Origin of the sequence: Myxococcus qinghaiensis, from assembly GCF_024198215.1 — a bacterium.
GTDB lineage: Bacteria > Myxococcota > Myxococcia > Myxococcales > Myxococcaceae > Myxococcus > Myxococcus qinghaiensis.
This window is the reverse complement of the sequence record NZ_JAKCFA010000045.1, coordinates 1-51,320: the sequence shown is the minus strand read 5'-3', so window position 1 is coordinate 51,320 and position 51,320 is coordinate 1. Positions and strand designations below refer to the sequence as shown.

41 protein-coding genes are annotated in these 51,320 nt (G+C 69.8%); 21 read left to right on the top strand and 20 right to left on the bottom strand.

Annotated features, from left to right (window positions below; genetic code table 11):
• Window positions 1-128 precede the first annotated feature (128 nt).
• Window positions 129-1,217 (bottom strand): alkene reductase, encoded by a 1,089-nt coding sequence (locus LZ199_RS44710; RefSeq protein WP_253999961.1) that lies wholly within the window; start codon window positions 1,215-1,217, stop codon window positions 129-131.
• A 64-nt stretch (window positions 1,218-1,281) separates the two neighbouring features.
• On the opposite strand from LZ199_RS44710, the gene LZ199_RS44705 reads away from it, so the two are divergent.
• On the top strand, window positions 1,282-2,187 hold the full coding sequence (locus LZ199_RS44705) for a LysR family transcriptional regulator (protein ID WP_253999960.1): 906 nt from the start codon (window positions 1,282-1,284) through the stop codon (window positions 2,185-2,187).
• A 116-nt stretch (window positions 2,188-2,303) separates the two neighbouring features.
• Here LZ199_RS44705 and LZ199_RS46880 read toward each other — a convergent pair whose 3' ends face one another.
• Together LZ199_RS46880 and LZ199_RS44695 are read right to left on the bottom strand one after the other, a co-directional pair.
• Window positions 2,304-2,480, bottom strand: a complete 177-nt coding sequence (locus tag LZ199_RS46880) for a TraR/DksA family transcriptional regulator (protein ID WP_253999959.1) — start codon at window positions 2,478-2,480, stop codon at window positions 2,304-2,306.
• Between the two features lie 296 nt (window positions 2,481-2,776).
• On the bottom strand, window positions 2,777-3,874 hold the full coding sequence (locus LZ199_RS44695) for an HAD family hydrolase (protein WP_253999958.1): 1,098 nt from the start codon (window positions 3,872-3,874) through the stop codon (window positions 2,777-2,779).
• A gap of 350 nt (window positions 3,875-4,224) precedes the next feature.
• On the opposite strand from LZ199_RS44695, the gene LZ199_RS44690 reads away from it, so the two are divergent.
• Both LZ199_RS44690 and LZ199_RS44685 read left to right on the top strand, forming a co-directional pair.
• Window positions 4,225-5,814, top strand: coding sequence for a DUF6923 family protein (locus LZ199_RS44690; protein ID WP_253999957.1), 1,590 nt, complete (start codon window positions 4,225-4,227; stop codon window positions 5,812-5,814).
• Window positions 5,811-6,332 carry a hypothetical protein gene (locus LZ199_RS44685; RefSeq protein ID WP_253999956.1) on the top strand — a complete coding sequence of 174 codons (522 nt, stop codon included), beginning with the start codon at window positions 5,811-5,813 and terminating at the stop codon, window positions 6,330-6,332. The genes LZ199_RS44690 and LZ199_RS44685 overlap by 4 nt, the downstream gene beginning before the upstream one ends.
• A gap of 4 nt (window positions 6,333-6,336) precedes the next feature.
• Here LZ199_RS44685 and LZ199_RS44680 read toward each other — a convergent pair whose 3' ends face one another.
• Both LZ199_RS44680 and LZ199_RS44675 read right to left on the bottom strand, forming a co-directional pair.
• Window positions 6,337-6,582 carry a hypothetical protein gene (locus LZ199_RS44680; protein WP_253999955.1) on the bottom strand — a complete coding sequence of 82 codons (246 nt, stop codon included), beginning with the start codon at window positions 6,580-6,582 and terminating at the stop codon, window positions 6,337-6,339.
• Window positions 6,583-6,616: 34 nt separating this feature from the next.
• Window positions 6,617-7,240, bottom strand: a complete 624-nt coding sequence (locus LZ199_RS44675; protein WP_253999954.1) for a hypothetical protein — start codon at window positions 7,238-7,240, stop codon at window positions 6,617-6,619.
• Between the two features lie 220 nt (window positions 7,241-7,460).
• On the opposite strand from LZ199_RS44675, the gene LZ199_RS44670 reads away from it, so the two are divergent.
• The 3 genes from LZ199_RS44670 to LZ199_RS44660 all read left to right on the top strand — a co-directional run bounded on the left by LZ199_RS44670 (window position 7,461) and on the right by LZ199_RS44660 (window position 10,096).
• Window positions 7,461-8,963 carry an HAD-IG family 5'-nucleotidase gene (locus LZ199_RS44670; RefSeq protein ID WP_253999953.1) on the top strand — a complete coding sequence of 501 codons (1,503 nt, stop codon included), beginning with the start codon at window positions 7,461-7,463 and terminating at the stop codon, window positions 8,961-8,963.
• Between the two features lie 157 nt (window positions 8,964-9,120).
• On the top strand, window positions 9,121-9,582 hold the full coding sequence (locus LZ199_RS44665; RefSeq protein ID WP_253999952.1) for a hypothetical protein: 462 nt from the start codon (window positions 9,121-9,123) through the stop codon (window positions 9,580-9,582).
• Between the two features lie 211 nt (window positions 9,583-9,793).
• The gene (locus LZ199_RS44660) at window positions 9,794-10,096 is read left to right on the top strand and encodes a hypothetical protein (RefSeq protein ID WP_253999951.1); all 303 of its coding nucleotides are present in this window, start codon (window positions 9,794-9,796) and stop codon (window positions 10,094-10,096) included.
• An 83-nt stretch (window positions 10,097-10,179) separates the two neighbouring features.
• Here the strand turns inward: LZ199_RS44660 and LZ199_RS44655 are convergent, their stop codons facing one another.
• The 4 genes from LZ199_RS44655 to LZ199_RS44640 form a co-directional block, all read right to left on the bottom strand.
• Window positions 10,180-10,860 (bottom strand): DUF1361 domain-containing protein, encoded by a 681-nt coding sequence (locus tag LZ199_RS44655; protein ID WP_253999950.1) that lies wholly within the window; start codon window positions 10,858-10,860, stop codon window positions 10,180-10,182.
• A 172-nt stretch (window positions 10,861-11,032) separates the two neighbouring features.
• Window positions 11,033-11,641, bottom strand: a complete 609-nt coding sequence (locus LZ199_RS44650; protein ID WP_253999949.1) for a hypothetical protein — start codon at window positions 11,639-11,641, stop codon at window positions 11,033-11,035.
• 403 nt (window positions 11,642-12,044) lie between these two features.
• Window positions 12,045-13,178, bottom strand: coding sequence for a DNA gyrase subunit B (locus LZ199_RS44645; RefSeq protein ID WP_253999948.1), 1,134 nt, complete (start codon window positions 13,176-13,178; stop codon window positions 12,045-12,047).
• 39 nt (window positions 13,179-13,217) lie between these two features.
• Entirely contained in the window at window positions 13,218-14,465 is a 1,248-nt protein-coding gene (locus tag LZ199_RS44640; protein ID WP_253999947.1) for a S1 family peptidase, read from the bottom strand.
• Window positions 14,466-14,741: 276 nt separating this feature from the next.
• On the opposite strand from LZ199_RS44640, the gene LZ199_RS44635 reads away from it, so the two are divergent.
• Window positions 14,742-15,248 carry a GNAT family N-acetyltransferase gene (locus tag LZ199_RS44635; protein WP_253999946.1) on the top strand — a complete coding sequence of 169 codons (507 nt, stop codon included), beginning with the start codon at window positions 14,742-14,744 and terminating at the stop codon, window positions 15,246-15,248.
• 10 nt (window positions 15,249-15,258) lie between these two features.
• Here LZ199_RS44635 and LZ199_RS44630 read toward each other — a convergent pair whose 3' ends face one another.
• The 4 genes from LZ199_RS44630 to LZ199_RS44615 all read right to left on the bottom strand — a co-directional run bounded on the left by LZ199_RS44630 (window position 15,259) and on the right by LZ199_RS44615 (window position 18,083).
• Window positions 15,259-15,822, bottom strand: coding sequence for a hypothetical protein (locus LZ199_RS44630; RefSeq protein ID WP_253999945.1), 564 nt, complete (start codon window positions 15,820-15,822; stop codon window positions 15,259-15,261).
• A gap of 12 nt (window positions 15,823-15,834) precedes the next feature.
• Entirely contained in the window at window positions 15,835-16,215 is a 381-nt protein-coding gene (locus LZ199_RS44625; protein ID WP_253999944.1) for a hypothetical protein, read from the bottom strand.
• Between the two features lie 3 nt (window positions 16,216-16,218).
• Window positions 16,219-17,109 (bottom strand): hypothetical protein, encoded by an 891-nt coding sequence (locus LZ199_RS44620; RefSeq protein ID WP_253999943.1) that lies wholly within the window; start codon window positions 17,107-17,109, stop codon window positions 16,219-16,221.
• 164 nt (window positions 17,110-17,273) lie between these two features.
• A complete protein-coding gene (locus tag LZ199_RS44615; protein ID WP_253999942.1) occupies window positions 17,274-18,083 on the bottom strand; it encodes a CheR family methyltransferase in 810 nt (269 codons plus the stop codon).
• 163 nt (window positions 18,084-18,246) lie between these two features.
• On the opposite strand from LZ199_RS44615, the gene LZ199_RS44610 reads away from it, so the two are divergent.
• Window positions 18,247-20,337 (top strand): M3 family metallopeptidase, encoded by a 2,091-nt coding sequence (locus tag LZ199_RS44610; protein WP_253999941.1) that lies wholly within the window; start codon window positions 18,247-18,249, stop codon window positions 20,335-20,337.
• 31 nt (window positions 20,338-20,368) lie between these two features.
• Here LZ199_RS44610 and LZ199_RS44605 read toward each other — a convergent pair whose 3' ends face one another.
• Window positions 20,369-22,162 carry a R3H domain-containing nucleic acid-binding protein gene (locus LZ199_RS44605; protein ID WP_267145183.1) on the bottom strand — a complete coding sequence of 598 codons (1,794 nt, stop codon included), beginning with the start codon at window positions 22,160-22,162 and terminating at the stop codon, window positions 20,369-20,371.
• Window positions 22,163-22,453: 291 nt separating this feature from the next.
• On the opposite strand from LZ199_RS44605, the gene LZ199_RS44600 reads away from it, so the two are divergent.
• The 4 genes from LZ199_RS44600 (at window position 22,454) to LZ199_RS44585 (ending at window position 26,940) form a co-directional block, all read left to right on the top strand.
• On the top strand, window positions 22,454-24,103 hold the full coding sequence (locus LZ199_RS44600; RefSeq protein WP_253999940.1) for a DUF1592 domain-containing protein: 1,650 nt from the start codon (window positions 22,454-22,456) through the stop codon (window positions 24,101-24,103).
• Entirely contained in the window at window positions 24,100-25,440 is a 1,341-nt protein-coding gene (locus LZ199_RS44595) for a DUF1552 domain-containing protein (protein WP_253999939.1), read from the top strand. Before LZ199_RS44600 ends, LZ199_RS44595 begins: the two co-directional genes overlap by 4 nt.
• Before the next feature lie 47 nt (window positions 25,441-25,487).
• The gene (locus LZ199_RS44590) at window positions 25,488-26,138 is read left to right on the top strand and encodes a CAP domain-containing protein (RefSeq protein ID WP_253999938.1); all 651 of its coding nucleotides are present in this window, start codon (window positions 25,488-25,490) and stop codon (window positions 26,136-26,138) included.
• 70 nt (window positions 26,139-26,208) lie between these two features.
• Entirely contained in the window at window positions 26,209-26,940 is a 732-nt protein-coding gene (locus tag LZ199_RS44585; protein ID WP_253999937.1) for a CAP domain-containing protein, read from the top strand.
• A 15-nt stretch (window positions 26,941-26,955) separates the two neighbouring features.
• Here LZ199_RS44585 and LZ199_RS44580 read toward each other — a convergent pair whose 3' ends face one another.
• The 4 genes from LZ199_RS44580 to LZ199_RS44565 form a co-directional block, all read right to left on the bottom strand.
• Entirely contained in the window at window positions 26,956-28,251 is a 1,296-nt protein-coding gene (locus tag LZ199_RS44580) for an alpha/beta hydrolase (protein WP_253999936.1), read from the bottom strand.
• A 125-nt stretch (window positions 28,252-28,376) separates the two neighbouring features.
• Window positions 28,377-29,210, bottom strand: coding sequence for a dienelactone hydrolase family protein (locus tag LZ199_RS44575; protein WP_253999935.1), 834 nt, complete (start codon window positions 29,208-29,210; stop codon window positions 28,377-28,379).
• Between the two features lie 107 nt (window positions 29,211-29,317).
• Window positions 29,318-30,106, bottom strand: a complete 789-nt coding sequence (locus LZ199_RS44570; protein ID WP_253999934.1) for an FKBP-type peptidyl-prolyl cis-trans isomerase — start codon at window positions 30,104-30,106, stop codon at window positions 29,318-29,320.
• A gap of 182 nt (window positions 30,107-30,288) precedes the next feature.
• On the bottom strand, window positions 30,289-31,239 hold the full coding sequence (locus tag LZ199_RS44565; RefSeq protein WP_253999933.1) for a heme-dependent oxidative N-demethylase family protein: 951 nt from the start codon (window positions 31,237-31,239) through the stop codon (window positions 30,289-30,291).
• A 211-nt stretch (window positions 31,240-31,450) separates the two neighbouring features.
• Between LZ199_RS44565 and LZ199_RS44560 the strand changes: the two genes are divergently transcribed.
• From LZ199_RS44560 to LZ199_RS44535, 6 genes are all read left to right on the top strand, one after another.
• On the top strand, window positions 31,451-32,989 hold the full coding sequence (locus LZ199_RS44560; protein ID WP_253999932.1) for a parallel beta-helix domain-containing protein: 1,539 nt from the start codon (window positions 31,451-31,453) through the stop codon (window positions 32,987-32,989).
• Window positions 32,990-33,014: 25 nt separating this feature from the next.
• Window positions 33,015-34,289: an SO2930 family diheme c-type cytochrome gene (locus tag LZ199_RS44555; RefSeq protein ID WP_253999931.1), complete on the top strand. Its 1,275-nt coding sequence runs from the start codon at window positions 33,015-33,017 to the stop codon at window positions 34,287-34,289.
• 104 nt (window positions 34,290-34,393) lie between these two features.
• Entirely contained in the window at window positions 34,394-35,440 is a 1,047-nt protein-coding gene (locus LZ199_RS44550) for an ABC transporter substrate-binding protein (protein WP_253999930.1), read from the top strand.
• Window positions 35,437-37,098, top strand: a complete 1,662-nt coding sequence (locus tag LZ199_RS44545) for an ABC transporter permease (RefSeq protein ID WP_253999929.1) — start codon at window positions 35,437-35,439, stop codon at window positions 37,096-37,098. Before LZ199_RS44550 ends, LZ199_RS44545 begins: the two co-directional genes overlap by 4 nt.
• On the top strand, window positions 37,098-38,132 hold the full coding sequence (locus tag LZ199_RS44540) for an ABC transporter ATP-binding protein (RefSeq protein ID WP_253999928.1): 1,035 nt from the start codon (window positions 37,098-37,100) through the stop codon (window positions 38,130-38,132). The genes LZ199_RS44545 and LZ199_RS44540 overlap by 1 nt, the downstream gene beginning before the upstream one ends.
• A gap of 105 nt (window positions 38,133-38,237) precedes the next feature.
• Window positions 38,238-38,651: a hypothetical protein gene (locus LZ199_RS44535; protein WP_253999927.1), complete on the top strand. Its 414-nt coding sequence runs from the start codon at window positions 38,238-38,240 to the stop codon at window positions 38,649-38,651.
• A gap of 41 nt (window positions 38,652-38,692) precedes the next feature.
• Here the strand turns inward: LZ199_RS44535 and LZ199_RS44530 are convergent, their stop codons facing one another.
• Entirely contained in the window at window positions 38,693-40,114 is a 1,422-nt protein-coding gene (locus LZ199_RS44530) for an MATE family efflux transporter (RefSeq protein WP_253999926.1), read from the bottom strand.
• A gap of 283 nt (window positions 40,115-40,397) precedes the next feature.
• Here LZ199_RS44530 and LZ199_RS44525 point away from each other — a divergent pair, with 283 nt between their 5' ends.
• Window positions 40,398-41,471 carry a gamma carbonic anhydrase family protein gene (locus tag LZ199_RS44525; protein ID WP_253999925.1) on the top strand — a complete coding sequence of 358 codons (1,074 nt, stop codon included), beginning with the start codon at window positions 40,398-40,400 and terminating at the stop codon, window positions 41,469-41,471.
• A gap of 77 nt (window positions 41,472-41,548) precedes the next feature.
• Entirely contained in the window at window positions 41,549-47,344 is a 5,796-nt protein-coding gene (locus LZ199_RS44520) for an AAA family ATPase (RefSeq protein WP_253999924.1), read from the top strand.
• A 96-nt stretch (window positions 47,345-47,440) separates the two neighbouring features.
• On the opposite strand, the gene LZ199_RS44515 is transcribed toward LZ199_RS44520, so the two are convergent.
• Complete coding sequence (locus LZ199_RS44515; RefSeq protein ID WP_253999923.1) at window positions 47,441-49,678, bottom strand: M4 family metallopeptidase; 2,238 nt, start codon at window positions 49,676-49,678, stop codon at window positions 47,441-47,443.
• A 394-nt stretch (window positions 49,679-50,072) separates the two neighbouring features.
• Here LZ199_RS44515 and LZ199_RS44510 point away from each other — a divergent pair, with 394 nt between their 5' ends.
• Window positions 50,073-51,107 carry a DUF2169 family type VI secretion system accessory protein gene (locus LZ199_RS44510; protein ID WP_253999922.1) on the top strand — a complete coding sequence of 345 codons (1,035 nt, stop codon included), beginning with the start codon at window positions 50,073-50,075 and terminating at the stop codon, window positions 51,105-51,107.
• The last annotated feature ends 213 nt before the right edge of the window (window positions 51,108-51,320 follow it).

The window sequence follows — 51,320 nt, the reverse complement described above, 5'->3', positions numbered from 1 at the left end:
ACCTGGGACTGCTTCTACTCCCGGAACGAAGGAGCGAGAGGCGCTACCCACGAGTCGTAAAGATAAAAATGAGCAACTACGACAAGAAGTGGGTGAAACGCCCCCGCCCTAACTGACCGGCATTGCGACTAGCCAGGCACCTCGCGTCGCGCGGGCTCCCCACGCGTCGCGCGTGGGTAGTCCGTATACCCCTCTGCTCCAGGCCCGTGGAGCAGCTCCATCCGCGTCTGAGCCAACGGCAGTCCCTCGCGCGCACGTGTGACGAAGTCGGGATTCGCGATGAACGGCGAGCCGAAGGCCACCAGCTCCGCCTGTCCTGCGGCGAGGACGGACTGGGCGCTCTCCGGCGTGAAGCCTCTGTTGGTGATGAGCGTCCCCTCGAAGGCACCGCGAATCCTCGCGGCCGTTCCCGTCCACGCCTCGTGCGAGTTGCCCACGAGGTGGACGTAGACCAGGCCACGCAGCTGGCCAGCGACGTGCGCATACAGCTCCGGGATGTCGTCATGGAGCGGCATGTCGACGTGGGTGTTGCAAGGCGACAGCCGCACGCCCACCCGGTCCGCGCCAATCGCTTCGGCGCAGTCGCGCGCCACCTCGACGATGAGGCGTGCGCGGTGCTCCAGGCCGCCGCCATATCCATCGGTGCGACGATTGACGTGCGGGTTGAAGAACTGCTCGAACAAGAAGCCGTTGGCACCATGCAGCTCGATGCCGTCGAAGCCGGCGTCGATGGCGTTCCTCGCGGCCTGGATGAACTCGCGCCTCACCTGGGCCACGTCACTCGCCGTCATCTCCTCGGGCGTCGAGATGGGCTGTTTGCCTTGGGCGTCGGTGAACATCTCCCCCTTCGCGGGCACCGCGCTCGGCCCCAGGAGCCGTGCGCCGGGTGGCAGGTTGAGCACGTGGCCGACGCGACCGCAGTGCATCACCTGGACGAAGATGTGGCCGCCCGCTTCGTGCACGGCGTCGGTCACCTGGCGCCAGCCGTCCACCTGCTCACGGCTGTAGATTCCGGCCTCCCGTGGGAAGCCCAGGCCGTTTGGTGAGGGGCTCGTTCCTTCGGTGATGATCAACCCCGCCTCTGCCCGCTGTTGATAGTAGTCGCGCATCAGCGCGTTGGGCGTGCCACCCCTGGCGCGACTGCGCGACATGGGCGCCATGACGATGCGGTTCGCGAGGGTGATGCGACCCAGTTTGTAGGATGAGAACAGAGTCATGCGCGAAACATGCGCGGCTGGAACCCGTTGGACAATTGAACGATTTTGGATGCACTGTCCGGTGATGCGGACAGTCGAACCGAACGGAATCATCGCGTTCCTGGAGGTGGTCGAGCGCGGCAGCTTTCGAGGTGCCGCACGTGCGTTGGCCATCCCCAAGTCCACGCTCAGCCAGCGCGTGGCCACGCTCGAGGAGCAGCTCGGCGTTCAGTTGCTCTCGCGCACCACGCGCAACGTCGCGCTCACCGACATCGGCGCCAGCTACCAACGCGAAGTCGCGCCGGCTGTCGCCGCGCTGCGTGACGCCGAGGCGCTGGTGAACAGGCTGCAGGCCCACCCGAGCGGTCGGCTGCGCCTCAGCGCGCCGTTCGAGCTCGGCCAGCGGTTGATGGGCGGGGTGCTCGCGACCTTCGCGGAGCGATATCCACAGGTGAAGCTCGAGCTCGAGTTGACCGACAGGGCCGTGAACATGGTCGAGGAGGGCTTCGACTTGTGCGTGTGCGTTGGCCCTCTCAGCGACTCACAGATGATTGCTCGCAAAATCGGCGCGCCCTCACAGGTGGGCATCTTTGGCAGCGCCGCCTACTTCAAGAGGGCCGGTGTGCCCAAGCATCCCCGCGAGCTGCAAGCGCACCGTTGCCTGAGCATGGGCAGCACCCTCTCCCCCGCCACCTGGGCCTTCAGCGGTGCCAGGCCCGTGAGCATCCGGCCGGTCATCGCGGTGAACAGCTTCCAGGTGTTGTGCGCGCTGGCTGGCGCGGGGACTGGACTGGCGCGCCTGCCGCGCTCGCAGGCCAACACGAGTGGCCTGGTGGAGGTGCTCAAGCCGTTCGCGCCGACCCCGTACCAGGCGTTCGCGGTCTATCCGGCCGCGCGCCACCCGAGCGCGTCCCTGCGTGCGATGCTCGCGGTGATGAGTGAGACGTTCGGCTCATGCGAGGCACCCGTGCGCGTTGGCAGGGAGTCGTAGAGGGCGTCACGGCGCGAGGGCTTGCCGGGCTGCCCGGGTACATCGCGTCGAGCTTCTGGAGGTCCAGCTTGCTCAGGCCCTGTCGGCTCGCGCGTGGAGGGCCGGCCCTCGCGCCTTCAGCGTCCCAGCGTCGCGCACGTCATGCAGTAGCGCGCCTCGGGAATCGCGCGCAGGCGATGTCTCCCCATCGCCCCACCACACCGCTCGCAGCGACCGAAATACCCTCCAGCGATTCGCTGGAGCGCCGCGTCGATGTCGAGCAACTCCTGCCGCTCCGCATCGGAGAGCGACACATCAGGTTCCAGAAAACTCGGCGGGGTCCGGGTCCGTGACCTCAGGCGTTCGCCGCGCTGCAACAGGGCGTCTCGCGCCTCACGAGCCAGACTGTCCATGCTTCGCTCCCGCCACCCCACGCCGGGCGCATCCGTCGCTTCCATCGCGACCTTCCTTCCCAGAGGGAGAGTGAGGGCCGGGCACTTCAGAAAACATGCCACGTCACGCCAGGGCCGCCCGCCACCCGCCACCCGCAAGGCTTGCGCGAGCCCCCGAGCACCTCCGCAGCCCTTGCGGAAGCGCGGGCCTCCTGCCGCTACTGCTCGAAGGGATAGATGACCTTCCAGTCCTTCTTCATGTCCACGAGGAACCAGCCGCGCCGAGGCGCCTCATCCAGTCCGCGCGAGAGCTTTCCGATGTGAGCGTTCCGGTCATACGCCCACTCCCGCTCCGCGTCGGTGTGGTGGACGAAGAGCCCGAAGCGCGGCCCCGTGCCCGAGGTCGTCCACTCGAGCATCTCGAAGTCCCCATCCGAGTTGCCGAAGGCCGCGAGCGGTCGTCGTCCAATCACCTGTTGGATGCCCACCGGCTTGCCCGCCTTGTCGTCGAGCAAGTCCAGCTCCGGCAGCAGCAGGAGTGACGCCGTGCCGTCCCGGACCTCGTAGCGCAGCTTCGCGCGACTGCCGATGACCTGCTCGGTCGGAATGCCATACACGCGCTGCGCCCACGCGCGCAGGAAGCCCACGTCGCCACCCGATACGATGAACGTCTTGAACCCCCGGGCCCGCAGCAGCGCGAGCAGCTCCAGCATCGGCTGGTAGACGAGCTCGGTGTAGGGCCGGTTGAACCTCGGATGCTTCGCCGTGGCCATCCACTCCTTCACCGTGACGTCGAAGGCCTCCGTGGTGACGCCCGCGTGCGTGGCGGCGACCAGCTCCATCAGCCCGCGCTCACCGCTCGCCGCCACGGCCTTCAAGTCCCCTTCGAGCACGCCCTGGAACGGCTGCTGGTGCTTCCACTCGGGATGCTCGGGTGCGAGCGCCTTCACGCGGTCGATGACGAAGGCCAGCTCCACCGCGACCGGTTGCTCCGTCCACAGCGTGCCGTCGTTGTCGAACGTGGCGATGCGCGCATCGACGGGTACGAAGTCGGGCCCGCCCTCGCGGGTGACGCGCTCCACGAAGTCGAGCAGCGCCGCCTTCGTCGGTCCATCGCTCCACGAGGGCAGCGGGTCTCCTTGGCCTGCGAGCCCCGAGCCGCCCTGGGCAAGGCTCGAAGGTTCCGGAGAGACGTGTTGCGTGGACCTGCAACCCGCCGTGACGAAGAGGGCACACAACGTCACCACCAGCAGCGAGCGGGCGAAGGCCCCTCCATACCCGCGGCCCGACATTCCCCGCAGCGAAGCTCCGGCCATTTGCATCCCCCCCGAGAGGCCGTGCCTGACGCGCGGCCTCGCGTCCCAACCTGCGCATCCCCTCGTGGGTTTCCATCGTCTCGTCGCGGGCCGGACATCCACGGTGCCTCACGGGGCGGACCCGGGCGCCCGCCGCCACGCGTCTTCCGTCGTAGGGCCCGAGTGGTCGACACCGTGGAGAATCACTTTCCAGCCAGGTGTCTACCCATGGCGCGTTTCATGGACGCGAGGACGAGGCGCGCCTGGCTGGCCCGTCCTCCAGGCGGGGGCATCCCTACCGCCTCATCCTCCTGGACAAGCGTCGGGTCCGGTTCCGCACTGGGCACGTGGCTTGAACGGAGCCGCGCCCCATGCGACTGAAAAGACAGTGGTTGTTGTTATCACTTCTGGTTCCGTCACTCGCCGCCGCGCATGACCTCGAATGCGAGGTCAGCATCAACGAGCAATCCACCCTCGTCGTCCGCGAGTACCCCGCCACGCTGACATTCCGGCAGGTGGTGAGGAACATCCACCCCACGCTCCCGTCCACGCTCCAGGAGGCGACGGACCCGCTGCTGGAGCCGCTGGGCTGGTCCTTCACCCCTCCTCCGCCGGTGGCGATTCCCGTCAATGACTCCCGGACTTACGAGTTCAGCGTCACCGTGGAGAGCCTGGAGGACTGCGCGCGCATCGGGCAGGTGCCTCCGTCGGAGTCGGTGGAGTTCACGGACACCCTCCAGATTGGCTGGGACCAGGGCATGGCGACCTGCTCCGCGCGAGTCCAGTGCGTGCCGGCCGACACCTTCGTCTGTGATGACACCCTCTACGTGTCCTCCAGCGCGGGGACGAGCACGGAGCTGATGCCCCTGGACCCGACCACCCTCGCGACGACCCCGGTCTCCAGCTCCACCGGGTTCGGCTACGACGCCATGGGGCTCAGCCACATCGATGGCTATCTGTATGCCATCAGCAATCGCAACCTGTCCGGCGACCCCATTCCCCACGTGGTTCGCGTGGACCGCGTGGGGAACATCGAGGACCTGGGGAGCCTGCCGGAGCTGGCGGGCCAGGAGTGGATTGTCGGCACCATCATGGAGGATGGCAGCTATGTCATTGGCTCGTTCCTCGGGAGCCAGTGGCTGCGCCTGAATCCCGTCACGCTCGAAGTCCTGGGCCAGGGGACCCTGCCCACCACGACGCCCACGGCCTGGGCCGCCAACCCGCTGGACAACAAAATCTACGGCTACCAGAGCTACCTGGCCCGGATGAGCGTGTTCGACCCCTATACCGGCGACTTCACCGTCTTCGGTCCGGTCCTGGGCAACGTGGGGATTCAGCCCTGCTCCTGCGCCTTCCAGCAGGATGGGACGTTCCTGCTCTACTGCTACACGTCGGACCCCACGGTGGACGCCCTGTTCGAGGTGGACCTGGTCAACGGCGTCGCGACGCTCCTGGGCAGCACCCCGTCGCTGGCCGCCGGAGACATGGCGTCCTGCGCCTTCCCACCCGCCCAGGGCGCGACGCCCGCTGTCCGCCCCTCGGGCTACTACATGATTCACGAGGCCGCGCTGGAGCGCTGTCTGGCCTCGGGCCCCGTGAAGCTGGGGCTCCTCCCGGCCGTCGTGACGAAGGAGGACGCGCTGCGGCTGCTCTGGTCGTCCCCCGCCTTCACGCTGGGAGGTGAGCACCGCTCCGAGGAGCAGGCCGCCCGGCACGCCCTGGCCAGACAGACGCTCACGGGGGTCTGCAACCAACGGCTGTTCGGCGGCACACCGGAGCTCCAGCGCCTGCTGCTCGACACCACCACCACGCTCGGTCGCACCCGCGCCATGTCACGCCTCGAACGACACCTCGGCGAAGCCAATGGCCGGGGGCTCGATGTCGCGTTGCCCTTCTCCCTTCGGGGCCGTGCGACGCCATCCCATGCGCTGGAGCAGCTCCAGCCCAGGAGTTCGCCATGAAGAAGCAGACGTGTTCCAGAATCCTTCCACTCGTCGCGCTGCTGTGGGGTGTCGGCCTCTGCGCCTGCGGAGACAGCGCCCCGGAGCTTCAGCGCTACGAGCTGCGGCTCCAGGGAACCACGAGCCGCTTCTCCACCACCTACCTGAGCGCGACCGCCGTGCAGGTGACCCTGGGAGGAGCGCCGCTGCGCACGGAGCTGCTCCCCTCCTCACAGCGGATGAACGTGGCCAACGCCACCCATGCGCACCTGGTGGCTCACTTCTGGCTCCGGCCCGAGCAGGTGCGTGAGGGCGCGCTCGAGGCCACCGTGGTGCTGGATGACTTCGGCGCCTTCGAGGGCACCGACGGCTCCGCGGGCTTCGTCGATGCCCGCGAAGCCCCGCTGCGCCTGAAGCTCCAAGGCGACGCGCTGGAGCGCAACGGCCGGGCCGTCATCCACATCGACCTGGACAGGTCCATCGGCGCCGAGCGGCAGGGGAGTCGTCCCCTGCTCCCTCATCTGCGGCTGGTGTACTGAGGCCTCACCCCGTCGGAGGGTCATAGGACCGGCCCCCGAAAGGGGGCCAGGCCATGATGTCCTTCGCGAGCCGGTCGCTGAAGGCGCTGCCCTCGCGGGTGAACGCCTCCGCTTCGGCCTCGGTGAGCCGCACGCGCACCGCGGACATCGCGATACCGCCCACGACGACCTCGATGACCAGCGCCCCGTCCTCCTCGCGCAGCACGCGGTAGAGGAGCGGACTCTGATGGACCACCTGCTCGCGGCTCATGGAACCTCCGCCTCGTGCACGAGGGGAAGAAGCGTCACGGAATCTCGGTCACCACGGCCTGGGCCACCGGCGCGTTGATGACCATGACCTCCGGCACGCCGCCGGACGTGTAGCCGCCGAACTTGAAGCAGTCCGTGTCCTGCTCCGTCTGGCACTTCCACACGCCCGGGTCCGCGTCCACCGGCAGGCGCACGCACGAGCCCGACTCGCGCAGGTTCAGCGTCATCATCCGCAGCGGCCCCTCGAAGTTCTTCGCCGGCAGCCCCAGCGCCTGCCCCAGCACCGCGGGGTCATGCGTGGCGCCTGTCATGGACTTCTTCACCGCCTCCTGGATGACGGACGAGGGCGCCGCGAACAGGTAACAGCCGCTGTCGTCGCAGCGACCAAAGTTCTTCGCGCCCGACTGCACCACGAAGGTCTGGTACGGGCCTTCCTTCATCAGCCACGACACCGAGCCCTCCGGGAAGTTCTTCGCCAGGTGCTGCTCGATGCTCCACGGCGCGGCGCGCTGGTCCGCCTCCTTGGAGATCTCCTGCTGCTTCGCATCACACGTCTCCGCGACGGGCGTCGTCGGCTCCGGCGTGACGGAGGGCGCCGCGTGCTTGCATCCCACCAGGAGCAGGGCGCTGACCAGCAGACCACGAATCATCCAGGACATGAGGGACCTCGTTTCAAGGGTTGACGGGGCGCGCACACTAGTCCAGTAAAACCTGTCTTTGACCATTCAATGCGGGAGAGTGACCAATGCGGCACGAAGCGGCCCCGACTCACCCGTCACCGCGCGGGACGGGGCGGCCGCGGACCTTGTGCGAGGCAGGCGACGAGGCCGAAGACAGGCATCGACTTTTGGCGCGGGACGGGGCAAGCCAGGGAGTCCTATGCGCTCGCAAACTCCCGGTCCCCCGCCCGAGCGGGGCTTGTTCTGCAACCGCACCCTCAACCTGCGCGCCATCAAGGCCGTGGGCTACGACATGGACTACACGCTCATCCACTACCGCGTGGAAGCGTGGGAACGCCGCGCCTACGAGCACATCCGAGACAGGCTCGTCGCGCAGGGCTGGCCCGTGGGTGACCTCCAGTTCGACCCGGCGCTCGCCATCCGCGGGCTCATCATCGACACGGAGAAGGGCAACCTGCTCAAGGCCAACCGCTTCGGCTTCGTGAAGAAGGCCCTGCACGGCACGCGCTCCATGGACTTCATCACCCAGCGCGACGAGTACTCCCACACCGTCATCGACCTGCACGAGCGCCGCTGGGTGTTCCTCAACACGCTCTTCTCGCTGTCGGAGGCGTGTCTGTACTCGCAGCTGGTGGACCGGCTGGACGCGGGCCAGCTGCCCGGGCCCATGGGCTACGCGGACCTCTACGAGCACGTGCGCAAGAACCTGGACGCCACGCACATGCAGGGTCAGCTGAAGGCGGAGATCATCGCCGACCCGGAGCGCTACGTGCTGGACGACCCGGAGACGCCGCTGGCGCTCCTGGACCAGAAGAACGCGGGCAAGAAGCTGCTCCTCATCACCAACAGCGAGTGGGCCTACACCGAGCCCATGATGCACTTCGCCTTCGACAAGCACCTGCCCGAGGGCATGACGTGGCGGCAGTTGTTCGACGTGGTGATTGTGTCCGCGCGCAAGCCGGAGTTCTTCACCACCCGCTCCGCGCTCTTTGAAGTCGTGGAGACCCAGGGCGAGGCGCTCTTGCGTCCGCACTCCGCCGGTCCCTTCAAGGTCGGCACGCCGTACTTCGGCGGCAGCGCGCTGGAGCTGGAGCGCCACCTGGGCATGAGCGGCGACGAGATTCTCTACGTCGGCGACCACATGTTCGGCGACGTGCACGTGTCCAAGAGCGCGCTGCGCTGGCGCACGGCGCTCATCTTGCGCGAGCTGGAGGACGAGGTGCGCGCCATCGCCGCCTTCCGCCCCACCGAGGCGCGGCTGGCCGAGCGCATGGTGCTCAAGGAGAAGCTGGAGTGGGAGAGCTGTCAGCTGCGGCTGGAGCTGCAGCGGCGCCGCGCGAACTACGGGCCCCGGACGGATGTGCTCACGGAGTCGGAGCTGGTGGCCCGGCTGGGCGAGCTGCGCGAGTCCCTGGAGGGCCTGGACACGGAGCTGGGCCCCATGGCCCGCGCCGCCACGGAGCTGTCCAATCCCATCTGGGGCCTGCTCACCCGCGCCGGCAATGACAAGAGCCACCTGGCCCGCCAGGTGGAGCGCTACGCGGACATCTACACGTCGCGCGTGTCCAACTTCCTGTTCGCCACGCCCTTCGTCTACCTGCGCAGCCCGCGCGGCAGCCTGCCGCACGACCCCAGCCTCCCCGGCGGCACCCCCGTCTTCCCCGCCACCGACACCGGCGGCGGCATGGCGGAAGCCGAGTAACCGGCCTCGCGGGCGGGCCCAGGCCTGCCTGCCTGCCCTGGGGAAACTACCCAGGTGCGCGGAATCACTGGATTTTCGTTCAGTACCCCATCAGAGGGGCAAGCAGGCATTTCCCCTCTGAAAGGACGTGTCAGACCCCCCGGCTAAGAGTTGTCGGGTGAGCCAATCGAACCCGAACAGCTCTTCAACGCGCGTGCTCGAGCAGCGGAACCTGCTCGGAGGGATGGACCTCAAGCCCGTGCTCGGCCGTGGAGGGCGCAAGCGCGCCCGCAGCTTCCATGTCGCCACGGAGAAACGGGTGGGCTTCGCCGCGGCGCTGGCGCTGGTGGTGGAGCATGGCCGCGAGAAGGCCCGGGAGACGGGCGTCACGTCCCAGAGCCGCTGCCCGCGCTGCAACCACGTGGGCCTGACGGAGCAGGACTTCGGCTACCGCATCATCCGCGGCGAGCGCCGTCCCCAGTCCTGGTGCCGGGGCTGCCGCGGGCAGCACCTGGAGGCCGAGACCCACGAGTCCACGCAGACGGCCAGCGTCTCGCACAGCGAGGAAGGCTGGCTGTTCCCGCCCGAGACGACGACGAGCACCCGCCCGCCCCGGCGCGGCAAGCGCTCGTCGACGTGAAGCGGGTGGCGTGAAGAACCCTTCCGCCGAGGGCCTTGGGGCTCCAGGCTCCGGGTCGACCCCGTGGCCGGGCCCTCTCCCTCGGAGGAGGACGACAAAGCGGCCGGGCGGTCCTCGGGCACGGAGCACGGAGCTCAGCCCCTGCTCCTGTCCCTGGAGGGGGTTGGAAAAGCCGTGGCGCCGTCCTTACCTCACCAGGGAAGGAGGCATCATGGCCGTTCGGACCAAAATGGCGGGAGTGAAGAACAGGCGACGGGTGGCCTCGGCGGACGAAGCCCAGCCCAACGTCCAGGCCAGCAACGGGCGCAAGACGCTGCCCCGGGATGAGGCGGCCGCGCTGCGCCGCACGAAGAACCTGTCGCGAGTGACGCTCGGGCCCGCGTCGGAGACGCATGAGCCCAAGAGCAACACCCGGCGCCGCACGTCGCTGAACGGGCGCAAGAAGGCGCCCAGCGAGATGGCCATCAAGCATCGGGGCGGACCGCGCAACCGCGCGCGCCTCCACGGCGGCTGACGACTCCAGCCAGGGCCCCTTTCCACAGCCACGCCGCCCCGTCCGGAAATCCCGGGCGTGGGCGGTGTCGCCGCTTCAGGGGCTCAGCCCGTGGCGCGCTGACGGCACAAGCGGGTGACGAAGGCCTCGAAGGCGACGTAGGACAGGGGCAGCAGCAGGGCGAAGGTGACGGTGAGGCTCGTCAGGTAGGGGAAGGACAGGGGCTCGCGCAGGTGGGCGCCGATGGACGTGAAGAGGCTCCCCGGGTGCGTGAGCACGTGCCAGCTGTTCCAGCGCTCCACGCGGCCCAGGTAGATGCCGTAGCCGCACAGGAGCGAGGTGACGCCGACGAAGGCCCAGGCGCTGCGCCGGCCCCAGCGCTCCTCCAGCCACTGCTTCCAGATCTCCAGGGAGAGCAGGCCCAGCATCCACCCGGTGGCGGCGAACAGCGCGAGCAGGGCCGCGTCGAACCACAGCGGGACGACGGGGCGCTGGTGCAGATGGATGAAGTCGGTGAGCAGGTAGGGCGCGTTGGGGAACAGCGCGAGCCAGCCGGCGGCGAGCGGCGCCAGCACCCAGCCGCGTCCATGGCCCCGCACCATGAGGACCCGCGCGAGCAGGGCGAGGGTGTAGGGCGCCCAGGCGAGGAACAGGTTCCACGGGAGGAAGGCGAAGCTGGCGCGCTCGCTCCAGTCGAGGCGGATGGCCAGCAGGCACGCCGCGAGGACGGTGCACAGCACCGCGGGCAGCAGGCCATGGCGACGCGACACGGACAGCAAGGACATGGGAGGGGACATGGCGTGCGGTGGCAAAGCCGCGCACCGTGGCCCGGTGGCCACGGTGGACGGCGCGAAGTGTGGATGTTGCTTCGGGTGCCTGACATCGGAAAGCCCGTGCATGGAGCATTGAGCAAGGCGCGGGCCAGGGTAGACGTGAGTCCCGACACCCGCGCGGCGCTCATGGGCCCGGGGGCCAGAGCGCGCTGACGCTCGGGTCTTCCGCCAGATAGACGACCCAGATGTGCTCTCCGGGGCGACGCTGGACGTCCAGGACGTGCGGCGACGGCATGGCTCCTTGCAGCAGCTCTCCGTGCACGGTGAAGACGTACTCGAGTCGCACCACGCTGCCCGCCTTCACGCCCGGGACGAAGTCCCGCTCCACGCGGGTGAGCTCCGCCGCGGCGGGCAGGCCCCAGCGCAGCGCGCGCAATCGCTGGCGTTGCTCGCGCCGGAGCGCCGGGGGCCAGGCCGTGCGCCGCAGCAACAGCCCGAGCCCGCCGAGGATGGCGGCCGGCACACCCAAAGGCCGCAGGTAGGCCACCGCCACCGGCATCATCAACACGCCCACGGTGAGCAGGAACGTGCCCAAGGCGTGCCGCGAGCTGCTCGCCGGACGCCACACGGCCTGACGCTGCGCCCGCGTGAGCGCGCGCGGTGGCAGGGGCGGCGGCGCGCCTCGGGCCGCGCGCAGGACCTCCGACAGCGAGCCTCCGCAAACCGAGCAGCGCTCGTCAGGCCCTACCAGGACGACGTGCGCGCAAGCGGGGCAGACCCAACGCGAATCCACGGACTCTCGCGTCGGCTGGCCAGGTCGTTGCACGGCGGCTCATGGGAGCACCACCCCGTGCTCCCGCGCAACCAGGCCAGGGGATGAACAGTCCGCCGAACTCGCGTCACGCGAGGCACTGGACAAGGTGCGCCGTCAGGAACCGCGGCGCAGGGTCGTCACTTTGAACTGAGCGCGCCCGGCCGAAAAAGTCCTACACGCTCATCCATGACGGTTCGAGTCCGTCCACCTCCACTTGCTTATGGGGGTGACGCCGCGGGTGCGGCACCTGACTCTTAATCAGACCCCAATGGCTTGTTCACTCGGGCGCGCTCAAGCCTCCCCTTCCTGGTGTCACCTCATCCCACGGACGACCCACCGCTTTGGTGCGGGCTCGGGCGTCGCCGAGGACTCGAGCCGTGACTCAGCTCAGGGGCACTCCCGACAACTGCAGCACCCGCGACTCCAGGTCTGGATGACTCGCGAGCGCCTGCTCCACCCAGGCCGAGACGAGCTGCGAGACGTCTGCCTTCGCCTCCGGATTCGCGAGCTGCTCCTGCGTGGGCCCGTACCACACGGTGTCGGGCACGACGAGCTCCACCACGGCCGTGAGATGTCGCAGCAACGAGGCATCCGTGAAGGACAACACCTCCTGCTCGGTCCCACGGGCCTTCATCCTGGCGCGCAGGGCCTTGCGCAAGCCGAGCACGAGCCCATCATGGTGCGTGCCATCGAGCGTGCACTCGCGCAGGTTCGCCCACGACTTCACCCCGTGGCCGTGAGCTTCGCCCCACTGCAGCGCGAGCCGCACCTGCGTCGTGCCCGCCTGCCCCTCGAAGCTCCAGGGGGCGTGGATGGGTTGGGAGGAATCGGAGAGCTCGACACAATAGTCCGGGAGTCCCCGCCTGCGCTGGTAGCGCGCCTCCAACCCTGACACTTCGTCACGAAGCCGCCAGCTGATGCCCGCGTGAAAGGCGGAGAACGACGCGAGCCTTTCCTTCAACCACTTCACGGAGAATCGACTGTACGGGTCGAAGATGGTGGCATCCGGGGTGAAGGTGATGTGGAGGCCGGTCTCCGAGGCGGACGGCTCCGCTCCGGGCGCGACGGCATGAAGTTCGCCCTGGGGAAGCCCTTCCCGGAAGCGCTGACGCCAGCGCTGCCCTCCCGTCCAGGCAGTGACTTCGAGCGCCGAGGCGAGCGCGTTGACGAGCCCCAGGTCCACGTAGGGAACCGGGAAGATGACACCTCGGGGCATTCCAGGCCGCGGCTCCGCATCCCTGTCGAAGTTCACGAACGTGAGCCACCGCCCGACATCCGCGATGGGCGACGTGCCGGAAGGCAGGGGCCACGGCCAGCCATCAAAGGAGACCCCGCAGGAGCCATTCTCGCCCAGGGACAGGGAGATCTCCCGCACCCGCCCTTCCCTGCCCGCGATGACTCCCACCAAGAGCAGGGACTCAGCAAGCCGGGTCAGGCCGTATCCATACGTGTCCCCGATGTACATCCCCGGCCGCCGGCGGATGGCCTGACGCAATTCCTCTCCATTGGTACGCATGCCCGGACAATACCAGACACGGGTCCTGTACTCAGGTGTTCATCGCTCGTGGAGCGCGATTTTCGAAGGCCGAAATCGACGCCGCCGCTTGACTCCTACCAGCGCCAACACCCCGAAAATCACGAGCCCGGGAGCACTGGAACAGCCTCCCTCCGAGGCCTCGTCCGGTGCCTCGGGCTCGGGATCTGGAGGCGGTGGGGTGCAGGGCGTGAAGCAACGACAGGCGTCTTCTCCCTGCGACTCCAGACGGGCACAGATTCCTCCCGCTCCGCACGCGGAATCCTCGGTGCAGGTCGCGCCGAAAGCCCCCTCTCGAAGCGCGGGCAGCAGGCACCGACCTGGGGCTCCCTCCGTCGTGACACAGGTGAGGCCAGAGGGGCATTGGGCGTCCTCTTCGCAGGCTTCACGGCACAGCGCCTCGGGCGCGAGTGTGGACACTGGAGCCGGTGGAGTGCTCGCGAGGAACGGATGGATGAAGTCCTCCAGCAGCGCGTCCACTCGAACGTTCACGGCCTCGGCACGACAGGCCACGTCACCGCTCACGGTGAGCCCGACGAGGACTCCATCGCCCGCGAGCACGGGGCCTCCGCTGTCGCCCACGCAGCTCATCCCCGGTGCCGGGCCTGCTCGAAAAGCGGCGGGCTCCACGCTCGTCAGCTGGAGCATTCCCTGGCGCCGACGGCCCGACGGTGCGTTCACGTCCTTCGTGTCGCCGTAGCCCACGGCTCGCACGCGTGCGCCCTGGGACAAGGCTGCACCGGTTTCCGGAAGAGCTACAGGCGAGACCTCGACTGGAGCCGCGAGCCGCAGCAGCGCCGCGTCGTAGGCATGGGTGCTCGGCACATAGCGCGGATGGAGGACTGCCTCAGAAACCCGGACGAAGAGGCCCGAGCCATCCGGCGTCGGAGACACCGTCGTTCCGAAGAACACCTCGTGCGCGCCCTCCACGCCGAACAGGTCCAGACAGTGCGCCGCCGTCAGCACCACGTCCGCCGCGATGAGCACTCCGGAGCAGAGCAGCAACGGTGACTCTCCGCTGCACCGGGTCCGGCGAGCGACCAGTGCCACCGTGGCGACATCATCCGGCGCGTCCGTGCCCTGGACGATGGGATGTGACGTCTGTCCTGGTGTGTCGACGGGTTCTCCGCGCTCCTCCGCGACGGGCGCACAGGCTGTCAGCCACATCAGCACCCCGAACCCGAGACATCGCGCGACGCGAAGTGCAGCCCCTGCACCGGGCGTCCTCCACAGGAGGTCGCGAACGCGCAGGCCATGGACAGCGGTCATGACACGCTCCAAGGGGGTCTTTCTCCAGGGGTCGTCCGGTGCGCATGCCCACCGAGCGACAGGCGGTGCACAGGGGGGCTGCCCCTGGGCGTCAGGACGTGCACGGCGACCTCGCCGGTGCGAGACAGTCCTTCATCCAGCAGGTCCTCGGTGGTTTGCTCACGTGCTGAGGCTCCTGCTCCGTCCGGCATCATGAGTGAAAGCCTCTGGCACATGGCGACGGGCCCTTCGCCGCTGACGGGCCACTCCACCGAAGCACGGCCGCGAGGAACACCGATGCCCTTGTCGATTCGACCCGAGACTCCCGCCGACAGCGCCGCCATCGAACGGCTCACCACCGCCGCTTTCCTGGACGCACCCCACACGAGCCACACCGAGCAGTTCATCGTCAACGCGCTCCGACGGGCGGGCGTGCTGTCCGTGTCCCTGGTCGCGGAGGACGACGGGGTCATCGTCGGCCATGTCGCGCTCTCGCCCGTCAGCCTCTCGTCCGGAGAGACAGGCTGGTACGGCCTGGGCCCCATCTCCGTGCTGCCGGAGCGCCAGGGCCAGGGCATCGGCGCCCGGCTCATGACGTCGGCGCTGGGCGAACTGCGCGCCCTCGGCGCCTCGGGCTGCGTGCTGCTCGGCGACCCGGCCTTCTACCAGCGCTTCGGCTTCCTGCCTCGACCGGAGCTGGTGCTGCCCGACGTGCCCGCCGAGTACTTCCAGGCGGTCTCCTTCACCGGACACTGGCCCGTCGCGCAGGTGACCTACCACGACGCGTTCAACGCGACGGAGTAAGCAGGACACCTCACGGCGCCGGACGGCCTTCACGAGCGGCCTCCTCCGCCGCCGCTTCGGTCAGCGTGCGAACCTCCTCGCGCAGCTTCACCAACCGGCTCCGGTGACGCTGGAGGAGCGTCTCCACCTGGCGCACGCGCTCCGGGTCACCCCGCGCCTCCACGCTGTCCCGCTCGCGCTCCAGCCGCTCCACCTCGCGCCCCAGCAGCGTGGTGATGTGCGTCGTCTTCTCCAGCTTCCACTGCGCCGTCTGGGGCAGCTCCGGCTGAAGCTCGTCATTCACTTGCGGCGGCGGATTCGCCACCTCCGGCTCCGGCGCCACATCCCCGGGCCGCAGGGCCACCACGGTGGCGTCACGGGGAGCCGCCTCGGAGTCTGGCGGGGACTCGGGAACAGGCGCCACCGCCGCCACGGAGCGAGCGGGCGGAGGCGCTGACGGCGGCGCGGAGGCCGCCTCCCTCACCTCGGGGACACCGGGAGCCTCCGACGGGGACGCGGGCCACAGCAGACCCAGCGCCACGGCCACGACGAGCGCCACTCCCGCCGCCAGCATCAGTCGGTTTCGATTCTTCATCGCTCGCCCTCGTCAGAAGCGGACGCGCCAGCCACCAGCGTGACGCTCCACGCGCAACAACCACGGCTCCTTGGCGACCTCGCCGTCACGCGCGATTCGCGCCCGCACCAGCACCGCGTCCGCATCCCTGCCATCCAACTTGGACTCGACGATACCGACAAGCGACAGGCCGTGCTCGTGCATCTCTCGCACGGCCTCCTCGCACGGACGCATGCTCCCTCCGGTGGCCAGCAGCGGTCCCAGAACCGCGCAGTCCTCCGAAGGGAGCGCCTCGAAGAAGCGCCGCACCGTCTCTTCCGCGGCCTCCGTCTTCGAGGCCGTGGACGAACACGCGAGCAGGGCCCACACGGCCCCGCTCACCCACACGCCCCAGCTTCCACGACGAATGCGCATGTCTCAGTAGCAGTTGGAGGCGAACAGCTCGTCGTCCGTGGCGGACACGAACTGGTCATCACAATAGGCGCTCGCCAGAGCGTGGCCATTGCGCACGCAGCCGTCGTGGTTCGTGGCATCCAGCGTGTACTGGGTGTCACCACCGCACCCGCCGCCGCAGCGGCCGAAGCAGTTGCCCATCACCTTGGGGCGCGACCAGTGGTCCGGCTCGCCGCACAGCCAGGTGCTCCCGCTCATGTAGAACTCGTCGCCGCCGCACGACGTGTGGTCGCCGAGCTGGGCGATCTGCTGGTTGCCCGCGAAGCTGAAGCCGCCCTTGTTGCAGTCGTGCTTCGCATACGAGTACCAGTTGTAGACGCCCCCGCAGCTCCCGGTGTTCTTGCCGTTGCAGCGCGCATAGCTGCACAGCATGGTGTAGCCACGGCCCTGCTCGCCCATCACCGTGCGCTGGAGCTCCACGGTGGACGGGTGCTGCGCCCACAGGCCCACCGCGCGACGCAGATACATCGCCTCCGGAGCCGCCGCGTCACCCGTGGGCAACTCGGCGCTCAGCGCGTCGTAGAACGCCGACAGCAGCTCCCGGTCCGCGTCCGTCAATTGCGTGTCGGCCGCGCCCTCGTCCGCGAAGCCATCCATCGTGGACACACCACTGGCCGGATCCAACAGACCGGCGAGCGTCATCCCGCGCAGCCGCACCTCCAGGCTGTACACACCGGGCTCCACCTCGCGCGCGGAGAACGAAACCTCGCCTCCGTCCCGAGCGAAGGTGCCACGCGTGTCGCCAGTCTCGGCGGACAGCGACAGCCCCTCCTGCTTGGGCTGAGAAGGCTCACCGCCCGAACCACCACAGGCCCACAGCATCAACGTCGCGACCGCACAGAGCACCTTGCGCATATCGTTGCATTTCCTCCGGCCAGGGGACTTGGCCCCGAAAGACAAGCGGTGGTACCGGGCGCCCTGCTCCCACTCAAGGCCGGGTGCGTCACATGCCCGTGACTCACACCTCCTGTGTGAAACATGAACCATGTCTCACGGGTGCGCGGAGACCCGGTCCGACTTCAACGCGTACCCGGGACACGGAAGATGGGCAGCGTGCCTGCGACCCGCTCCAGCTCCGCGCCTCCGTCCGGCAGTGACTCCCTCGTACCGACGACGAGCAATCCCCCGGGCGCGAGCCGGGACACGAGCCCCGCCAGCACCTCGCGCTGGAGCGACGGCGCGAAGTACGTGAAGGCGACATTGCGACACAGGATGAGGTGGAACGGCCCCGGCGGCATGCGGGCTCGCAAGTCTTCGTGAAGGAAAATGAGACCCTCACGGTACTCGGGGGTGAGACAGGGCTCGACGGCGGAGCCGGTGAAGACGCGGGGCCGCCAGTCCGGTGGCAGCTCGCGCAGGGTCCCCTGGGGGTAGCAGCCGCGTCGGGCGCGGGCGAGCAGGGCCGCGTCCGCCTCCGTGGCGAGCAGCTCCAGCCGGGCCTGGGGAAAGCGCGGCAGCAGGCCCAGGCGGAAGAGGATGCTCACCGTGTAGGGCTCCTCGCCGGACGCACAGCCCGCGCTCCAGACGCGGAGCACGGGGGAGGACTCGAGCAGCGCGGGGAGCAGCTCGTCCCGCAGCGCATCGAAGACTCGCGCGTCGCGGTAGAAGCGGGAGATGGTGACGCGACAGAGCGCGTCCAGCACGGCCCACTCCTCCGGGTCCGACTCCAGCCGGTCGCGATACGCGGCGAGGTGCGCGAGCCCCAGTTCCTGGAGCCTCCGTCCCAGGCGCTTGCAGACCTGGCCGCGCACCCGGTGGAAACCCTCCAGGCGCAATCGCAGCCGGGGCGCGGCCCACCGCAACAGCTCCGTGCAGTCGTCGACATTCAACGCGCGCTCCTGCCCGGCTCCTTCACCATGTTCGCGTGCCTCCTGCCCGCGCTGGCGAGCCCACCGGGAGAATGTCAGGCGCACCGGGGGACGGGCGAGCGAAGCAGGCCGGGATGTGGCATGACGCTCGGACGTTTGCGATGGAACCCGGAGGAATCTGCCCTTGAAGAGACTGACTGCGCTCACCCTGACGGCGGCCCTGGCGGCGGCCGGCTGTACGCATGGCTCCGCGGCCACCGAGCCCACCCCGCCTCCCGAGCAGGCCACCGCGCCCGCCACACCCGCGCCGGAGGCCACGGCTCCCGCCGCCCAGCCGATTCCCCCGCCCCGCACGGCCGACGTGCTCTCCGGCACCGCGGAGGCCTTCACCGCCGCGTGCACCGCCGACATCGAGCGGGCCCAGGGTCAGGTCATCGCGCTGAAGAAGCTGGACGCGCGCAAGGACGGCAAGGCCGTGCTCGCGGCGTATGACGAGGCGACGGGCTCGCTCATCGCAGCGGCCAACCGCGCGAGCCTCGCCCGCGAGGTCCATCCGCTGCCGGCCTTCCGCGACTCCGCCCGCGAGTGCGAGCAGCGCGTGGACACCACCAACGTGGAGATTTCGCAGGACCGCGGCGTCTATGACGCCCTGTCCGCCGTGGACCTGTCGCAGGCGGACGGGCCGACGAAGTACTGGATGCAGCGCACGCTGCTCGACTTCCGCCGCGCCGGCGTGGACCGCGATGACGCCGTGCGCGCGAAGGTGAAGTCGCTCAACGAGGAGCTGCTCAAGCTGGGCCAGCAGTTCGGCAAGAACATCGCCGAGGGCGTGCGTCAGGTGTCCCTCACGCCGAAGGAGCTGGACGGGCTGCCCGCCGACTACGTGAAGACGCACCCGGTGGGGAAGGACGGCAAGGTGGTCATCACGACCAACTACCCGGACTACTTCCCCTTCATGACGTACGCGAAGGACGGCAAGGCGCGCGAGAAGCTGTGGCGCACCTACCGCCAGCGCGCGTTCCCCGCCAACCAAGCGGTGCTGTCGCAGCTCATCGCCAAGCGCTACGAGCTGGCCACGCTGCTGGGCTATCCGAGCTGGGCCGCGTACACCACCGAGACGAAGATGACGCGCACGCAGCAGGCGGCGTCGGAGTTCATCGACCGGCTGGCGGCGGCCACCCAGGCTCGCGCGAAGCAGGAGTTCGCGGACCTGCTGGCGCGCAAGAAGAAGGACGTCCCGAGCGCCAAGACGCTGGAGCCGTGGGACCAGGACTACTACGAGGACCGGCTGCGCGCGGAGCGCTTCGGGTTCGACTCGCAGGAGGTGCGGCCCTATCTGGAGTACGGCCGGGTGAAGGCGGGGGTGATGGACATCACCTCGCGCATCTGGGGGATTGAGTACCGCCGCGCCGACGACGCGAAGGTGTGGCACCCGGAAGTCGAGGCCTATGACGTGCTCGACGGCGGCACGCTGCTGGGCCGCATCTACCTGGACATGCACCCGCGCGACGACAAGTACAAGCACGCGGCGCAGTTCGACCTGGCGTCGGGTCAGGCCGGCAAGCGGCTGCCGGAGGGCACCCTGGTGTGCAACTTCGCGCGCCCCGGCGAGCTGATGACGCATGACGAGGTGGAGACCTTCTTCCACGAGTTCGGCCACCTGCTGCACGCGGTGTTCTCCGGCAAGCAGCAGTGGAGCGGAATCACCGGCATCCGCACGGAGTGGGACTTCGTGGAGACGCCGTCGATGCTGCTTCAGCAGTGGGCGGGCAACCCCGAGGTGCTCAAGGAGTTCGCCAAGCACCACGAGACGGGCGCGGCGATTCCGGCGGAGATGGTGCAGAAGCTCAACGCGTCGAAGGAGTTCGGCAAGGGCCTGTGGGCGCGGCGGCAGCTGTTCCTGTCCGCGGTGAGCCTGGACTACTACTCGCGCAAGCCGGGCTTCGACACGACGACGGCGCTGGTGGAGCAGCAGACGAAGCTCAGCCCGTTCAAGCACGAGCACCGCCCGGGTACGCACTTCGAGTTGGCCTTCGGGCACCTGGATGGGTACTCGGCCGCGTACTACACGTACCTGTGGTCCTCGGTCATCGCGAAGGACCTGGAGACGGAGTTCCAGAAGAAGGGCTACCTGGACCGTGAGACGGCGATGAAGTACCGCCGCACCGTGCTGGAGCCGGGTGGCTCCAAGCCCGCCGCGGAGCTGGTGAAGGACTTCCTCGGTCGCGACTACGGCTTCGACGCGTACCGCGCCTACGTGGACGCGGCGAAGTAGTCGCGAGTGTTGCTCCTGGGGAGCCCGTGAGTCACGGGCTCCCCTCGTCGTCTTCCTTCGCGAGCGCGGCGTCGAGCTCCGCGCCCAGCGGGTAGATGACCAGGTGCCGTGAGGGCTCGCTGCCGTGGCTCACGGCCTCCAGCGGGTAGCGGCTCACCAGGCGGTGCTGGAGCTTGCGCACCCGGGACTGACGCGGCGCCAGGGCCACGGAGACCCCTTCGCTCAAGGCCCGCTGCACCGCGTGCTCGGCTTCCGTGACGGCATCGCGGACCTCGTCCTCGTCCACGCCCTCCAGCACGTTGAAGAACGCCTTCAGCGTCCGGCGCAGCTCCGTGGAGCTGGCGCGCTTCACCGCTTCCACGCGCGCGCCTGTCTTCGCCACCACCCGCCGCATCCTCGGGTCATTCGCGCGAGAGCGCAGCGTCACCACCAGGTCCGCGGACTCCAGCCGGCTCACGAGCCGGACCTCCACGGGCAGCTCGCGCAGCACCCGGAGCAGCAAGTCGCGGTTCACTCCGTGCGGATAGAGGCGCGTGAGCCCCTTGGTCTCCTCGGCGGGCCAGGCTTCGGCGGACTCGTCGACGCGTCGTGCGGAGAAGCGCGTCGACTGTGTCGCAGGAGGCGCCGATGGGTGGGTCGTGCTCGGAGATTCAGGTGAGTCGATGAGCGCGGGATTCGATGCAGGCTCAGGGATGACAGTCGGCGGTGGGGGCGGTGCATCCACGCCCCTCAGGGGGATGGGCGACGTTACTTGCCCCACCGGACGTCTCACCATCGGGCCGCGTCCCAGCTCCACCGGTGGCAGCGCCTTCGCCGGCTCCACCTCCACCCGTCCCGTCACCGCGTCCTGCCTTCGCCGCTCGCCGCCCACGTCCTTGCCCGCCAGCAGCCGGTCCACCGCCTCCGCCGTGTCGGCGTGCACGCGCACCTCGTCGCGGCTCACCATCTCCACCACGATGTCGAACGTGGGCGGCGCCTTGCGCTCGCTCACCGTCTTCTGGGTGCGCCGACGCCGGGCCTCATCGTCGCTCAGCGTCACCGTGTGCACCCCGCCCACGAGGTCCGACAACGTGGGGTTCAGCACCAGGTTCTCCAACGTGTTGCCGTGCGCCGTTGCCACCAACTGCACACCGCGCTCCGCAATCGTCCGCGCCGCCGACGCCTCCGCCGATGTCCCAATCTCATCCACGATGATGGCCTCGGGCATGTGGTTCTCCACCGCCTCGATCATCACGTCGTGCTGCCGGTCCGGCCTGGACACCTGCATCCGCCGCGCGCCCCCAATCCCCGGATGCGGCACGTCCCCGTCCCCGCCAATCTCGTTCGACGTGTCCACCACCATCACCCGCTTGCCCAGATCATCGGCGAGCACCCGTGCCACCTCGCGCAGCTTCGTCGTCTTCCCCACCCCGGGCCGCCCCAACAGCAACAGGTTGCGCCCCGAGCCGATGAGGTCCTTCAGCATGTCGATGGTGCCGTAGACCGCGCGCCCCACCCGCAACGTCAGCCCCACCACCCGCCCTCGCCGATTCCGGATGGCCGAGACGCGATGCAACGTCCGCTCGATGCCCGCCCGGTTGTCCTCCCCCGGCGCCCCCACCCGCTCCAACACCTGCTGCAGATCCTCCAGCCCCACCGGCGCCTCGCGCAGCCGCACCACCTGGTCCACCAGCCGCGCCTCCGGCGCACGCCCCAAATCCAACACCACCTCCAGCACCTGCGTGGAAGCAAGCGCTCGCACCACCTCTCGCAACCCCTCCGGCAGGACGTCCACCAGCAACAGGAAGTCGTCAGCGACGGCGGTATCGGCACGCGATGAAGTCATGGCCCTTCTCCTCTACCGGAGCCCCGACGCCGCTTCCACGTCATCTCCCGCTTCCTCCTTCGCCCCACCCCAGGCCCCACGCGGGGCAACCCGCTTCACCTCCGCATCCCCCCACACCCCACGCAAGGCCACACCCCTCCCGTCCACCCCTCCCCCCAGGGCGCCCGTCCGTCCACCGTCCAGCGCATCTTCCTGGTGAGCGTCTTGCTTTGCCCCGACCCGGCTCCGCCAGGCGCGGCGCGGTGAAAGGGGGAAGAGGACGTGACACCCAGGCTTCACGAACGAAGGCGCATGCACTGGCTCGCGAGCGCGGGCTGCATCCTGCTGCTCGCCGGCTGCAAGGGTGACTCCCTGCCCAAGGCCCGCGTCCTCCCGGGTGAGGACAATCCCCATGCCCAGAACGACGAGTGCAAGGACGCCTCGAAGGACCCGGGCCGCGTCACCCTGCACCGCCTCAACCGCGCCGAGTACGACGCCACCGTGAGGGATTTGCTGGGCGACACCACCCGCCCCGCGCGCGACTTCCCGACGGATGACCACGGCTACGGCTTCGACAACAACGCGGACGTGCTCAGCATGTCGCCCCTGCTGCTGGAGAAGTACGCCACGGCGGCGGAGAAGCTGGTGGAGACCGCCTGGAGCAACGGCCACCTGCGCACCTGCGTGCTGGACGCAGCCAATCCCGAGCCCTGCGCTCGCGACATCCTCTCCCGCTTCGCACGCCGCGCCTGGCGCCGCCCCGTGGCACCCGAGGAGGTGGACCGGTTGCTGCGCGCCCTCACCCTCGCCCGGCAGCAGGGAGACCCGCCCGAGGTGGGGGTGAAGCTCGCCCTGCGCTCGGTGCTCGTGTCGCCCCACTTCCTCTTCCGCGTGGAGAAGGACCCGGAGCCAGGGGCCACCACGCCGCGCCGGCTCGACGACTTCGAGGTGGCCAGCCGCCTCTCGTATTTCCTGTGGAGCAGCATGCCCGACGAGGTGCTCCTCCAGGCCGCCGAGCAGGGCAAGCTGCGCACGCCCGAGGAGCTGGAGGCCCAGGTGCGCCGCATGCTCGCGGACCCCAAGGCCCAGGCCCTGGTGAGCAACTTCGCCGGACAGTGGCTCTTCACGCGCGCGCTCGAATCGGCGGAGCCGGACCCCACGCTCTACGGCGCCTTCAACGAGCCGCTGCGCAAGGCCATGCGCCAGGAGACCGAGCGGGTATTCCAGGAGTTCATCACCGGAGACCACAAGCTGAGGGACTTGATGGATGTGCCCTTCACCTATGTGAATGACGTGCTCGCCACCCACTACGGCCTGCCCCCGCCCGGCAGCGCCACACCGAAGCGCGTGGACCTGTCTGGCCATCCGGAGCGTCAGGGCATCTTCGGCCACGGCTCGCTGCTCACCGTCACCTCCAACCCGGACCGCACCTCGCCCGTGCAGCGCGGCGTCTGGGTGCTGGAGCAGCTGCTGTGCTCCGCGCCACCGCCGCCGCCGCCTAACGTCGAGGGACTGCCGCCGCCGGTGAACCCTCACATGACGATGAAGGAGCGCATGGCGCTGCACCGCAGCCTGCCCCAGTGCCAGGGCTGTCACCGGATGATGGACCCGCTGGGACTCGCGCTGGAGAACTATGACCCCATCGGCCGCTGGCGGCTGCACGAGGTCAGCGGCGCGCCGGTGGATGCCACGGGAGACCTGCCCGACGGCACCGTCCTCAACGGCGGCGCGGACATGCGGCGCTTCGTCAAGGATGACCCGAAGCTCCCCGCGTGCCTCACCGAGCACCTGCTCACCTATGCGCTCGGCCGAGGCATGGCGGAAGAAGACCTCTGCGCCGTGAAGGAGATGGCGGCGACGGCGGAGGCCAGCGGCGGACGACTCAGCGACTACATCCTCGCCATCGTCCTCAGCGACCACTTCACCTCCCGACGGGGAGACCCGGAGGCCCAGTCACCATGAACAAGAAGCTCTCCCGTCGGACCCTGCTGCGTGGCGCGGGGGCGCTGATGGCGCTCCCCCTCCTGGAGCGGATGGTGCCCGGCACCGCGCGCGCCGCCGAGGCCCTGCCCACCGCGAAGCGCCTGGCGGTCTTCTATGTGCCCAATGGCATCCACATGGCGAAGTGGACGCCGTCCGGCACCGGCCCCACCTGGGAGCTGACGCCCACGCTCTCTCCCCTGGCACCGGTGAAGAGCGACGTGCTCGTCATCAGCGGGCTCGCCAACGACGCGGGCAGGCCGGATGGAGACGGACACCACGCCGCGGGCACCGCCGCGCTGCTGTCCTGCACCAAGGCCTTCAAGACGGAGGGCACCGACTTCCACGCGGGCATCTCCATGGACCAGGTCATCGCCAACCACCTGGCCCGGCAGAAGGCCACGCGCTATCCCTCGCTGGAGCTGGGCAACGACGCGGGCCGAGGCATCGGCAACTGCGACTCCGGCTACGCGTGCCCCTACGCCAACAACATCTCCTGGGCAGGCCCCCGCACGCCCATGGCCAAGGAGGCGCGCCCCAAGGCCGTCTTCGACCGGCTGTTCGCGGGCGTCGACCCCGGGACGACGCAGGCCCAGGTGGCGAAGCGCCGCGCCTATGGCCTGAGCATCATCGACTTCGTGCGCGAGGACGCCACCGCGCTCCAGAAGCAGCTCGGCGCGACGGACCAGCGCAAGCTCGACGAGTACTTCACCAGCGTCCGCGACCTGGAGAAGCAGGTGGACGCCCTGGGCCAGCAGGGGCCCGCCTGCGGCGTCCAGGTCGCGCCTGGCGAAGACGAGGACCCGCGCACCAAGACGAAGGCGATGATGGACCTCATCGTCCTCGCCTTCCAATGCGACCTCACCCGCGTGGCGACGTTCATGATGGCCAATGCCCGCAGCAACAAGGTGTATGGCTTCCTGGGGCTCAGCGGCGGACACCACGCCTACTCCCATCACCAGTTCGTCCAGTCCAACTTCGACGCCCTGGCGCGCATCGACCGGTGGGAGGTGGAGCAGTACGCCTACCTCGTGCGGCGACTGAAGGAGCTGAAAGACGCGACGGGGGCCTCGCTGCTCGACAGCTCGCTCGTGTACTTCACCAGTGAAATCGAGGACGGCAACGCGCACATCCACCGGAACCTGCCGGTGCTCCTCGCCGGCAAGGGCGGGGGCGCCGTCGCCACGGACCGACACCTGCGCGCACCGGGCGTGCCCATCGCGACCCTCTACATCTCCATGATGCGGGCCATGGGCGTCCCCAACGTCACGAGCTTCGGCGCGGACGGCACGGGGGAGCTCGCGGGGTTCGGGGGGTAGGCACAGACCTCATGCACCCGGGGACATCCTGACGCATCATTCAGGTCATGCGTCCGTCTTCCGCCGCGCTCCGCTGGCCTCTGCTCGTCCTGCTCGTTCTTCCGCTCAGCTGCATCCCGGCCTCGAAGCCGGGTCAGCGCAAGTCCTCGACGGCCCAGCGCGCCGCCGCCACCGCGTCCCGGGGACAGCAGGCCCCCGCGCGTGGCACGCCGCAGGAGCCGCGCCCCTCGCCAGCTCCCGCGAACACCTTCGCGCGGGACATGGTGGAGGCGCACAACGCGGCGCGCGCCGAGGCCCGGCCCGCTCCGAAGCCCGCGCTTCCGCCGCTCGTCTGGTCCGATGAGGCCGCGCGACAGGCCGCCTCCTGGGCGAAGGCGTGCAAGTTCGAGCACAACCCGGACCGGGGTGAGTTCGGCGAGAACCTGGCCGCCGCCACTCCCGATGCGTGGGGGACGCGACAGGTGGTGAAGAGCTGGGCGGACGAAGTCACCGACTACGACCACGCACGCAACACCTGCAAGCAGGGCAAGGTGTGTGGCCACTACACGCAGGTGGTGTGGCGCAAGACCGCCGCCGTCGGCTGCGCCACGGTGCTGTGCAAGAAGAACTCACCCTTCGGTGAGGCGTTCCCCACGTGGCAGCTCTGGGTGTGCAACTACACGCCGCCCGGAAACTTCGTCGGACAGCGGCCCTACTGAGTCGCGCCGTCACGGGTACTCCGCTCGCGCACCCTTTCAGTCGCGCCGGACGCGGCGGATAATCCGCGCCATGAACCGCTCCCTCGTCCGACCCCTGCTGACCTGCGGTCTCCTCGCGGCCTGGCTCGCCACCGGCGCCGGGTGCGGCTCGGATGAGCCCTCCGATGACAACCCCTCCAACGGAGACTCCGGCACGCCTGACTCGGGCTCAGGCACCCCGGACTCCGGCTCGGGGGCTCCAGACTCCGGCTCGGGGGCTCCAGACTCCGGCTCGGGGGCTCCAGACTCCGGCTCGGGGGCTCCAGACTCCGGCTCGGGCACGCCTGACTCCGGCTCGGGCACACTGTCCCAGTTCGCCCAGGACATGCTCGCGGGACACAACGCCACCCGCGCTTCGGCGCAGCCCACGCCGAGCCCCGCGCTGGCGCCGCTCACCTGGGACACGGCCGCGGAGACCGTCGCGAAGAACTACGCGGCGAAGTGCAAGTTCGAGCACAACGCGGGGCGCGGCAACTACGGTGAGAACCTCACCGCCGCCACGCCGAACTCCCTGTCTACCCGGGACGTGGTGGAGGGCTGGAGCGACGAGGCCAAGGACTACAACCTCGCCAACAACTCGTGCACGAGCGGCAAGCAGTGCGGCCACTACACGCAGGTGGTGTGGCGCAACACGCAGCGCGTCGGCTGCGCCACGCAGGTGTGCACGACGAACTCTCCGTGGGGCAGCCAGTTCCCCACGTGGCAGCTCTGGGTCTGCAACTACGCGCCCCCGGGCAACTACTCGGGTCAGCGGCCCTACTGAGCCGCGCCCGAGCGTTCAGCGCTCCAACGCGCGCAGCCACGCGGAGAGGGTGTCGAGCGCATCTCTCGTCACCACCTCCACCCCGGGCTGGTCCTCCCGCGCCGGCTCCGCGAGCCAGTGGTCCGCGCGCGGAATCACCTTCACCAGCGCGCGGCCTGGCGCTCCAGGCCGCAGCTTCAGCCCGCGATTGAGCGCCCGCGCCGTGAGCGCCGCGGGCGTCGTCTCGTCGCGCTCACCCAAGAGCGCGAGCACCGGCCCTCGCACGCGGCCCAGGTCCTCCGCCGAGTCGTACGACAGCACGTTGCGCCACACCTTGCGCTGCACCTCCAGGAAGCGCTCCACCGGCAGGCCCTTGAAGGGCGGCAGCGCCGTCACCGCGTACCAGCGCTTGCGCTTGGCCCGCTGGAGCTGGAAGTCGAGCGTCTTCAGCGCGCGTGTCTGCCCTTCGTCCGTGTACAGGCGCGCGTCGTAGAACACGTCGAGGAACTCCGTCAGGTCCACCAGCTCCGGCCCGGTGAGCCCTCGACGACGGCCCTCGTTGCGCATGCGGTGCTGCTCCTGCTTCCACACCGCCCCGCCCCCTCCGGACACCAGCACCAGGAAGCCCACGTCCTCCGGCGCGAGCGCCGCCGCGCGCACCGCCGTCCACGCGCCCTGGCCAAAGCCCATCAATCCCACCGCGCCGCCGACGGCCACCCGCTCGCGCAGCGCCCGTGCCGCCACCAACCCGTCCTCCGCCAGCTCCCGCACCCCGGACACCCACGGCTGACTGTCCCCCGTGGAGCGCCCCGTGCCGCGCGCGTCGAACGTGAGCACCGCGAGCCCCTGCTCGACGAGGAACGCCGGATAGGGCTCCAGCGACTCGCGCGTGCCCTGCCCCGCCTCGTGCAACAGCACCACCGCGTGGCGAGGCGCTTCTCCCGCCGGCAGCCACAGCGTGGCGGACAAGCTGACGTCGCCCGCCGCGCGCAGCGTGAGCTCCTCCGTGCGCACCGGCACCGGCTCCAGCACGAGCGCGCCAGGCGCCACCCCGCTCAACGTCAGCGTGGGGGCGCGCCATTGGGCCAGCGCCGCGGGCCGACTGCCCTCCAGCGACCACAGTCCTTCACTCCGAGGCTCCAGCCGCCAGCGTCGCCGCGAGCTGAAGTCCATCAGGAAGGCCGACGACGCATCCCGCCCTACCCGTACCAGCCCCCCGTCGGGCCGACGCCACACTCCCGCGAAGGGCGGCGGTACGTCGTCCACGACGGGTGCCCCCGCCAGGGCCACGCTTCCGGCGAGCAACAGGCCCAGAGACACCGCGACACTCACGCCAATCCTCGACAACCGCACCTCCCGAAGCCGTGCCTCGCGTTCAAGCCGACCTGGAGCCCGGGAGCAACCCCGCGTCACGCTCACGCGCGCACGTGTGGACCGCCGGACATCCGCTCACCCGCTCAGCGCTTCAGGTGGTGCTCCAGGAACATCGACGTCTCCGCCCAGGCCATCGCCGCCGCGCGCTCGTCGTAGCGCTGGCCAGAGGGGTTGGCGAACGCATGCTCGCCCTCCAGCTCGATGATGCGGTGGCGCACCCCCGCCGCGTTCAGCGCCTCCCGGAACTCCTGCACCGTCTCCGGCGGAATCGACGCGTCCTTCGTCCCGAAGATGCCCAGCAGCGGCGCCCGGATGGAGGCCAGCTCCTGGGGGTCCGTCACCGGGTGGCCGTAGTACATGACCGCCGCGTCCAGCTCCGGCAGCGTCATGGCCGCCCGCAGCGACCAGGTGCCACCGAAGCACCAGCCCAGGCTCCCCGTGCGCGTCGCGCGCACCCGCGCGTCGTCCTGGAGGAACGTGTACGCCGCCTTCAGCACCTGCGTCGCGCGCGCCGGGTCCACCGCCTTGAGCAGCGCCATCGCCTCGTCCGGATTGGCGGCCACCTTGCCCCCGTACAGGTCCACCGCCAGCGCCGCATAGCCGTTGGCCGCCAGCCGGTCCGCCCAGTGCTTGATGTGAGGATTCAGGCCCCACCACTCGTGGATGAGCAGCACGGCGGGCAGCGGCGCCTTCGCGTCAGGGGGCAGGCTCAGGTACGCCTTCGTCCCGGCCACCTCCACCTCCTGGCCCTTGAGCTCCGGAGGCGCGTCCTCGCGCAGGGTGTGCATCGCCTTGAACTCGGCCTCGGAGACCGCGCCCGTGGGTGACGGCTCGCGCAGCACCTCCCGGGGCTTGCCCCGCGTGCAGCCTCCCACCAGCAACAACGCGCCCAGCAGCAGCAACAGGTGACGGTGCATGGTGTCTCCTCGTCGGGCGACTCGCCCGCCCCAAACGAAGAGGGCTGGCAAGGGATTCCCCCGCCAGCCCTCGTGTCTCCTGCTCCTTCAAGAGGAGCGGGGGATGACTACTTCTTCTGCGCGGCCGACGGAGGCGTCGCGGGAGCGCCCGGCGCACCCGGGGCACCGGCGGGAGCCGCCTCGGGCGGCTTGACGATCTCCAGCAGCTCCACCTCGAACACCAGGGCCGAACCGCCCGGGATGTTCGGGGGCGCGCCGCGGTCGCCGTAGGCGATGTCGGACGGGCACACCAGCTTGGCCTTGCCGCCGACCTTCATCTTCTGCACGCCCTCCGTCCAGCACTTGATGACGCCCTGGAGGGGGAACTGCGTGGGCTCGCCACGCTTGTAGGAGCTGTCGAACTCCGTGCCGTTGGGCAGCGTGCCCTTGTAGTGCACCTTCACGATGTCCGTGGCCTTCGGAGAGTCACCCGTGCCCGGGGTCAGCTCCTTGTAGACCAGGCCGGACTCCGTCTTCGAGGCGCCGGGCTCCTTGGCGGCGTCCTCCAGGAACTTCTTGGAGGTCTCCTTCTCCTTCTCCGCCTTCTGGGTGCTGCGCGCGCGCGCCAGCTCCTGCAGCTTCGGCCCGTACGTCTCCAGCTCCACCGCGGGCTTGTCGCCCTTGACCTGCGCGGTGAGGCCCGCCTTGACGTACTCCAGCTCCTCGGGAGTCATGTCGAACACGCTGATGCTCTTGCCGATGGACAGGCCGAGCGCGTACAGCGTCTTCTGGTCCTCGCTCTGCGGGTTGGCGGCCGCGCCCGCGGTCGCCGTCGCCGTGGCACTGCCGTCCTTCGCACCCTGAGGCTGGCACGCCCCCAGGCTCAGCATCATCGCAACCAGACACATCTTCCGCATGTGTTTGCCCTTCCTTGGCTTGCAGCGGCAGCGAACCCGCTGCCAGTCACACTTCCCGGAGGGGCGACTTACTACAGAAACGCGCGTCCATCTGCTCCGCGACACTCGCGACGACGCCTGACTTTGGAGGCCGTTCAATCAGGTGGGATATTTCTCCACCCGGCGTCTTCCAGGGGCTGGACTCAGGGTGACTCGGAGGAATCCTTCGAGGCGAAAGGAGTCTCCAGCCAGGCGAGCAGCGGCTCGCGCAAGGGGCCCAGGCGCTTGTAGCCGCTCATGTCGTCCGGGACGGTGCGCAGCACCTGGGCCAGGCGGTGGCGCCGCTCGGGCGTGGGCACCTCGCCGGCCACTGGGGCCAGGTACGTGTGGATGGTGAAGAGGATGGCACCGGACTCCGGCAGGCGGCTGAGCGTCTGGCGCTCCAGGCGCAGGAAGCAGCGCTCCCCGGCGTTCTGGGGGGTGAGGCCCTCGAAGAGGTGCGCCCACTCCGCCCGCGCGCGGGGCTCCATGCACAGCCGGTCCGTGACGGTGACGGCCCAGTTGCAGCGGGTGACGGTGCGCCCCGGCTTGAGGCCGTCCATCAACCGCAGCGTGGCGGCCCCCACCTGCTCGGCGAAGCGCGGCACCGGTGCGTGCACCTCCAACAAGGACCGGCCGAGCTTCTCGTCCAGGCTCCAGCCGGAGGGAAAGCAGAGCTGCCCCGCCACCAGCGGGAAGCCCTCGCGCGTGCCGTCCAGCACGAGCAGGTCCTCCTGCACCTGTCGGCCCACCCAGTCCAGCGGCGCCAGGGACAGGCTGTTCGCGTCCCCGGGGAGGAAGGTCTCCTCCGTGCCGAGCACCCCGTTGCGCCAGTGCCAGCGTCCGTCCTCGCCTTCGAGCCGCGTGAAGTGTCCGGGCGACTGCTCCGCCATCCGCGTCAGCAAGAGCCGCAAAACCTCCCATTGGAGCGGCTCGGTGCCTGGCAATGCCTGGAAGCGCGATGGGAGATCCTCGCGCAGCAGCGACGCCTTCAACGCCAGCTCAGCCGCATAATGCAGTGCGTCTATCTCGATGAGTATTTCACCCGCCCGCAGGGCGCGTACTCCAAGTGCCATCGCATAGGCGTCCTGCTCGAAGGGGAAGTAGGGCAGCACGTGGGACGCGTCTCCTCACCCGCGAAAAATACAGTCTTAATTCCTTCGCACATCGCACCGCGTCACGAAACCCAGGCGTGGAGGAATTCCTCACCGAACCCTTGAGGTCGGGCCTCGCGGAGACGAGGATTCGCGCATTCCCTCGCCGCGCCTCTCAGCTTCGCACTCGTCAGAGTCGAACGGGGCGCGCATTACCGCAGGAGGAAGCCTGATGAACCGTCTGCCGCTTTCGCGTGTGTCACGTGCCGTGCTCGTCGCCGCGCTGAGTCTGCTCGTCATTCCCGCCTGCTCTGACGACGCCGATGACCGGACGTTCGCGAGCCCGAACCCGGATACGGGCGAGGGTCCCGGCACGCCGGATTCGGGCACGCCGGATTCGGGCACGCCGGATTCGGGCACGCCGGACGCAGTGACCCGGTACCCCGTGGAGTTCTCATGTACCGACGCGCAGCGGACGACGGTGAGCTTCAATCCGGGTCAGGAGCAGGCGCTGCAGAACGCCGTCAATGACCTGGCGCCCTGCACCACGATTCAGCTGGGCGCGGGCACGTTCCACTTCGACAACGCGGTGACCATCCGTCAGGACGGCATCACCATCGCCGGCGCGGGCCGTGGCGCGCAGGGTGAGGGCACCGGTGGCACCGCCAGCACCGTGCTGGACTTCTCCAACGCCGCCTCCAACACCAACGGCCTGGACGTGATTGGCAAGCTGTTCACCGTGCGCGACCTGGCGCTGTGGAACGCGAAGAAGGACGCGCTGCGCGTGGAGAACTCCGCCAACGTGTTCATCCAGCGCATCCGCACGGAGTGGGCGCAGGAGAACAACGAGAACAACGGCAAGTACGGCATCTACCCGGTGAAGTCGCGCTACGTGCTCATCGAGGACAGCGAGGCGTACAACGCGGCCGACGCCGGCATCTACGTGGGCCAGACGCGCTACACCATCGTCCGCCGCAACATCGCGAAGAAGAACGTGGCGGGCATCGAAATCGAGAACACGAAGTTCGCCTACGTGGAGGGCAACACGGCCATCGACAACACCACGGGCCTGGTGGTGTTCGACTTGCCGGGCAACCCCATCAAGGGCACGGACATCCTCATCACCAAGAACATCATCACCGGGAACAACCGCCCCAACTTCGCGTCGGTGACGGCGAGCAGCAGCACGGTGTCGCAGGTGCCGGCGGGCACGGGCACGTTCATCCTGGCGTCGCGCCGGGTGGAGTTCGTGGGCAACACGTGGGGTGACAACAACACGGTGGACATCGCGGTGCTCAGCGGCTTCGCCATTGAACCCAACCCCATCCTGTGGGCGGCGGGCTTCTACAACTTCGCCAGCGCGGACGTGTACGTCCACGGCAACACCTTCACGGGCGGCAGCGGCACCAGCGTGGACAACGGCACGCCGGACCCGGCGCGTCGTCCGCTGGGCGCGCTGGTGACGGGCGTCTATGCCTACGGCAAGGCCGCGCACGGCGTGGACCGCGTGGAGCACGTGCTGTGGGATGGCATCGACCCGGCGCCGCGCAACGAGGCGGTGCCCAACGGCGTGCGCCTGTGCTTCGTCAACAACACGGTGCCTTCGACCACGAAGGCGTCCATCGTGGACCTGGACCTGCAGGCCGTGACGGCCAAGCTCATGTCGGCGGAGCCCGACGTGGCGGGTGCCTGGGCGGAGACGCGCCGTTACGACCAGGGCGCGGCGCCGTTCAACTGCACGGGCTTCAGCCCCGGGCTGGCGCTTCCCTGAGCGGCGGTTCAAGGACTGACTCGCCATGCGCGCGCCGTACATGACTCGCCTGGGCCTCGCCGCGGTGCTGCTCGCCGCGGCGGTGGCCGCCTGCTCCGGTGGGGACGACCCGCCTGGAGCCGACGGCACTCCGGACTCGGGAAACCCCACGCCGGTGGACAGCGGCACCCCCGACGCGGGTGACTCCGGCACTCCGTCCACGCCTGATTCGGGGCCGGACGCGGGTGAACCCGATGCCGGTGTGGATGCGGGGACGGACGCGGGAACGCCCGATGCCGGGCAGCCCGAGGGCACCGTCACCATCCCCAACAAGCTGTCGGAGCTGGGCCTCTTCACGGGGACTCCGGCGACCGGCGACTTCCAGCCCGTGGCGGGCAATGTCCCCTACGAGCTGACCACACCGCTGTTCTCCGACTACTCGCTCAAGTCCCGCACGCTGTACGTGCCCGCGGGCAAGGCAGCGGTGTACTCGGCGTCCGACGTGTTGGATTTGCCGGTGGGGACCATCATCACCAAGACGTTCGCGTTCCCCGCCGACTTCCGGGAGCCGGACAAGAACGTGCGCCCCCTGGAGACGCGCATCCTGGTGCGACAGCCGAACGGCTGGGAGGCGTATCCCTACGTCTGGAACGACGCGCTGACGGAGGCGGACAAGGCCGTGGGCGGCAAGGTGTTCAAGAACTTCGAGTTCATCGACGCCGAGGGCGTGGCGAAGAAGTTCGACTACCTGGTGCCCCAGCGCAACCAGTGCCAGAAGTGCCACCACGTGGTGGACGAGCAGGACAACCAGCAGCTGCTGCCCATCGGCGTGAAGGCCCGGTATCTCAACCGGGATTACGTCTATGGCGGGCAGACGCTGAACCAGCTCCAGCACCTGGCGGACCTCGGGAAGCTGACGGGGTTGCCTCCCGCCATCCAGGTTCCTCGCGCGCCGGATGCCTTCAACGTGGACGAGGCGAGCCTGGAGGTCCGGGCGCGCACGTACCTGGACATCAACTGCGCGCATTGCCACAACCCGAAGGCGCAGCCCGGCATCACCAGCCGGCTGTTCCTGGACATCAAGACGACGGACGAGTTCAGCCTGGGCCACTGCAAGCGGCCGGGCTCCGCGGGCAGCGGCGTGGGCGGTGAGTTCGACATCGTCCCCGGAGACCACGCCACGTCCATCCTCTGGTACCGCATGAACACCGAGGAGTCGGGGAAGATGATGCCGGAGATTGGCCGGGCCCTGCGCCATGACGCGGGCTCGCAGCTCATCGCCGACTGGATTGACGCCATGCCGCCTCGCACCTGCAAGTAGCGCGGGCGCGCATGTCGACGGACAGCCCCTTCCGTGCCAGCGCGGCGCGGAGGGGGCTTTCCTTTTGAGGACAGTCGCCCCGCGTGCCGCATAATCCCGGGCGAATGTCCCTTCCCGCCCTGGCCCGAGCGGCCGGCCTCGTCTTCGCGCTGGCCGTGCTCTCCTCGTGTCGCATCGAGTCCGCCGCGCCCTCCTCCGGCGCCACCCTCTCGCACGAGGGCACGCCGTCCGGCGAGGTCTGGGTCTACACGTCCATGTACCAGCACGTGCTGGACGCGCTGGAGCCGCTGCTGAAGAAGAAGCTGCCCGGCGTCACCGTGCGCTGGTACCAGGCCGGCAGCGAGAAGGTGGCCAGCCGACTGGAGGCCGAGCGCGCCGCGGGCGCCGTGCGCGCTGACATCCTCTCCGCGTCGGACCCGTTCTTCGTCGAGCGGCTCGCGCGCGAGGGCGCCTTCCTGCCCTACGCCTCACCACACGTGCTGCGCGTCCCGCGCTCGCTGCTGGATTTGGACGCGCGCCATGCCTCCATCCGCGTGTCCACCATGGTGCTGGTGCACCGCGAGGACTCGCCGCCGCCGCCCACGTCCTTCGCGGCGCTGGTGGACGGGACGTGGACGGGGCGCGTGGCCATCGGCGACCCGCTCACGTCGGGCACCGCCTTCACGTGGGCGGTGTTCTGTCGGACGAAGCATGGCGAGGGGTACTTCACCGGCCTGCGCGAGCGCGGCGCCATCGTCGCGGGAGGCAACGCGGCGGTGCTCCAGAAGGTGGAGAGCGGCGAGGCGGACGCGGGCGTGCTGCTGCTGGAGAACGCGCTGACGGCCCGCTCGCGCGGCAGCCGGATTCGGGTGGTCTGGCCCACCGACGGCGCCGTCACCATCCCCGGGCCGGTGGCCCTCTTCGCGACGACGCCCAACCCCGTGGCGGCGAAGGCGGTGGTGGACGTGCTGCTGTCTCCGGAGGGCCAGCGCCTCATCGTCGAGAAGGGTGACATGCACGCGGTGGACCCCCGACTCCCGGGCCCGGGAGGTGAGCCCGGCGTGGACACCCTGCTGACGCGCACGCAGCCGTGGACGCCCGCGCTGATGGAGGAGGGCCTCGCGCGCGGCGGCGTCATCAAGGAAGCCTTCAGCCGGGCCTTCTCGCGATGAGCACGTCGGCGCGGTGGCTCGGGTTGTTCGCGTGGCTTGTGCCCCTGGTCCTCTTCGCGGTGGGCCCGGTGGTGCTGCTGCTCGCGCGCGGCGCGGGGGCCCCGGGGGAGCTGGGCTGGGAGTGGCTGGCGTCGGAGTCGGGCGCGCTGGGCAACACGCTGGCCATCTCCGGAGGCGCGGCGGTGCTCGCACTCGCGCTGGGCACACCCCTGTCGCTGTTGCTGTTCCGCACGGACCTGCCGCTGCGCGGGGCGTTCACCGTGCTCTTCACCCTGCCCTCCGCGATTCCCGCGTTCATCTGGGGCATGGGCTGGCTGTCATTGGCCAGTCCCCGCGCGGGCTATCTCAACCGGCTCCTGGGAGAAGGCACGCTCGACATCCATGGCCCGGTGGGCATCGCCTTCGTGGAGGGACTGTCCGGCCTGCCGCTGGTGCTGTTGGCGGGCGCCGCGGCGCTGCGACGCGTGGACCCGGCGCTGGAGGAGGCCGCGCGCGTGTGCGGCGCCTCGCCCGCGCGAGCCCTGCTGACGACGACGGTGCCGCTGGTGCTCCCGTCGCTCCTGTCCGGCGCGGTGATGGTGTTCCTGATGGCGGCGTCCTCCTTCGGCGTGCCGTACCTGCTGGGCGTGTCCGCGTCTCCGCCCACGCGCGTGCTCACCACGCGCATCTATGAGCTCGTCCTGCTCGGCGACGAGGGCCTGGGCCGGGCCTCCGCGCTCGCGCTCGCGCTGCTCCTGCTCACGCCCCTGTCCCTGCTGGCCACGTGGGCCCTGGGCCGCTCCGGCCGCGTGCGCCTGAGCACCGGCAAGGGACTGGCCTCGCGCCCGCTCACCCTGGGCCGCGCGCGCGTCTGGGTCACCGGGGGCGTGGCGGGCACGTGCGCGCTGCTGGTGCTGCTGCCCCTGGCCGCCATCCTGCTCACGTCGCTCCAGCGCAGCTTCGGCGCGAACCTCACGTGGGAGGAGTTGACGCTCTCGCACTGGTCCGGCGTGTTGCTGGAGCCACGCACCCTGCGCGCCACGGGGCTGAGCCTCCTGCTGGCGGCGGGTGCCGGCGTCCTCGTCTGTGGTTTGGGATTGGCGGCGGCGCTGCTCCAGCGGACCTTCCGTCGCCTGGGTGCCGGCGTGGAGGCCGTTGCCGTATGGCCCTATGCGGTGCCGGGCACGGTGCTGGCCCTGGCGCTGCTGCTCGCCTTCTCGCGCGACTGGCGCTTCATCCTGCTGGACAAGGTGGCCTTCGTGCTGGCGCTGGCGCACACGCCGTGGCTGCTGCTCATCGCGTACGCGGCGAAGTACCTGGCCCTGGGGACGCGCAACAGCTCGGAGGCGCTGGCGCAGCTGGACCCGTCGCTGACGGAGGCGGCGCGCATCAGCGGCGCGGGCCCGCTGCGGGCCTTCGTCGATGTGACCCTGCCGCTCCTGCGGCCCGCGCTCACCGTGGCCTTCATCCTGGCCTTCCTCTCGTGCGCGACGGAAATCACCATGTCCGTGTTGCTGGTGCCCGCGGGCTCGGAGGTGCTGGGCAAGCTGCTGTTCGACTTGCAGAGCTACGCGGACCCGGCGGCGGCGGCGGTGCTCGCGTGCGCGTTCGTCGCATTGGTGGTGCTGGGGCAGGCGGTGCTCGCGCTGGTGGCCCGGCGCGCGGCGGAGGTTCGGTGATGGCGGCGATTTCGTTGGAGGGGTTGTTCAAGTCCTACGGCGCCACGCCCGTGGTGCGCGGCCTGAGCCTGGAGGTCCGCGAAGGCGAGCTCGTCTCGCTGCTGGGCCCGTCCGGCTGCGGCAAGACGACGACGCTGCGGATGCTCGCGGGCCTGGAGCATCCCGACACGGGTGTCATCCGCATCGGCGGAGAGATGGTGGCGGGGCCGGGCGTGCGCGTGCCTCCCGAGCAGCGCGGCCTGGGCATGGTGTTCCAGGGCTATGCCGTCTGGCCCCACCGCTCGGTGGAGGAGAACGTGGCCTATCCGCTGACGCTGCGGCGCATGCCGAAGGCGGAGGTGGCCGAGAAGGTGCGCGAGGCCCTGCGCTGGGTCCGTCTGGAGGCACTGGCGACGCGCAGACCTCATGAGCTGTCGGGCGGCCAGCTCCAGCGCGTGGCCCTGGCGCGCGCGCTCGTCGCGGGCCCTCGCGTGCTGCTCTTGGACGAGCCGCTCTCCAACCTGGACGCGGCGCTGCGCGAGGAGCTGCGCGCGGAGCTGGCGGCCCTGCGCGCGCGGCTGGGCACCACGCTCGTCTTCGTCACGCATGACCAGGGCGAGGCGCTCGCGCTGTCGGACCGCATCGCGGTGATGAACCAGGGCGTGCTCGAGCAGGTGGACGCGCCCGAGACGCTGTACCGCGAGCCTGCCACGCCCTTCGTCGCGGGCTTCGTCGGCGGCGCGAATGTCCTCACCGGCGAGGTGCGCGAGGGCGCCTTCCACACCGCCCGGAGCGGCACCCTGTTCCAGCTCCCGGCCGACACGCTCGCTCGCCCTGGGCCCGCCACCCTCGTCGTCCGCCCCGAGGACCTGGCGCTGGGCGAGCAGGGAACCTCGCTGCCCCTCTCCGCTCGCCTGTTCCTCGGACACGCCACCGAGTACCGCTTCCCCGTCGACGGCACCCTGCTGCGCGTGGTGGCGCCGCCACTCGAAGTGCGGCCGGGCCAGACACTCAAAGTCCAACTGCGCAAGGCGCGCCTGTTCTCCGTCGGCTGAGAGTTCGAGAGTCCACGCGGGAAGCGGCCTGGATGATTCCGGACTCATTGCCTGGAGAAGAGGCTCCGACAAAAATCCAGGGTCCCCCCGGTACTTGGAGTCACCGTGTCACGTCACGCCACCCTGCTCGCGCTCCTCGCGCTGTCCCTCGGTCTGTCCGCCTGCACGGAGGAGGATGTCTGTACCGAGATTTCCACCTGCGGACCCTGCGCGAGCGAGTACGTCGCCAATTCCTGCAAGTGGTGCCCGTCCGACAGCACCTGCTCCTCCTACGGTGAAGGCAGCTCGTGCTCGTATTCGGAGCTGAAGGACGACGCGGACGAGTGCGGTGGCACTTCCAGCGCGTGCACCCGCCCGTACTCGGGCCCCTCGGCGGACCCGCAGTCCTCCGCCTTCTGCCAGGCCGCGTACCACTACGGCTGCCAGGGCGACACGGGGAAGCGCAATGACAACTGCCGCGTGTACGCGCAGTTCCAGGCGGACAACCCGGGCATGCCGACCTGCCCCTACTGCCCCTGAAGCTGAGTCGCCTCGCCAGGTGGCGCGCCCGGGAGCTTTCGCTACACCTGGCGGAGCTTCCAGGTGCCTCGCCGGAAGAGCACGGCGGAGACGATGGCCAGCATGGAGAAGGCCACCGTGAGGGCCAGGAAGACGCCCGAGGGCCCCATGCCCCCGGGCCCCGACAGCACCCACGCCAGCGGCAGCTCCAACATCCAGAAACAGAAGATGTTGATGAGGGTGGGCGTGGCGGTGTCTCCCGCACCGTTGAAGGACTGCGTCAGCACCATGCCGAAGGCGTAGAAGAGGAAGCCCGTGCTGATGATGCGCAGCGCGTGCGACGCGTGGTCCACCACCGCCGCGTCAGGCGAGAAGCTGCTTGTCAGCGGCCGGGCGAACACGAAGAACAAGAGCCCCAGCGAGCCCAGGAAGACGGCGTTGATGGCGCCCGCCGTCCACACCGCGCGCTCACCGCGCTCCGGCTGCTTCGCGCCCAGGCTCTGTCCCACCAGCGTGGCCGCCGCGTTGGCCAGGCCCCATGAGGGCAACAGCGCGAAGAGGACGATGCGCATGGCGATGGTGTAGCCCGCCACCGCCGCGCTGCCGAACGTCGCGACGATGCGCGCCAGCACCACCCAGCTGGAGGTGTTCACCAGCGACTGCGCCGTGCCCGCGCCGGACAGCCGCAGCATGGCCAGCATCGTCCCCGGCTCCAGCCGCAGGTGCTCGCGGCGCACCTGGAGCCGCCCGCTGCCGCGCGCCAGCCGGTAGAGCTGGTACACCACGCCGCAGCTGCGGCCGAACGTCGTGGCGACCGCCGCGCCCATGACGCCCAGCTCGGGGAAGGGCCCCACGCCGAAGATGAGCATGGGCGCCAGGACGATGTTGATGGCGTTGGCCAGCCACAGCACGCGCATGGCGATGGCCGCGTCGCCCGCGCCCCGGAAGATGGCGTTGATGAGGAACAGGAGCAGCACGCTGCCCATGCCGCCGAGCATCACCTGGGTGTAGCGCACGCCCTGCTCCAGCACCCACGGCGAGCCGCCCATCAGCCCCATCAGCGGCCGTGCGAAGACGACGCCCGCCACCGAGATGGGGATGGCCAGGAGCGCCCCCAGGCCTATCGCCTGCACCGCCGTGCGCGCGGCGCGCTCCGGGTCCTTCTCACCGATGCGGCGCGACACCAGCGCGGTGGCGCCGATGCTCAGCCCCGCGGCCGCGGCGTAGATGATGGTGAGCAGCGACTCCGTCAGGCCCACCGTCGCGACGGCATCCGCGCCCAGCCGCCCGACGAAGAAGACGTCCACCACGGCGAAGATGGACTCCATCACCATCTCCAGCACCATGGGGACCGCGAGCAGGAAGATGGCGCGCTTCACCGGCAGGCCCGTGAGGTCCCGCTCCGTGCCGTGCATGGCTTCCTTCAGCGACGCCCAGAATCCCACGGCGGGTCCCGACGACGACGGCACTTCCACCTCCGACATTTCCAGCCTCCAAAGCCGCCCCGAAACCCGCGTCCTTCTGGCAGGTAGGAGTCGCCCCGTCCAGGACGCGGGCCCGCGCCAGCGGCTGACCTGGGAGCCCGGCGAGGCGCGGAGGTCCGTGGAGCAACCGGGCAGGTGTGCGCCTGTACTTCATGCCAGGACAGATGTGCGTGGACGCCTTCCGCCCCGTACCGGAGACGGAGTCCCGAGGGGCTTGCCGTCCTGCCTCCAACATCCATCCAGCGCCGCCGGGCCGTCCTTCCGTCGCGAGCCGAGGTGTAGCTTGGGCTCACTCATGGTGACGAGCTTCTCGCGTGTAACGGCCCCCTCCGAACCCAGCCAGGGCGCCGCGCATTTCCGTCTGGCCAGCAGTGCCCGCGTGCTGGGACGCGTGCACCTGGGACCGGGGGTCCACGTCGCGCAAGGCGCGGTGGTGTGCTCTCCGGAAGGCGCGGTTCAACTGGGCGCGGGCTCGTCGGTCCGAGAGAACGCCGTGGTCATCGGCTCGGCCCGACTCCCCGTCGCGGTGGGAGAGAAGACGGCGCTGGGCCCCCGGAGCCTCGTGCTCGGCGCGTCCGCGGGCCACCTGTGCGACGTGGGCGCGGGCGCCATCCTCATGCCCGGCGCGCAGCTGGGAGACCGCTGCCTGGTGGCGGATGGCACGCTGGTGCCCTCCGGCATGTGGGTGCCCTCCGATTCCGTCGTCGTGGGTCGGCCCGCGCGCGTCGTGCGCCGCGTCGACACCGAGGATTTGGAGCGCCTGCGCACCGCTCGCGGCGGCACGCTCACGCTGCCTGAACAACCCCTCACTCCCTTCTTCGCGAGAGATCGCGCCGAGGATGCCCCCATGGGTCAGCTGTATTCCTTCCGGGACAAGCACCCGCTCGTCCACCCCAGCGCCACCTTGTTCTCCTCCTGCGAGGTGACGGGCGACGTGCTCATCGGCCCGGGCGCCATCATCGGCCCCGGCGTGAGAATCGTGGGCGAGTCCCACGTCCCGCTGCGCATCGGCGCGGGCGTGCGCATCCACGCCAACGCGGTGGTGCACCTGCAGCCGGGCGGCTCGCTCGTCATCGAGGACGGGGTGTTCATCGGGCCGGGCTGTCTGGTGCACGCCTGCTTCGTCGGCGCGGGGACGGTGGTGGAGCCGGGCGCCATCCTCTGCGACCGAAGCCGCCTGGGCCGGGGCTGCATGGTGGGCGCGGGCAGCCTGGTGCGCGCGGGGACGCTCTTCCCGGACGCGGCGCAGGTGGATGGCTTTCCCGCGGTGCAGACGGGCTTCCTCTCCGCGCTGCCACCCGCGCCCGTCTGGGCGCTGCGGCCCGAGGACCTGCCGGAGCTGCGGCGCGTGAGCTGAGCACTCCCGGCGAGCCGTGCGAGGCCCCGGCGGGCCGCACGTCACCGCGCGTGCCGTGAAGCCCCTCCGTCCAAATCGTGAAGACAGCGGCGAGCCGCGCGTGGCGGGGCCGCTCGGGCCCGGATGCGCGGCGCCGGACGGAGGGTTTTCACGGCGAGGGCACGATGTGGCAGGCGCCGGGCACCGAAGGGCTTCAGGAAATCCATCGCGGGCGTCGGTACGTCGTCCTGCGGACGTGGGGGCAGGACGGCAAGCCCCTGGTCATCAAGCAGATTCGCCGGGGGCCGCTCGCCGCGGGCTCCGAGCCCATGCTGCGCCATGAAGAGGCGCTCCTGCGCGAGCTGCGGGACGTGGTGCCCGACATCTCCCGCGTCGTCTCGCTCGCCGAGGAGCCCTCGCAGCCACTCGCCCTGGTGCTGGAGGACGCGGGACCGCACAACCTGCAGGAGTGGCTGCGGCGCAAGCCGGTGGGGTTGGACGTCTTCATGGAGCTGGCGCTCCAGCTCGCGGGCATCCTCTCCCGCCTGCACCAGCAGCACGTCATCCACCGCGACCTCAACCCCACCAACCTGGTGATGAGCGCCACCGGCCATCGCCTCACGCTCATCGACTTCGACCTGGCCACGCGCGTCTCCGGGCTCACGCCCTCCGGGGACATGCCGGGCGAGCTGCAGTGGGCCCTGCCCTACATCGCCCCGGAGCAGACGGGGCGGATGAACCGCCTCATCGACCACCGCGCCGACCTCTACTCGCTGGGCGCGACGTTCTACGAGCTGCTCACCGGCCTGCCGCCCTTCACGTCCGCGGACCCCGTGGAGCTGGTCCACGCGCACCTGGCCCGGCCGCCCGCGCCTCCCGCGCTCGCCAACCCCGCCGTCCCGGCCGTCGTCTCCAACATCGTCCTCAAGCTGCTCGCGAAGATGCCCGAGGAGCGCTACCAGAGCGCCGACTCCCTCCTCGCGGACCTCCAGGAGGTCCGCCGTCGCCACGGCACGGACCTGCCGGGTGACTTCGAGCTGGGGCGGCTGGACCTGGCCCGTCAGCTCACCTTCCCGGAGCGGCTGTATGGCCGAGCGCCACAGCAGGTGGAGCTGCGCGCGGCGCGAGAGCGGGTGCGCCAGGGCACCAGCGAGCTGCTCCTGCTGCCGGGCGCGGCGGGCATCGGCAAGTCCGCGCTGGTCCACGAGCTGGCGCGCGACGCGGCGCGCGGCGACCGCCTGCTCACCGGCAAGTTCAACCAGCTCCAGGGCACCGTGCCCTACTCCGCCTTCGTCCAGGCCTTCCAGGGCCTGCTGCGCGAGCTGATGGAGGAGGCCCCCGACGCGCGCGACATCTGGCGTCAGCGCCTGCTCGGCGCCCTGGGTCCCCACGCGCGCGTCATCAGCGACGTCATCCCCGCGCTGGAGGAGCTGCTGGGCCCGCAGCCCCTGCCACCCAGGCTGGGGCCGGTGGAGGCCTCCGCGCGCTTCCACCTCCTCTTCCAGTCCTTCGTGCAGGCGCTGGCCACACCCCGACACGTCCTCATCGTCTTCCTGGATGACCTGCAGTGGGCGGACCCCGGCTCGCTCCAGCTCCTCAAGAGCCTGTGCGGAGACCCCGGCTCGCTCCACGTCCTCTTCATCGGCGCGTGGCGCTCCCAGGAGGTCGGCCCCGAGCAACCGCTGTCGCGCCTGCTGCGCACGCTCGAGGAGCAGGGCGCGATTCCCTCTCACACCTTCGAGCTGCCGCCGCTGGACGTCGACGCCATCTCCGCGCTGTGCGCCGACACCTTCCGCCGCGAGCCCGCGGAGGTGGCGCCTCTGGCCGAGCTGCTCCTGGCCAAGACGGCGGGCAACCCCCTCTTCCTCACGCGGCTCTTGCGCCTGCTTCACTCGTCCGGACTCCTGAGCTTCGATTTGGAGCACGGCACGTGGACGTGGGAGCTGGAGCGGCTGCGCGGCGTGGAGGTGACGGAGAACGTGGTGGAGCTGATGCTCGCCGCCATCCGTCGGCTGCCGGAGCGGGCGCAGGACGTGCTGGAGGTCGCCGCCTGTCTGGGAGACCGGGTGGAGCTGAGCCTCTTGTCCGCCCTGGTCCAGTCGAGCACCGAGGACACCGCGTCCGCCCTGTGGAGCCTCTTGCGCGAAGGGCTGCTCATCCCGGAGAACGAGCCGCAGGGCCCCCGCGCCCGGACGGACGAAGTCACCACGCCAGGGGCCGCGTACCGCTTCGCGCATGACCGCGTCCGCCAGGCCGCGTACTCGCTGCTCACCGAGGACCAGCGCGAGTCCCTGCACCTGGCGGCGGGACGGGAGCTGTTGCGCGGGGCGCGGGGCGACGTGCTCGAGGAGCGCCTGTTCGCGGTGGTGGACCAGCTGTCGCTCGGCGTGCGCAAGCTGGGCAGCACCCAGGAGCGCCAGTCGCTGGCGGAGCTGCTCTTCCGCGCGGGGCTCAAGGCCAAGGAGGCCTCCGCCTTCGGCGCGGCGCTGGTGTACCTCACGCGCGGCCTGTCCCTGCTCCCCCCCGAGGACTGGGGCCGGCAGCACGAACGAATCTTCCAGGTCCACAAGGAGGCCGCGGAGTGCGCCTACCTGTCCGGCAACGGCAAGCTGGCCGAGGCGCTGCTCCAGACCGCGCACGAGCACGCCGCCTCCGCCCCGCGCAAGGTGGACCTGTACGTCCTCCAGGTGCTGGCCCTGCTGATGAACGGCCACTACGCGGAGGCCCTGCGCGCGGGCCGGGAGGGCCTGCTCCTCTTCGGACTGGAGCTGCCCGAGTATGGCCATGCCCAGGCGCTCGCGGCCGAGCGGGAGCGCGTGGAGCACCTGCTGCGCGGGCGCGCGGTGGAGGAGCTGCTGGACGCTCCGTCGATAGATGACCCGCGCCACCTGGCGTGCGTGCAGCTCCTGTCCGAGCTCGTCACGCCCGCCTTCTTCGTGGACCCGAACCTCTTCTCCTATCTCAACACCCTCGCGCTCGAGCTCACGCTGGAGCACGGCAACTCGCGCTGGGCCCCGTCCGTGTATGCCTGTCAGGGATTGATGCTCGCCAGCGAGGGCAATCCCACGGCCGCCTATTCCTGGTGCCATCTGGCGGTGGCGCTGGCGCGGCGGATGGGGGATGCGCGTCAGGAGTGCCGGGCCCTCATCACGCTGACGCTCAACATCAACCACTGGCGCGCGCCCCTGCGCACCAGCCTGTCGCTCCTGCGCCGCGCCGTGACGACAGGCCTTGCCAGCGGCGACCTCCAGTTCACCAGCTACGCGCTCTCCTCCGTCGTCTCCACCGAGCTGGCCATGGGCACGGAGCTGGTGCGCGTGCTGGGCTCCATCGACACCAGCCTGTCCTTCGCCCGTCGCGCGGGCGTCCAGGTGATAGCGGACGTGTCCACCCTCACCCGTCAGGCCATCCGCGCGCTCCAGGGCCGCACCCACCAGCTCGCCCGGCTGGAGGACGACGACTTCAACGAGCGGGACTTCATCGCCTCCGGGCAGGCGGCGCAGACCAGCATCTACCTGCACGCCCTCTTGAGGCTGCTGGTGGCGTACGTGCTGGGTGACTTCGACGAGGCGCTGCGGATGTCGCGCGAGGCCCTGCCCTACGAGCACTTCGCGCAGGGCTCCTTCCGCAACGTCGACTTCAACCTGCTCACGTCGCTGACGCTGGCGGCGCGCGCCACCCGGCTGCCCGCGGAGAAGGACGCGATGCTGGGATTGATGAACGACAACCAGCGGCGGCTCGGCGCCTGGGCCCGGACGTGCCCGGAGAACTTCCGCCACAAGCACCAGCTCGTCGCGGCCGAGATGGCCCGCCTGGAGGGGCGACACCTGGAGGCCATGCCCCTGTACGACAGCGCCATCGACGGCGCCCACACCCAGGGCTTCCTGCAGGACGAAGCCCTGGCGAACGAGCTGGCGGGCAGGTTCCACCAGCACCTGCACCACAAGCGCTTCGCCACGCTGCACCTGCGCGCGGCCCTGGACTGCTACACGCGCTGGGGCGCGCAGGCCAAGGTGGCGCTCCTGGAGGAGGAGTTCCCGGAGCTGAAGTCCCTGGTGGACCGCCCCTGGAGCGAGCCGGGCGTCACGCAGACGAGCCCCGATGCACCCGGCGCGTCGCTGGACCTGCTCACGCTGCTCAAGGCATCGGAGACGCTGGTGGGCGAGGTGGTGCTGGACCGGCTCCTGGAGAAGCTGATGGCGGTGTGCTTCGAGGCGGCGGGCGCCACCCGGGGCGCGCTCGTCCTGGACGAAGCCGGCGCCCTGCGCGTGAGCGCCGTCGGCGCCATCTCCGAGCCCGTCAGCCTGGAGCGCACGCTCCTCTCCCACGCCAGCCAGGTGCCGACAAGCTTGCTGGAGCACGCCTTCCGCACCGGGGAGACGCTGGTGCTGGCGGACGCCGCGCACCAGGGCCGCTTCACCCGCGACGCCTACGTCGTCCGGCGCGCCGTGAAGTCCGCGCTGGCCATCCCCATCCAACGCCACGGCAAGTCGGTGGGCGTGCTCTACCTGGAGAACGATTTGGCCACCCGGGCCTTCACCCCGGAGCGCGTGGGGGTGCTGCGCACGTTGTCGTCGCAAATCGCCATCTCCTTGGAGAACAGCCGCCTGTTCGAGCAGCTCCACGTAGAGGTGCAGGAGCGCCGCCGCGCGGAGCGGGCCCTGCGCTTCCTGGCGGACTCCGGGCTCGTGCTCGCCGAGTCGCTCGATTTGGAGCAGACGCTCGGCAAGGCGATGAGGCTGGTGGTCCCCTTCCTCGCGGACTGGTGCATGCTCACCGTCGTCGAGCGGGGCGACACGCTGCGCACGCTGGCGGTGGCCCATGTGGACCCGGCGAAGGAGACCCTCCTCCACGAGCTGCTGGAGCAGTACCCCATCGACTGGACGTCTCCACCCGCCATCATCCACGCGCTGCGCACGGGCCAGCCCTTCCTGCGCGCGGAAGTCACCGACTTCATGCTGCACGAGCACGGCCACGGCCCCGAGTACGTCGAGCGCCTGCGCGAACTGGGCTCACGGGCCGCCATGCACGTGCCGCTCATCGCCGGAGGCAAGACGCTGGGCGTCGCGACGTTCATCTCCGACACGCCCGGGCGTCGCTACAACGAGGTGGACCTGGGGCTGGCGCAGGAGCTGTCCCGCCGCGTCGCCGCCAGCATCGACAACGCCCGCCTCTACCGCGAGTCCCAGGATGCCATCCGCCTGCGCGACGAGTTCCTCAGTGTCGCCTCCCACGAGCTCAACACGCCGCTGACCTCCCTGCGCCTCATGGTGCAGACGCTGCTGCGGCACACGCCCCAGGGGCTGCCGCCCATCGCCATCCGCGGCCTGCGGACCCTCGACAGCCAGAGCCTGAAGCTGGCCACGCTCGTGGAGGAGATGCTCGACATCTCCCGGCTCCAGGCGGGACGGCTGGACCTGCACCTGTCGCGCGTCGACCTGAGGGAGGTCATCGACTCCGTCACCCGCCGGCTTCAAGAGCCCCTGGAGCGCGCCGGCTGCGAGCTGCGACTCGATATCGAGGGAGGGCCCATGGTGGGCCGCTGGGACGCGGCGCGGCTGCGGCAGGTGCTCGTCCACCTCCTGTCCAACGCCCTCAAGTTCGGCCCGGGCAAGCCCATCACCCTTCGCGCGCGGGTCGACGCGGACGTGGTGCGCGTGAGCGTCCAGGACCAGGGCATCGGCATCGCCGCGGACCGGCTCGCCCACATCTTCGAGCGCTTCGAGCGGGCCGTCTCCGTGCGCGCCTACGGCGGGCTGGGACTGGGGCTCCACCTGGTGCGGGAGGTCGTCACGGCGCTCGGAGGCACCCTCCACGTGGAGAGCACGCCCGGCGAGGGCAGCACCTTCACCGTGGAGCTGCGCACGTCGGGTCCGGCTGACGCGTCCGCGTGAGCGGAGCGAGACCTGTCCCCCCCCAAAAGACAACACCCGGGTGGCCGCGATGGGCCCCCGGGTGCTTGCTTCAGTCCAGCGATGTGACGTGAAGGACTAGTACACGCCCTTCAGCGTGAGGCCGGTGTAGGCCGAGTAGCCACGCACCATCACGTAGTAGGTGCCCGACGTCGTGTTGGTCAGGGCGCACGTCTCGGCGTTGCCCGACAGGTACGGACGGCAGTTGTAGGTGGTGGTGGTGGGGGCCGCGCCGAACCGGACGTACAGGTCCGCGTCGCCCGTGCCACCGCTGGTGGTGAACGTCACCCGGGTGTTGGCGGGGACCGCCATCGTGTAGTTCGCGGCGGAGGAGGCGGCGCCGGACAGGCCCGTCACCGGCACGTTGTTCTGCAGCACGTTGCCCGTGGGGCCGCTCGTGGTGAACGAGCCCGTCAGCGTCGCGCCGGAGTAGTTGGCGTACGCGCTGATGAGCACGTGGTAGGTGCCCGCCTGGGCGGTGGTGATGGTGCACGTCTCCGCGTTGCTGCTGCTCTCCGACTTGCAGTCGTAGGTGGAGGAGCTGGGCTGCGAGCCGAACCGGACGTACAGGTCCGCGTCGCCCGAGCCACCGGCGAGGGTGAACTTGAGATTCGTGGCGCCGGCCGGGACGACCAGGCTGTAGAACTTCTGGTTGCCCGTGCTGCCGGACAGGCCCGTGACAGGCGTGCCGTTGGTCAGCGGGGTGGACGGCTGGGGCGGAACCGTGATGCCCACGCCCACCGCTTCCCACGCGGCCTTCACGGCATCCTGCGTGGCCTGGTCATAGCCGAGGTCCGCGGCGGCCTGGATGGTCCACGTCTTCGCCTGCGCGAAGGTGGTGGAGGCCGTGTAGATGTCGGTGTTGGCCTTGTACCAGATGCGGGCGGCCTTCTCGACGCCGATGGCCGGCACGTTGATGGTGGAGCGGTTGCGCGGGTGGAGGCCACCCTTGGAGAGCAGCGCGAACGCCAGGTTGGGGATGCCCGAGCTGTAGTGCACGTCCGTGCCGGAGGTGAAGTCGGAGGCGTAGTCCAGCGAGGCGCCGTCCTTCTTCGGGTCATCCATGTAGCGCAGGGCGTCGTTCGCCGTGCCCGGCGTCCACACGTCCTCGCCAATCATCCAGATGGCGGCCGCGGTGCTCCAGGTGCCGGAGGCCCGGCTCTCGCAGATGGCGGAGAAGGTGTCCGACATCGCCTCGTTCAGACCGCCGGACTGGCCGGAGTACGTGAGGTTGGACTCGTTCTCCGTCACGGCGTGGGTCAGCTCGTGGACGGTGACGTCCGCGTCCTTGCCCAGCTCGATGGAGTTCACGCCGTCGCCGTCGCCGTACACCATCTGGGTGCCGTCCCAGTACGCGTTCACGTAGTTGTTGCCGTAGTGAACGGTGCTGATGAGCGTGGCGCCCGCGTTGTTGATGGAGTCGCGGCCGAACAGCGCCTGGTAGCAGTTGTACGTGTACCCGAGCTGGTCGTAGTTCATGTCAACGTGGGCGTCGCCGATGGCGGCCTGGCCCTCGCTGCGCTTCAGGGTACCCGGGGTGCTGCTGCCGTTGTTGGCCGAGTACACGCGGCGGTTGAGCGCCGAGTGGATGCGCGGGTGACGCGCCACCACGCCGGCCTGGCCGCGGGCGTCGACGAACACGTCGTCCACCAGGGGGATGCCCTCCACCTGGGTGCCGACGACGCGCACCTGCCAGGCGAGGAAGAGCTGCTCGTTTTCGTCACGCACGTAGACGAGCTTGGGCTCGCCCTCGGTGGTGATGCCGCTGCCGGCCGTCGCGTTCGCCGCCGCACGGGCCGCCAGGGCGCCGTCCACGCGGGGAACCGCGGACAGGCTCTTGCCGCCACGCGCGGAGCTGTTGGCCGCGTACACCTGGCCGTCGGCGCGAACGTGCAGGATGAGCTCGCCGTTCACCACTTCCAGGCCGTTCAACGTCTGCTTGTAGCGCAGGTGCTGGTTGCCCTGGGCGTCGGTGCGGGCCTTGCTGAGGAACATGTCGTCCGCGCTCAGGCGGAACACCGGGGCGATGTTCGCCAGGGCGGGAGCCGCCGCGAAGGCCGCGTGGCCCACGGACAGCGCGGACAGCGTCCGCTCGACCTTGCCCAGCTCACCCACCACCGTGGAGGGGATGCCATCCGCGTAGACGTCCAGCACGCCCGCGTTCGGCAGCTTCCCGAGCGAGCCCTGGATGTCTCCTTCGGACTTCGCGTCAGGAGCCTTCGTCTCTCCTCCCGTGGACTCCACGCCGCACGCCGTGAGCGCTACTCCCAGCCAGGCCGCGCCAATCGTCTTCAGGACTCGATGAGCCAAACGCACTACCTCCGGTAAAAGACCGGATATTCGTGACACACCTGGAATCAGGATTTCAAATACAAAATGACGAATTCATGTTTCGTTATATTTCACAACCTGTTTCGTAAAGCACATTTACGTGTTTTTCCTTGCTGAGCAAGAAACGGCCAGACTCGGTGCGGGGTGAAAACTCACAGGGAGAATCAGGCGGTAGAAGTCGACCCAGACTGAAACACGGTGGACCCTGTCAGGAATTCAAACGTTCCTTGAGAGGAATTGCTGGCGCGGGAATGAGCCCATGTGACGACTGCTCAGCGCGCCCTGGAACGGGGCCTCCTCGCGAAGCGGGGGCGCCTGCTACAGTGACATACCTGTCCGGCGCAAGGGCTTTCCGCCCGGTGCCTGGGGGGCGCGTGCCATGGGGCATCCCACCGTCGAGAACGAGACGCCGTTCGCCCTGGACTGGATGGGGCTGTGCGACGAGGAGGGGCGCCCGCTGCTCCTGCTGGTGGCGAAAGCGACCTATGCGCTGGGCGAGGCGGGACTCTCCTTGGTGAAGGAGCAGCCGAAGGTGAGCTGGCAGGGGGAGCCCTGGGGCGCGCCGGGGGAGTCCAGCTACCGGTATGAGGTGGAGGGCGCGTTCATCAAGCCGGCCACGGACGTGGTGCTGCTGGGGCATGCGTGCGCGCAGCGCAAGGGCGACACGGAGGTGTTGGTGGCGCTGCAGGTGGGGCCGCTGAAGAAGGCGGTGCGGGTGCTGGGGGAGCGCACGTGGTTCCGGAGCCTGGGGCGGGTGGCGGCGACGAAGCCGCTGCCGTTTGAACGGATTGCCTTGCTGTGGGAGCGGGCCTTCGGTGGGTGGGACAGGACGGACAAGGAGAGGCCCGCCTTCGAGCCGCGCAACCCGGTGGGCACGGGCTTTCGCGCCAGCGCGAGGCACTTCGAGGAGGGGTTGAGGCTGCCCAACCTGGAGGACCCGGCGGAGCCGCTGCGCGAGTGGGGCCAGCGGGTGACGCCGGTGGGGTTCGGCTTCACGTCACCGGACTGGCAGCCTCGGGCGAGGTACGCGGGGACGTATGACGAGGCGTGGAGCAAGACGCGCAAGCCGCTGTTGCCCAAGGACTTCGACCGGCGCTTCTTCAACGCGGCGGCGCCGGGGCTCGTGGCGCCGGGGTACTTGAAGGGAGACGAGGCGGTCATCATCGCCGGCGCGTCGCCGAAGGGGCGGCTGGCCTTCTCGCTGCCAGGTCAGGCGCCTCCCGTCGTCACCGTGGAGCTGGCGGGCACGGAGGACGCGAAGCCTCCCATGCGCCTGGATACCGTCATCCTGGACGCGGACGCGGGACAGGTGACGCTGCTGTGGCGCGGGCATGTCCTGTTGGGAGATGGCCTGCACGACGTGCGGGGTGTGCACGTCATGGCGGAAGGTGTGTCGAAGCAGGAACAGGACTGAGGAGAGACCATGGCCGACAGTGATCATCTCGCGGACTGGGCGGAGAACGAGCACAAGACCGCTCCCAAGGAAGCAGGCTGCCTGTGGGTAACCGTTCAGGGGTGGTGTTGAGGCCGTCGTCGCGGTGTGCAACCCGTGGCGGATGCAAACGAAACCCACTGCGACGCTGGAATCGAAGATTGAACGACTGGTCCACGAGCACCTGGTGGAGCA

Excerpts from the sequence above, each read along its gene's own strand:
- LZ199_RS44710 (WP_253999961.1), bottom strand. The coding sequence starts at position 1,217 with ATGACTCTGTTCTCATCCTACAAACTGGGTCGCATCACCCTCGCGAAC.
- LZ199_RS44705 (WP_253999960.1), top strand. The coding sequence starts at position 1,282 with ATGCGGACAGTCGAACCGAACGGAATCATCGCGTTCCTGGAGGTGGTC.
- LZ199_RS44695 (WP_253999958.1), bottom strand. The coding sequence starts at position 3,874 with ATGGCCGGAGCTTCGCTGCGGGGAATGTCGGGCCGCGGGTATGGAGGG.
- LZ199_RS44690 (WP_253999957.1), top strand. The coding sequence starts at position 4,225 with ATGCGACTGAAAAGACAGTGGTTGTTGTTATCACTTCTGGTTCCGTCA.
- LZ199_RS44685 (WP_253999956.1), top strand. The coding sequence starts at position 5,811 with ATGAAGAAGCAGACGTGTTCCAGAATCCTTCCACTCGTCGCGCTGCTG.
- LZ199_RS44680 (WP_253999955.1), bottom strand. The coding sequence starts at position 6,582 with ATGAGCCGCGAGCAGGTGGTCCATCAGAGTCCGCTCCTCTACCGCGTG.
- LZ199_RS44675 (WP_253999954.1), bottom strand. The coding sequence starts at position 7,240 with ATGTCCTGGATGATTCGTGGTCTGCTGGTCAGCGCCCTGCTCCTGGTG.
- LZ199_RS44670 (WP_253999953.1), top strand. The coding sequence starts at position 7,461 with ATGCGCTCGCAAACTCCCGGTCCCCCGCCCGAGCGGGGCTTGTTCTGC.
- LZ199_RS44660 (WP_253999951.1), top strand. The coding sequence starts at position 9,794 with ATGGCCGTTCGGACCAAAATGGCGGGAGTGAAGAACAGGCGACGGGTG.
- LZ199_RS44655 (WP_253999950.1), bottom strand. The coding sequence starts at position 10,860 with ATGTCCTTGCTGTCCGTGTCGCGTCGCCATGGCCTGCTGCCCGCGGTG.
- LZ199_RS44645 (WP_253999948.1), bottom strand. The coding sequence starts at position 13,178 with ATGCGTACCAATGGAGAGGAATTGCGTCAGGCCATCCGCCGGCGGCCG.
- LZ199_RS44640 (WP_253999947.1), bottom strand. The coding sequence starts at position 14,465 with ATGACCGCTGTCCATGGCCTGCGCGTTCGCGACCTCCTGTGGAGGACG.
- LZ199_RS44635 (WP_253999946.1), top strand. The coding sequence starts at position 14,742 with ATGCCCTTGTCGATTCGACCCGAGACTCCCGCCGACAGCGCCGCCATC.
- LZ199_RS44630 (WP_253999945.1), bottom strand. The coding sequence starts at position 15,822 with ATGAAGAATCGAAACCGACTGATGCTGGCGGCGGGAGTGGCGCTCGTC.
- LZ199_RS44625 (WP_253999944.1), bottom strand. The coding sequence starts at position 16,215 with ATGCGCATTCGTCGTGGAAGCTGGGGCGTGTGGGTGAGCGGGGCCGTG.
- LZ199_RS44620 (WP_253999943.1), bottom strand. The coding sequence starts at position 17,109 with ATGCGCAAGGTGCTCTGTGCGGTCGCGACGTTGATGCTGTGGGCCTGT.
- LZ199_RS44605 (WP_267145183.1), bottom strand. The coding sequence starts at position 22,162 with ATGACTTCATCGCGTGCCGATACCGCCGTCGCTGACGACTTCCTGTTG.
- LZ199_RS44600 (WP_253999940.1), top strand. The coding sequence starts at position 22,454 with ATGCACTGGCTCGCGAGCGCGGGCTGCATCCTGCTGCTCGCCGGCTGC.
- LZ199_RS44595 (WP_253999939.1), top strand. The coding sequence starts at position 24,100 with ATGAACAAGAAGCTCTCCCGTCGGACCCTGCTGCGTGGCGCGGGGGCG.
- LZ199_RS44590 (WP_253999938.1), top strand. The coding sequence starts at position 25,488 with ATGCGTCCGTCTTCCGCCGCGCTCCGCTGGCCTCTGCTCGTCCTGCTC.
- LZ199_RS44585 (WP_253999937.1), top strand. The coding sequence starts at position 26,209 with ATGAACCGCTCCCTCGTCCGACCCCTGCTGACCTGCGGTCTCCTCGCG.
- LZ199_RS44575 (WP_253999935.1), bottom strand. The coding sequence starts at position 29,210 with ATGCACCGTCACCTGTTGCTGCTGCTGGGCGCGTTGTTGCTGGTGGGA.
- LZ199_RS44570 (WP_253999934.1), bottom strand. The coding sequence starts at position 30,106 with ATGCGGAAGATGTGTCTGGTTGCGATGATGCTGAGCCTGGGGGCGTGC.
- LZ199_RS44560 (WP_253999932.1), top strand. The coding sequence starts at position 31,451 with ATGAACCGTCTGCCGCTTTCGCGTGTGTCACGTGCCGTGCTCGTCGCC.
- LZ199_RS44555 (WP_253999931.1), top strand. The coding sequence starts at position 33,015 with ATGCGCGCGCCGTACATGACTCGCCTGGGCCTCGCCGCGGTGCTGCTC.
- LZ199_RS44550 (WP_253999930.1), top strand. The coding sequence starts at position 34,394 with ATGTCCCTTCCCGCCCTGGCCCGAGCGGCCGGCCTCGTCTTCGCGCTG.
- LZ199_RS44545 (WP_253999929.1), top strand. The coding sequence starts at position 35,437 with ATGAGCACGTCGGCGCGGTGGCTCGGGTTGTTCGCGTGGCTTGTGCCC.
- LZ199_RS44540 (WP_253999928.1), top strand. The coding sequence starts at position 37,098 with ATGGCGGCGATTTCGTTGGAGGGGTTGTTCAAGTCCTACGGCGCCACG.
- LZ199_RS44530 (WP_253999926.1), bottom strand. The coding sequence starts at position 40,114 with ATGTCGGAGGTGGAAGTGCCGTCGTCGTCGGGACCCGCCGTGGGATTC.
- LZ199_RS44510 (WP_253999922.1), top strand. The coding sequence starts at position 50,073 with ATGGGGCATCCCACCGTCGAGAACGAGACGCCGTTCGCCCTGGACTGG.